We start from the raw sequence: 54,994 nt of genomic DNA on the forward strand, positions 1-54,994 counted from the left end.
TTTCCGGCGCTGGTGTCATCCATCGGGGTGGATCTGATCCTTGTGTCCATCGCCCAGCAGGTGTCGAAAACGCAGGTGCTGAACTTTCCGTTTGGCACGTTTCCGATCAAGTTCTACAACATCCTCGGGCTGCGCATCTCGCTCTTGCAGATCGTGATCCTTGTGCTGGTGGCGGTTCTGGTGGCCGCGCTGATCTTTTACCTCAAGAAAACCACCTTTGGGCGGCAGGTCCGCGCCGTGGCCACGAACGAACGGGCCGCCGCGCTTCTGGGCGTGAACGCGCAAAGCGTCTATTTGCAGACCTTCTTCATCGCCGGCGCGCTCGCCGGTCTGGCCGGGGTTCTGATCGGCCTTCTGTTCAACTCGATCCAGTTCCTGATGGGCGAGCCTTACATGCTCCGGGCCTTCGTGGTCGTCGTGATCGGGGGATTGGGAAGCGTTCAGGGGGCCATTGTCGCGTCGCTCCTTCTGGGGGTGACGCAATCGCTGGCGGTGGCCTATCTGCCATCGGGGCTGACCGATGCGATCATCTTCGGCCTTCTGTTCCTTGTGCTTCTCGTGCGGCCAAACGGGCTGTTCGGTGACATCAATGCCGTCGCCGGGGGGACGCGCCAATGATCCAGTTCTATTACGCCTATCAGCCGATCATCGACTTTTTCCTGTTGTCGGTCGGCTTTGGCTACAGCCAGCAGATCGCGCTGCGCGCCGGTGTGTTTTCCATCGCGACGGCGGGTTTCGCGGCGCTCGGGTCGTACTGCGTGGCGATCCTTGCCACCCGGACCGGCGTGCCGATCTTCCTGACCGTCATCCTCGGCACCGCGCTGGCCGCTGCGGTCGGGGGCCTGTTGGCCCTGCCGCTGGCCCGCCTGCGCGGCGCGTTTCAGGCCATCGCGACACTGGCTTTCGTGCAGATCATCCTGTCGCTCCTGCTTTACGGCGAGGGGTTCACGGGCGGCGCGCTTGGCATCGTCGGCATCCCGCGCGAGGTGAACACCTGGATTCTGCTGATCGTCGTCGGCCTGACCATGTACGTGATGTGGAACATCGGACGCTCCGGCATGGGGCGTGTGTTCAATGCGCTGAGGCAGGAAGAAAGCGTCGCCTCGTCGCTGGGCGTGAACATCGGCAAGTACCACATCATCGCCTTCATCATCTCGGGCGCGGTCGGGGGGCTCTTCGGCGGGCTGCAAAGCCTTTATACCTTCCAGATCGAGCCGCATAACTACGGCTTCGCCTTCATCGTCAACGTGCTGACGGTGGTGATCCTGGGCGGGCGCACCACGCTGCTCGGCCCGATCATGGGCGCGCTCATCATGGCGATCCTGCCGGAAATCGCGCGGCCCCTGGCCGAGTACCGGCAGGCGGTGAACGGCGTGATCCTGATCCTTGTCATCACCTTCCTGCCCAACGGAGTCGGCGACGAGATCGTGTTCTGGTTCCGCCGCCGCAAGCAGGCGCGCCAGCAACAGCAACGCGCGAGCGAAAAGGAGGCCCGCGATGCCGTCTCTTAAACTCGAAAACGTGGCCAAGCATTTCGGCGGCCTGAAAGCGGTCGACAAGGTGTCGATGGAGGTGCCGCCGGGTGAAATCACCGGGCTGATCGGCCCGAACGGGGCGGGCAAGTCCACCGTGGTCAACATGATCTCGGGCGTGCTTGCCCTGACCGAGGGCGACATCACCGTCGATGGGGTCAGCGTCGCCACCGACCGCGCCGACATCGTGGCGCGCAAGGGCGTGGCGCGGACGTTCCAGAACATCCGGCTTCTGCCCGAAGCGACCGTCCTCGAGAACGTGCTGATCGGGTTCCACCGGCGCGAAGAGGCGGGCATCCTGAGCCAGATCCTCGGCCTGCCATCGGCGCGGCGCGACACCCAGCGGTTCGAGGAAAAGGCATGGGCGCTGCTCAGACGTTTCCGGATGGAGGAATTCGCGGAATTCGAGGCGGGCAACCTTGCCTATGGCCATCAACGCCGGGTCGAGATGATGCGCGCCATCGCCGCCGAGCCCGACATCGTGCTGCTGGACGAACCCGTGGCCGGCATGAACGATGTGGAGAGCGACGAACTCGCCACGATCTTTCGCGAACTGGCCGACAGCGGCATGGGGCTTTTGCTCATCGAACACAACGTCGGTTTCGTGACGCGGCTGTGCAAGAAGGTTTACGTTCTGGATTCGGGGCGCATGATCGCCTCGGGCGAGCCGGAAGCGGTGGTGCGCGACCCGCAGGTGGTCGCGGCCTATATCGGGACATCGGGGCACTGACATGACGACACTCACAATCTCCGATCTGCACGTCTCCTATGGCGGGGTGAAGGCATTGCGCGGCGTGTCGATGCATGTCGAACAGGGCGAGATGGTCGCGCTGATCGGCTCCAACGGCGCCGGGAAATCGACGCTGCTGAACGCGCTGTCCAACGTGGTCAAACGCAAGTCCGGCGAGATCGTGTTCGAGGGGCGCGAGACCAAGGGCATGTCACCCCATGCCGTGTCGCGCGCCGGGCTTCTGCACGTGCCCGAAGGGCGGCAGGTTCTGGGCGACATGAGCGTTTACGAAAACCTTCAGGTCGGCCTGATCGCTCGCGGCAAGCGCAACACGATCTATACCCTCGACCATGTGTATGAGCTGTTCCCGGTGCTCGAAGAACGCCGCGACCAGATCGCGGGCACCCTGTCGGGCGGTCAGCAACAGATGCTCGCCATCGGGCGCGCGCTGATGGGCGGGCCGCATCTGCTCCTGCTCGACGAGCCGTCGCTGGGCCTGTCGCCGTTGATTACCGATCAGGTGTTCGATGCGCTCAAGAAGCTGAACGCCGAGGGGCTGACGGTGCTGCTGGTCGAACAGAACGCGCACCGCGCGCTCGAAGCGACGAGCCGGGCCTATGTGCTCGACCGTGGGCAGATCGCCTTCGAGGGGGCGAGCAAGGAACTTGCCGGCAATCAGGCCGTGATCGACAGCTATCTGGGGGCCTGAACCATGCACCGTCTTGCCTTGCACCAACTGTCGTTGCGCGACGTGGCCCCGGTGGACCTGCCGGGGATCGCACGGGGGGCGGGGGTCGATACGGTATCGGTCTTCGTCACGCCGCCGTCGCCCGATCTGGACATTTTCCCGCGCGTGCTGGCCGAGGATGCCGCGGCCTTTCGGGCGGCCTGCGACGACCATGACGTCGCGGTCCATAACGTCGAGGTCTTTTCGCTCGGACCCGACACAGTGGTGGACGATTTCACCGCCGCGCTCGACCTTGGAGCCGGGATCGGGGCCACGCGGCTGACCGCGCTGGTGCAGGACAAGGATCAGGGGCGGGCGGGCGACAACCTGTGCGCGCTGGCCGACGCCGCCGGGGCGCGGGGCCTCCACGTCAGTATCGAATTCATGAAGTTCTCGGAATGCCGCTCCATCGGGGCCGGGGCGGAGTTGCTGTCGCGCCTTGGCCACGACAATCTGAGCCTGCTGGTCGATCCCCTGCACCTTTTTCGTACCGGCGGGTCGGTCGCCGACCTGCGCGCCACGGATGCCGCCCTGATCGGCGCGGCCCAGATCTGCGACGGGCCGATGGCCGCCCCCGAAAGCCCCTTCGGCGAAGCGGTCGAGAATCGCGGGATACCGGGGGAGGGGGAGTTTCCGCTGGCCGATTTCCTGCGTGCGCTGCCCGCCGGAACGCCCATCGACATGGAAGTGCCGATGAAGCGCTTCGCCAAGGCGGGGCTGTCGCCGGCCGAGCGCAGCGCGCGACTGGTCAAGGCCACCCGCGCCTTGCTGGCCCAAGCCAAGGTCTGAGGCCGCGCCTCAGACCAGCTTTTCCACCTCTTCCCGCAGGATCTTGCCGCTGACCGAGCGGGGCAGGTCGTCCATCCCGACGAACAGAACGCCCTTGGGGCGCTTGTAGCCCGCAAGTTCGGCCCGGCACAGCTCGATCACCGCCTCCGCGTCGATCTCGGCCGCCGGAACGACCACCGCGATCGGCACCTCGCCCCACTTCTCGTCGGGCTTCTTCACCACGATGGCGTCCGCGATGCGGCTGTCGGACAGAAGCACGCGCTCGATCTCGGCGGGATAGATATTCTCCCCCCCGGATTTGATGAGATACTTGGAGCGGCCCGCGAAGACATAGCCGTCGTCCAGCTTGCGGAACATGTCGCCCATGTGGAACCAGCCGTCCGCGAAATCCTTTTCGTTCACCGCGTCGTTGTTCCAGTAGCCCGAAAACACCGTCGGCCCGCGCACCCAGGCCTCGCCGGGTTCGCCGTCCGGCACCTCGTTCCCCTCCGGGTCGCAGAGGCGTAATTCGGTCAGCAAGGTCAACTGCTTGGGGAAGGTGGTCGGGCGGCTGCCCACGGGGATGAGGTTCGCCGACAGCGGCGCCATCCCTGTTTCGGTCGCGCCGAAACTGTCGAGATAGGGCGCGCCCACCAGCGATGTGATCTCGGCGATGGTGTCCGACGGGACGAGGTCGGCCATACAGCCTACCGCGCGCACGCCTTTGATCGGCGGCTGACGTTCCTTCAGCGCCTCGATCAGCGGGTCGATGGTGGCGGGGACGAGCATGAGCCAGCCGACCGGGAACCGCCCCAGCGCGTCGATGATCCGGTCCACGTCGAACCCGTCCACAACATAGCCCGGCGCCCCGGACATGAGCGCGGTGCACAGATGCTCCGACCCCCCGATATGGAACATCGGCGCCCAGGCGACATACCCGTCGCCGGGCAGGATACCCAGATCGAGCCGCATGGAGCTCATCCGCGCAAGCTGGGCGCGGTGGCTGATGACGGCGGCCTTGGGGCGGCCCGTGGTGCCGGAGGTGTAGATGATGAACAGCCCGTCCTCGGGGTCCGCGACACAGGTCGTTTCGCCCTCGTCCGACAGATCGTGGAACCCGGCGACGGGCACGCCCGCCGCCACCGCCCGCGCCGTGTCCATGTAACGCGGCGAGGCGACGATCAGCGCGGGTTCCACCAGCGCGGTGCAATAGGCCAGCTCCGGCTCGGCCAGCCGGACGTTGGTGCAGGCGGTGATGAGGCCCAGCTTGGCCGCGGCGTATTGCAACAGCGCATATTCGATCCGGTTCTCGGAAATCACCGCGACCCGGTCGCCACGGGTCAGGCCGCGCGCGGCAAGGGCGGCGGCGCAGCGGTCGACGGCCTCCAGCATGGTGCGGAAGGTCAGGTCCGTGGTCCCGTCGGTCAGGGCCAAAGCGTCAGGCACCGTGCGCGCCCGCATGGCGAGCAGGGGGTAAACCGTGGTCTGGGCGGCGCGGGCGATCGTGGCGGTCATTCCGGCTCTCCGAAGGTGAAGGTTGCGGTGACGACGGGGTCACCGTCGCGCAGAAGCGTCGCCTCGTCTCCGTCCGTGCGGGCGACGAGGTGGTCGTCTTCGAGCACGTTTCCGACGAAGCGCGCATCGACGGCGGTGATCTCCCTGTCCGGGTCGTCCGCCATGAACGCGCTCATCAGATAGGCGAGGTTCGCGGGGCCGGGGTTCACCCGATGCGGGCCGAACCCCGCCGCCTCGGCCGCCTCGCGGGTCAGATGAATCTGGTTGTCGTCGTTCAGAAGGGCGCACCAGTCGGCCATGTCGGGGCCGGACACGGGGCCGAAGGGCGTATCGGATCGGGTCATGTGGCGGCGTCCTCGGCAGGGAATATGATGTGGAGGGCGATGGTCGTGAACGGCGTGTCGTCGTCCAACGCGATCTTGAGGTGCAAGTGGTCGGCATGGCCGTAACGGCGGCTCGGCTTGCGCTCGATCCGGTCGATCTGCGGCGTGACGGTGTAGACCCGGTCGACCAACAGGGGCCGCGCGACGGCGATCTGGCAGCGGGCCAGAACCGGACCTGCATCGAAGTCGAGACCGAGCGAGGTGCTCAAGTCCTTGATCGGCAGGGGCAGCCCGCCGAGCGCGCCGACGAAGGCGAAGATCGGATGCGCGCGCGCGTCGGTGCGGGCCGGAGCCCTCGACATGCGGCGCACGTGGTCGTCGCGCGTGCCGGTCAGGTCGAAGCTGCCGACGGCAAGGGTCGGATAGGGTCGTGTCGTCGTCATGCGAGTCTGCTGTTCCTCTCTCCCGCCATGAATGTATACGATCTTGGATTTTGCGTATACAGTCAATGTGACGGACGACCCAGCGAAACGGAGCGGCGCAATGGACCCGACGGCAGACAAACTCGCGATCCTCGAACTGGTCGCGGCTTACGGCGATGCGGTGAACCGGCGCGACGGGGCGGCATGGATCCGCTGCTGGGCCGAGGACGCGGTATGGTGCATCCGGGACCGCCGGATCGAAGGTTCCGCCGCGATCCTTCAGACCTGGGAAACGGCCATGGCCGGCTATGCCGATGTCCATTTCTTCTCGCATCTCGGTCGGCTTTCCGTGACCGAGGACACGGCATCGGGCCGCGTCTACACGCAGGAATTCCTGCGCACGACAGACGGCGACCGCCGCACGCAGATCGGCGAATACGACGACCTTTTCGCGCGGCGGGGCGGATCGTGGGTCTTCACGGCGCGAAGCTTTCGCATCCGCGACACGGTCTAGGCCGGGCGCGCCTAGGCCCCCGGTTTCACCAGCTTGTTGCGCAGCACGCCGATCCCTTCGACCTCGAGCTCGACGACATCGCCGGGGCTGAGGAACCGCATGTGTTCCAGCCCGCAGCCGTTGCCGACCGTGCCGGAGCCAAGAAACTCACCCGACCGGATCGTCTCGGAGGCCGAGATATGCTCGATCAGATCGCCGAACGACCAGTGCATCGTCGAGGTCGAGCCGCGCCCCCATTCCTCGCCGTTGACCCGGCAGATCATGGTTTTGTCGTAGGGGTCGCCGAACTCGTCGGCGGTCACAAGGCACGGCCCCATCGGGTTCGCCGTGTCGAAATCCTTGCCCTTGGCGGGGCCGAGAGAGCCGCCCATTTCCGCCGTCTGCGCGTCGCGGGCGGTGAAGTCGTTGAAGATCGTGTAGCCGAAAACGTGATCCATCGCGTCGGCCTTCTTCACGTCCTTGGCGGGCTTGCCGATGTAGACGCCGAACTCCAGCTCGAAATCCATGAAGTTGGAATAGCCGGGCCAGATCACGTCATGCTCGTGACCCACGACCGAAAAGCGGTTGGCTTTGTAGTAGATCGGCTGATCGTAAAACGTCTGTGGCACCGACAGGATGCCCTTTTCCTCCATCTCGCGCTCGGCGGCGGCGGGGTCGGGCATCTGGCTCGCCCTGAGTTTGCGCGCCTGCTGGAACGCCTGAATGAGGTGCGTCTCGAAGCACAGGCAATCGCGCATCTGCGGCGGCGGTTCGATCGGGGCCATCAGTCGCACCGCGTCCAGCGCGACGGTCGTCGCCCCCTTCGCCGCGTCCTCGGCCTGCGCCAGCGCGCTTTCGCCGCCTTGCGCGATCCACAGGACCGACGCGACCGCGCCGCCCGAATTGGCCGCAAGGTCCGCGATCGCCGTGCCGTCGTTCACCAGCGCACCGGGGCGGCCCACGCCGTCGCCGGTGTCGTATGTGACCAGTTTCATCTGTTTCTCCTCCCTGAAATCTTCAGACGCCGCGTGTCTGGCTCCGGTCCCGGTGCTTCAGCCCGGCGACGAGGATCGCGCACATATGCAGCGCCGCCTCTTCCCAGTTGTCCGACCGCACCTCGCCGTTCGACAGCCGCGCCATGCGCCCGTTGTCGGTCATCAGAATGGTCATGGCGCCCAGCATGGTGTGATAGGCCCAATGCACCTCTTTCACCGTCCAGTCGGGAAAGCATTCCGCGATGGCGGCGGTCAGCATGTCGGCCACGGGGTCGAACATATCGCGAAAGATCCCGCGCGCCTCGGACTGGGGGTCCGACATCTCGCGCACGATGATCCGCCCGAAATCCGCCGAGGGGCTTTCACCGCGCAGCGAGAACATCGGATAGATCAGCGCCTTGACCACAAGGTCGATGCGCCGGTCGAGGTCGGGTTCGGCGCGTGCCAGCCTGAGCCCCGCGATCCGCTGATCCATGATGGTCGGCGCACGGGTTTCGAAGATCGCCCGATAGAGCCCCTCTTTCGACCCGAAATGGTAGTTGATGAGCGCGACGGGCACCCCGGCGGCCTCGGAAATCTTGCGCACCGTGGCGGCATCGAATCCCCATTCGGCGAACACCGGCTCGGCCGCGGCCAGAATGCGCGCCTTGGCGGATTCGCTGGGCTCGGCCCTTTTTTTCATGGGTTTGGTCGTCATCATCCGCCCTGTTGTTGAACGCTATGATAATAATCTTGAACGGCTGTTCAATACCCGTTAGCGTCTGACTCGGAGGAAACGGCGAAAGCCATCAGGGAGGAAAACATGAAATCCATACGGCTTGGTATGTCCGCGCTCGCGGCGACCGCAGTTCTGGGTGCGGCGGCGACGCCCGCGCTGTCTCAGGAGACGCTCAATCTGACCGTGGCCACCGGACACCCCGCGGTGTTCCTGTGGGTCAAGCATATCGGCGAGACGTTCATCCCGACGCTCAATGAAGAGCTGGCCAAGACCGGCGAAGTGCAGATCGAATGGACCGAGGCCTATGGCGGCACGCTGGTCAAGCTGGGGGCCGAGGCGCAGTCGCTTCAGGACGGGCTGATCGACGTGGGTCAGGCGATGGGCGTGTTCGATCCGGCCAAGATGGGCATTCTGAACATGACCTATGCCATGCCCTTCGGCCCGACCGACGCCAAGCTGGTGACGGAAGCCGCCGAACATGCGCTGATGTCGAGCGAAGGGTTCCTCGACCAGCTCGCCGACGCGACCGGCGCGGTCTATATCGGCGGCGGCATCGCCATCGACGGCTACAACATCGCGACGACCAAGCCGCTGGCGACCCGCGCCGACATGGCGGGCGTCAAGATTTCGGGCGCCGGGCCGAACCTGTCGTGGCTCGACGGCACCGACGCCGTGGGCGTTCAGGGCAGCTACGTGAGCTTCTACAACGACATCAAGACCGGCGTGTCCGACGGCGCGATCGGCTGGATCACCGCCAACGCCCCCGCGAAGCTGTGGGAGGTCGCGCCGTATTACAACAAGGTCGATTTCGGCGCGATGTATGTCGGCGGTCTGGCCGTGTCGCAGGATCGGTGGGACAGCTTCTCGGACGCCACGAAAGAGGCGTTCCGGGTCGCTGCGAAAGCCTATCAGGACGCCTATTTCGAAGAGCAGAACGCGCGGATCGAAGGCTCGACCCAAGCCATGCTCGACGGCGGCGGCGAGATCGTCGAATTCGACGCGGCCGAGAAACAGGCGTGGATCGAAAGCATGGCGAACCCCTCGACCGCATGGATGGAAGCCGCCCGTGCCCGTGGCGAGCCGGTGGACGAGATCATGGCGGCCTATGTCGCCTATCTCGCCGATGCGGGCTTCACCTTCACCCGCAACTACATCGAAGAGTGACGGCAAAGGCCCCGGCGCAGGCGCGCCGGGGTCTCGCCCGGAGATTGACGTGACGGATGTGAACGACGCGACCCCCGCGCGCGGGCAGGGCGGGGGCGGTGACGGGCCATTGGGGCCGGTCGTCGCCGGACTGAACGCCCTCGGATCGGTGTGGATCATCGCGATCATGCTGCTGATCTGCGCCGACATCACGATGCGAACCCTGTTCAACGCGCCCATCGCTGGCGTGGCCGAGATGGTGGCGTTTTCCATCGTCGGCATCGTCTTTCTGCAACTGGCCCATACGCTGAGGTCCGGGGCGCTCACCCGGTCGGACCTGTTGCTCACGCTGGTGGCGAAACGGTCCGAAGGCGCGGCGCGGATCATGCGGGCCGTGTTCAACCTGACGGGGGCCGCGCTGCTTGCGCTGACGTTCTGGTATTTCTTCCCGGTGCTCGCAAAGGCGTGGACCCACCCGGAACGCAACTTCATGGGCAATCCCGGCTTCTTCGTCATCCCGACCTGGCCGCTTTACGGCCTCATGGCCATCGGCATGGCGGCGACGGTGTTGCAATACCTCGCCTCGGCCTGGGCCAACCTGAAGGGGCGGCGGCCATGACGGGGCTCGAGATCGGATTCGCCTCGATCGCGGTCATGCTGGTCCTGATCTATTCGGGGATGCATGTGGCGATCACCCTGATGCTCGTCAGTTTCGTGAGCGTCTGGATGATCCGCGACAACCCGGACATGGCCGCGAAACTGATGGTCGCGGCGTTCAAGGATTCCATTTCCGACTACCTCTTCGGCGTCGTGCCGCTCTTCGTTCTCATGGGGCTGGTGGTGTCCGTCGCCGGGATCGGGCGCGATACCTTCGACGTGGCGCAGCAGGCGTTTCGCAAGATCCTCGGGGGTCTGGGCGTCGCCACGGTCGCGGCCAACGCGATCTTCGCGGCGATCACCGGCATTTCCATCGCGTCGGCCGCCGTGTTCACCAAGGTCGCGGTGCCCGAGATGCGCCGCCACGGCTACACGCCCCACTTCTCGGTCGGCGTGGTCGCGGGCTCTGCGGTGCTGGGGATGCTCATCCCCCCCTCGCTTCTCTTCATCCTCTACGGCGTCCTGACCGAGCAATCGGTCGGCGATCTGTTCATCGCGGGCGTCATCCCCGGCCTCGTCCTGTCGGCGACCTATGCGCTCGGCATCATCGCCATGGGCAAATGGGCGCCGGGGTTCATCGGCGGGACCACCGTGTCCACCGACGACATGCCGACCATGAGTTTCGGCGAGATGGCCGCCAAGCTCGCCCCCATCGTGATCCTCGTGGCGCTGGTGCTGGGCGGCATCTACGGCGGCATCTTCACCCCGACCGAGGCGGGCGCGGCGGGCGCGGCCGGTGCGCTCGTCATCGCGGTCCTGAAACGCCGCCTCGGCTGGCGCGACTTCTGGCAGGTGCTGGTTCAGACCGGGCACACCACCGCGTCGATCTGTTTCCTCATCATGGGGGCGAGCCTGTATTCCCGAATGCTGGCCCTGTCCGGTATGCCCAACTGGCTGGGCGACACCGTGCTGGGCGCGGGCTTCGGAGTGAACGGGGTGGTGATCGCCATGATCCTCGTCATGGTGCTTCTGGGCACGATCCTCGACAGCGCGTCGATCATGCTTCTGGTGCTGCCCATCGCGGTGCCGATCCTGACCGGGCTTCAGGTCGATCTGATCTGGCTGGGCGTCATCGCCATCCTCGCCGTCGAGATCGGGCTGCTGACCCCGCCCTTCGGCCTTGCCGTCTATGTCATCAAGTCCACGTTAGGCCCCGATACCGACATCACCTTGGGCCAGATCTTCAAGGGCGCCGCGCCCTTCGCGCTGATGATGGCGCTGGTGCTCGCCCTCGTCTTCATCTTTCCGGCGCTCGCAACCGCACTTCTTTAGGGAGGAACCGATATGTCCAAATGGAAATACACCAAGGGTCTGCATGACCTCGGCAACGGCTGCTGGGGCTATCTGGTGCCCGACGGGTCGTGGGGCTGGTCCAACGCGGGCATCATCGCGGATGGCGAGGCGAACCTGCTGGTCGATACGCTCTTCGACCTCGCCTGCACCAAGGACATGCTGGACGACATGAAGGCCAACGTGCCGGGGGCCGACAATATCGGCATCCTCGTGAACACCCATGCCGATGGCGACCACACCTTCGGCAACCAGCTGGTCAAGGGCGCGCGCATCATCGGGACCGAAGGCACCGTGGCCGATTTCGACCGCTTCGACCCCAAGATGCTGGACGAGGTGAACCGAAACCCCGCCAAGTTCGGCAAGGCGGGGGAGTTCATGGCGGAATGCTTCAAGCCCTTCGACTTCTCCGGCATCACGCTGACCCCGCCGACCGAGACCTTCAACGACAAGATGACCATCATGGTCGGCGACAAGCGCGTGGAACTGATCGAGGTCGGCCCGGCGCATTCGCTGGGCGACGCGCTGATCTATGTGCCCGAGGACAAGGTGCTCTACACCGGCGACATCCTGTTCTCGGCGGGCACGCCGATCGCGTGGTATGGCCCGGTCGTGCGCTGGATCAACGTGTGCAACATGGTGCTCGACATGGATGTCGAGGTGATCGTCGCGGGGCACGGCCCGATCTCGACCAAGGACGACGTGCGCAAGATGCGCGACTACCTGATGGACGTCACCGAAATGGCGCGCCCGCTTTACGAGCAGGGGGTCGATTTCCTCGACGCCGCCTACAAGATTGATCTGGGCGACTACAAGGACTGGACCGATGCCGAGCGGGTGATCGTCACCATCCAGACGCTGTATGACGATTTCGAAGCGGCGGACGAACGGCCCGTCCACATCCCGATCCCCTATTTCGAGATGATGAAGAACATGCGCGACCACATGGGCAAACCGCGCGTCCATGACGAATGGTGCACGGCGCACGATCACTGATTGCGTGGCCGCCTACCCCTCGCCGCTGATGCTGCGCCGCATGAGGCAGGCATAGAGGCGGGGGGAGGTGCGCATGATCCACCACGACAGCCGCGCGACCCGTCCCACGGGGATGAACTCGCGCCCCCGCGCGACGCCGGACAGGATCACCTTCGCGGCCTCCTCGGGCGTCATGTAATCGACCCCGTCCGAGGCCGAACCGGGCCGCACGATACCGTCCTCGCCCCGTTCGGGCCGGCCGATGTTGGTCGCCACGAAGCTGGGCGCGGCGATCAGGGTGCGCACGCCGTGGGCGGCCTCTTCCGATCTCAGCGAGGCGAAGAACCCCTCCATCGCGTGTTTCGACGCGGCATAGGCGGTGCGGTTGTGCAACGGCGCGAAACCCGCGACCGAGGATATGGCAAGATGCGTGCCCCGCGCCGCCCGGATCGGGGCGAGGAAGGCGCGCGCCAAGGCCACGGCGGCGAAATAGTTGATCTCGAACACCCGGCGGTGGCTGGCCTCGGTCGTTTCGGCGAAGGGGCCGATCTGGCTGACCCCCGCGTTATAGATCACCATGTCGATGGAGGGGCGGTCACGGGTGATACGCGCGGCGGCGGCGTTCAGCGCCTCGGTCTCGGTGAGGTCGAGCGCGACCGGGGTGCGCGTCGCCGTCGCCTCCAGCCCCGCCACGTTCACGTCGATGAGCACACAGTGCCACCCTTCCGCCTCCAGCCGGTCGGCCATCGCGCGGCCCAACCCGCCGTTCCCGCCCGAGATCACAGCGGTCTTCACAGCCCCGCCTCCCTGCGCCAGAGGTCGAACACCTGCGCCGAGGTCAGCTCGGGCGTGTAGCCGAACACCGATTTCAGGCGGTCGTTGGAAAGCACCGGACGGTATTGCAGGAACCGCACCTGTTCGGGTCCGTATGGGCTGAGGCCCAGCGGATGCGCCGCGGCGAGCGCCGACTTCAGCCCCCATGCGGGCAGGCGCAGAACGGGTTTGCCAAGACGCGCGGCAAGGTCGTCGACCGTCAACCAGCCATCGCCCGCGACGTTGTAGATGCCCGGCGGCCCATCGGTCGCGGCGCGCTGCACGATCCGGGCAAGATCGCGGGTCCAGATGAAGACGAACGGGCTGTCCGATCCCCGGATCGCAAGCAGGCGGGGGCGGTGGAAGAGCGCCGTGATCTGGTTCTGCGTGCCCGCGCCCAGAACGGTGCCCACCCGCAGCACGACCTGTTCGAGCGCCGGGTGCGTCGCGCGCACCTCCGCCAGCATCTCCTCCACCTGCCGCTTGTGGTCGGCATAGGCGAATGCCGGGTTGCCCCGGCAGGGCGCATCCTCGGTCAGCGGCACCGGATTGTCGGGGTGATAGCCATAGGCGGCCCCGGAACTGGTCACCACGATCCGGCGCACGCCGTGGCGGATACAGGCGTCGACCACATTGCGCGTGCCGGTCACGTCGACCGCGAAGGCCTGCTGCCGGGTCATCCCCGGCGGCGGTGTCACGATCGAGGCGAGGTGAACGACCACCTCGGGCCTTTCGTCGCCGATCACCGTGTCGGGGTCGGTGCCCGTCACATCCATCCGGCGAAAGCGCTGCGTTTCGGGTAGATCGCCACGCGCAAGGTCGGTGGCGATCACCTCCGGCAAGGCTTGGGCCAGCGCCCGGCCCACCATGCCCGCGCCGCCGGTGACGAGGATACGGGTCATCGCGCCGCCTCGGTCCGCCCCCAGACGCTGGCGAGGGCGAGGCCGGAAATGGCGTGCCAGATGCCCCAGAACGCCGCCACCACGGCCATGCCCCCAAGCCCGCCGAAGAAGGCGAAGATCAGGACGAGCCCGAGGCCCGAGTTCTGGATGCCCGTCTCGATGGTGATCGAGCGGCGGTCGAAGGGCGTGAGACGGGCAAGCGTGGCGGTGACGAACCCGCCGCCGAGCGCCAGCGCGTTGTGCAGGATCACAAGCCCGGCGATGCCCCCGGCATAGGCCAGAAACTGCGCCCAGTTCGAGGCCAGCGCCATGACGATGAACGCGACGAAAATCGCCATCGACAGCCATTGCAGCGGGCGGCGGATGCGTCGCGTGATCGCCGGGCGCTTGGCGTTCAGGGTGATCCCCAGAACCAGCGGCAGGACCAGCATCAGCGACACGGTGATCGCGATCTGAACCGGGTCGATTTCCGTGGCGCGCAGGATCTCGGCCGAGGGGCCGTAAAGCGACCCCCAGAACGCGATGTTGAGCGGGGTCAGCGCGATCGCGCCCACCGTCGCGATGCCCGTCAGCGACACCGACAGCGCCGCGTTGCCGCCCGCGCGATGGGTGATGAAGTTCGAGATATTGCCCCCCGGACAGGCGGCGACGAGGATCAGGCCAAGCGCCACCGACGCCTGCGGTTGCAGCACGACGACCATGAGGAACGTCAGCACGGGCAGCACGATGAACTGCGAGACGAGGCCGACGACCAGCGGTTTCGGCGCCTTCGCCAGCACCCGGAAGTCGCGGGGGGCAAGGTCGATGGCGATCGAGAACATGACCACCGCGAGGATCGCGTTGAGCAGGGTCAGCGAGCCTGCCGAGAAATTCAGAACCGCCTCGTCGATCATGCCGCACGCCCCCGCAATCTGCCGATCCATCCGGTCACCGCTTTGCGGTAGGTCGCCTTGTCCACGTAATAGGCCATGCGCGGTAGGTCGATATAGTTCATGCCCCCGGTCGCGCGGCGGAAGCCCTCGGCCTTGGTCTTTTGCAGCGCCTTCGCCTCGGGCGCGCCGGATCGCAGCCCTTCGATATAGCGCACGACCATTTCCGCCTGTTCGTGGCGGCCCTGCCAGCCCAGCCCGGACGCCTCGATCATGCCGAGCACGAACAGATCGTCACGCTCCGGGTGCATACAGTTGAGGTAAAGATGCGGCGCGTCGCCCTGCCAGTTCAGGTGCGCCGCGTCGATGAACGGGTAGTCGAGCTTATAGCCGGTCGCGACAAGGATCATGTCGTAGTCTTCGCAGCGCCCGTCCTTGAACCGCACCGTCTTGCCGTCGAACCAGTCCACGTCGGGCATCACCCGGATGTCGCCGTGGCCCGCGTGGTAAAGCACCAGCGAATTCACGATCGGATGGCTTTCGTAGAGTTTGTAATCGGGCTTGGGAAAGCCGTATTTCTGCGGGTCGCCCACGAACCATTTCAGGATCGAGCCGTCCACGATCCGCTTCAGCGCCATCGGCAGCTTGATCGCACCGCCCAACGTGTCGGCGGGTTTGCCAAAGACGTATTTCGGCACGAAGTAATAGCCGCGCCGCATCGACAGGTCGCAGGACGCGCCGTGATGGATCGCGTCCACCGCGATGTCGCAGCCGGAATTGCCCGCCCCGATCACCAGCACCCGCTTGCCGTCGAACTGCGACGGGTGCCGATAGGCCGATGAATGGATCATCTCGCCCGCGAAGCTGCCCTTGAAACCGGGCATGTTCGGGGTCGACAGCGTGCCGTTGGCGATCAGCAGGCCCGCGTAATCCTCGACATGCTCGCCGGTGTCGTCGCGCCACGTGATACGCCAGCCGTCGTTCGGGCCGCCCAGCGGATCGCAGCGCAGAACCTCGGCCCCGAACCGGAAGTGGCGGTAAAGGTCGAAATGCCGGGCGAAGTCCTGGAAATACCGCTTCATCTCGCGGTGCGACGGATACTCCGCCACCTCGTCGCGCATCGGGAAATCGGTGAACTCGGTCATCCGCTTGGACGAAATGAGGTGCGCGGTTTCGTACATGGTCGAACGCGGCCCGTCGATGTCCCACAGTCCGCCGACGTCGCCGTTCAGCTCGAACCCCTGAAACCCGATCCCGTGCTGAGACAGCAGCTTGGCCGCCGCCAATCCCATCGGCCCCGCCCCGATCAGGGCGAGCCGCTCGCGCGTCTCACTCATCGCGTTCCTCCCTTTGGTCTTAACTTGAACACCTGTTCGAAATAAGGCAAGATAAATCCATGCCTGCGCTGCAAGATATTGACGCCAAACGACAAAGGGCGCCGTCCCAACGGGCGCTCGCGACCCGCAAACGCGTATTCGACGCGGCCGAACGGGTGTTCGCGGACCGGGGATTCGACGGCGCCACCATCCGCGACATCGCGGCCGAGGCGGGCGAGCCGGTGGGAACGATCCATCACCACGGCGGCGGCAAGGAAGTGCTGTTTCACCGCACCGTTGCCCGCCGCGCCGAACCGCTGTCGCAGGCGCGGCGCGCGGCGCTCGAGGCGCTGAAACGCGACGGAACCGTGACCGCCGAAACCCTGCTCGCCGCGTTCTTCCGCCCGATCTTCGACCTGTCGCGCGACGATCCGCGCTGGCGCGACTATGCGCGGCTGGTCGCCTTCGTCTCGGCCGACGAACGGTGGCGGTCGATCTCGGCGGCCTGTTTCGACCCGACCGCCGAGCTGTTCCTGACCGAGCTTCTTGCGCTCCGGCCCACGGCGCACCGGGCCGAGGTGGCCGAGGCCTTCGTCTTTTCCGTCTCCGCCATGCTCGCGCTGCTCACGTCGCAGGGGCGGATCGCGGCGCTTGGCGGCGAGATGCGGGCGGCGGACGCCCAGATCGACCACCTGATCCGGTTCTGCGCGGCGGGTCTGGCCCCGGCCTGACAGCCGCCCGGGCCCGCGCACCAATCGGCCCAGACTCGGTTGGACCACGGCAAAAAACCATGTATGACCCCGGTGCGCGCCAGAAACGGAAAACTTTCCCATTCATATGACCTCGATCGTCAAGGGTTCCCACGGAGCGGTGCTGAGGCCCGAGCTCATGCTTGAGGACGTTTCCGTCCGTCTGGGCGACGTCGATGTGCTGTCCGCCATCTCGCTGCGGGTGCAGGAACGGCGGGTCGGGATCGTCGGGCGCAACGGGTCGGGCAAGACCACGCTGGCCCGCATCATCGCCGGGTTGCAGGCCCCGACGCGCGGTTCGGCCCGGATCGACGGCGACGACATGGCGCGTGACCGCAAGGCCGCCCTGCGCGCGGTCGGCATCTTGTTTCAGAACCCCGACCACCAGATCATCTTCCCCACCGTGGACGAAGAGATCGCCTTCGGCCTCATGCAGCTCGGCCATGACCGGGACGCGGCGGCGCGCGAAACCTCGGCGATCTTGTCGCGGTTCGGCAAATCGGGCTGGCACGGGGCGGCGACGCATTCGCTGTCGCAGGGGCAAAAGCAACTCGTGTGCCTGATGGCCGTCCTTGCCATGCGGCCCCGCCTGATCGTGCTGGACGAACCCTATTCGGGTCTCGACATTCCGACGCGGATGCAGCTTGTCCGCTATGTCGATGCGGTCGAGGCCTCGGTCGTCCAGATCACCCACGACCCCGACCACGTGCGGGCCTTCGACCGCGTGATCTGGCTGGACGAGGGGTCGGTGCGGATGGATGGCCCGACGGACGAGGTTTTGGCGGCCTTCGAGGCGCAGATGACGGCATGGGGGCAAGACGATGATCTCTCTGACCTCGCCGGTTGAAACCTGGGCGCATGACGTGCCCGCCGGGGTCAAGCTCGCCGCCCTGTCGGCGGCGACGGTCGGGCTTTTCGCGCTACAAGACCCGATCTGGCTGGGCGTGGCGCTTGCCGGTGCAGGCGCGATCGTCCTCAGCGGTGGCCTGCGCTTCGCCCGCGCGGCGGCCCGCAGCCTGCGCATCCTCATCCCCTTCCTCGCGCTGATCGCCGTGTGGCACGGCGTGACCGGGCAGATCGAGGCGGGGCTGGTCGTCGCGCTGCGCCTGCTGACCGCGCTGACGCTCGCGAATTTCGTGACGATGACGACCCGGCTGACCGACATGGTCGCCGTCGCCGCCATTCTGCTCTCACCCCTGCGCCGGTTCGGCCTTTCGACCCGCGCTTTCGAACTGTCCATCGCGCTGGTCGTGCGGTTCACACCCGCCATCGCCCAGAAAGGCGGGCTTCTGGCCGAGGCTTGGCGGGCACGTGCCGCCCGACGCGTCGGCTGGCAGATCGTCATGCCGCTCGCCGCGATTGCGCTGGACGATGCCGATCACGTCGCGGACGCCTTGCGCGCACGCGGCGGATTGGACCAGACACCCTGAAACACCACGGAGACCTCATGGAACGTAACCTCGCACATATCGCCCTGTTCGCAGCCCTGATCGCGGCCCTCGGACTGATCCCGAAATTCACGCTGGCCTTCGGCGTGCCGATCACCGCGCAGAGCATGGGCGTCATGCTCTGCGGCACCATTCTGGGCGCGAAACGCGGCGCGCTGGCGGTGCTGCTGTTCCTCGCCCTCGTCGCGCTCGGCCTGCCGCTGCTCGCGGGCGGTCGCGGCGGACTGGGCGCCTTCGCGACACCGTCGGTCGGGTTCCTGATCGGCTGGCCCATCGCTGCCTTCGTCACCGGCTGGATCGTAGAACGCTGGAACGCGCCGATCCTGCCCGTCGCCACCTCCGCCGCGATCATCGGCGGGGTGTTCACCATGTATGTCTTCGGGATTCTCGGGATGGCCTACATGCTCGACAAGACGATCCCGGCGGCGACCATGCTGTCGCTCTCGTTCATCCCCGGCGATCTGGTCAAGGCCATCGCGACCGGCCTCATCACCGCGGCGCTGGCACGCACCCGTCCGGCGAGCATCCTGTCGCGGGGATGAGCCTGACCCCGGTCGAAAGCACCCTGTTCGCGCGCCGTTCGGTCCGGGCCTTCGCGCCCGACCCCGTGCCGCGCGCGGACATCGAACGCTTGTTGCGGGCGGCCCGGTCCGCGCCCAGTGGCGCGAACCTTCAGCCCGGCCGGTTCCACGCGCTGACCGGCGCGCCGCTCGCCGCGCTTTCCGCCGAACTGGTGGCGGCCTCGGAAAGCGGCCGCCCGATGGTCTCGGAATATTCCTATTTCCCGCAGCCGATGCCGGCGGACCTGAAAGCGAAACAGCGGGCGGCGGGCTATGCCCTTTATGCCAGCCTCGGCATCGGGCGGCGCGACGTGGACGCGCGGCGCAACCAGTTCAACGCGAATTACCGCTTCTTCGACGCCCCGGTCGGCGTCGTCGTGTCGATCCGGCGCGACATGGGGAAGGGGTGCTTCATGGATCTCGGCATGTCGATCATGGCCTTCATGCTGGCCGCCGAGGGCATGGGATACGCAAGCTGCGGGATCGGGGCGCTCGCCAACCACGCCGATGTGGCGCAGGCGCATCTGGGCCTGCCCGACGACGAGCTGATCGTCTGCGGCCTGGCGCTTGGCCGCGCCGAACCCGACGTGCCGGTCAACACGGTCCGCACACTGCGCGACGCGCCGGAAGACTTCGCGACGTTTCGCGGCTTCACCTGACCGACAGCATCACGGCGGTGCCCAGACCGCCCGCGGCGGCGATGGCGGCAAGCCCGGTGCCCCCGCGCCGCTTCACCTCGTGCCACAGCCTGACCGCGTTGATCGCGCCCGAGGCCCCGACCGGATGCCCGCGCGCAAGCCCGCCGCCGCCCGGATTGACGATGGCCGGGTCCAGCCCCGCGCCCTCCACGCAGGCGATGGCCTGCACCGCATAGGCCTCCATTACCTCGGCCACCGACAGGTCGGCGGGCGTCGTCCCGGTGCGGTCGAACAACGCCCCGATCGCCTCGACCGGCGCGACGCCGGGCAGGTCGGGGCGACCGCCAAGGGTGATCCCGCCGCGATAGGCAAGACCGGGGTCGGGCAGGCGGGCCGCCACACGATCCGAGACGAGCAGGCAGACGGCCGCACCATCCGCGGCGACGGCGGCATTGGCCGCCGTGATGCTGCCCACCAAACCCGGCGCGCGGGCCGCGAGCCTTGGGGTCAGGTCGCGGGTGAAGGTATCGCGCTCCACCCCGGCGAGCGGCACGACTTCGCTGCGCATCTCGGCCATCCGCGCCTTCCGGTGGCTGTCCACGGCCCATGCGTCCTGAGCCGCGCGCGGGATATTCCAGGACCGCGCCAGCGCCTCGGCGGCCTCGTCCATCTCGGGGTCGCGGTCGGGCCACGGCGTGAAGGGCGGCCGGTCATATGCCACAGGCGGCCCTCCGTCCGGGTCGGTCCTGAGGCGCAGGGGGCGGCGCGAATAGCTTTCGACCCCACCGGCCGCGACGACCTCGGCCTGTCCCGACGCGATGAGCGCGGCGCCCATGACCAGTGCATCCAGCCCGCCGCAGCACTGGCGATCCAGCGTAAGGCCCGCCACCCGCTCCGGTAGACCCGCCGCCAGCGCCACGCGCCGGGCGGGGTTGCCGCCCGCGCCAAGGGCATTGCCGAGCACCACCTCGTCCACGTCCTCCACCCCAAGCCCCGCCTCCCGGATCGCATTGGCGAGCACCGGGGCACAGAGCGCATCGAGGTCCAGACGGGCCAACGCGCCGCCACGGGGCGCAACCGGCGTGCGCAGGGCCGACACGACGCGCACCCCGGTCATGCCCGCCGCTCCACCATCGCCGCGATGCGGGCAAGGTCGGGCTTGCCGGACGCGGTCAACGCCATGTCGGGCATCACGAACAGGTCGCGCGGGGCCGCGAGCGGGCCGAACCTGTCGCGGCAGGCCCGCAAGACCGCCTCGGGCGTCGCGCCTGCGGGAAGGGCATCGACCACGGCGACAAGCACCGTGCCCCGCTGCGGGTCGGGGCGCGGGATCACCGCGCAATGGGTCAGGCCGGGATGCGACAGCAGGAACAGCTCCACGTCCTCGGGAAAGACGTTCTGATCGGCGATCGTGACCATCCGGTTCCGGCGCCCGGCGACCGACAAGGAGCCGTCTGGGCCGAGCGTGCCGATCTCTCCGACCGTGACGAACCCATCGCGCCAGCGGGTGTCGGGGCTGTCGCCTTCGGCGTAGCCCGCAAAAAGGTAAGGGCTTTTCACCCAGATCTCGCCCGCCGCCGCGCCGGGCGGGTCGATCCGGATCTCGACCCCCGGATAGGCGCGGCCCACGCCGCCCACGTCCCCGGACCCGTCCCCCCAGGCGATGAAGCTGGTCTCGGCGGCCCCGTAGAACTCGGTCACCGTGGCGTTCGGGGCGCACCGGACCACGGCGTCGCGCAGCGCCCGGCCCATATGCCCGCCGCCGCATAGCACGTGGCGCAGGGCGGGCAGGGGGTGCCCGGTGGCGGTGAGAAGCCGCAATTGCGTTGGCGTGGCGTAGAGCACCGTCACGCCCTGATCGGCAAGACCCGCAACCTGCTGCCGGGGCCGGAACGTGGCGAGGTCCACGATGTCCGCGCCGATATGCGCGGCCTCGACGATGGCATAAAGCGCAAGCGAGTGGATCGGCAGGCCGAGGATGCCATAGGTGTCGTCCGGCCCCAGCCCAAGGTGGCCGCGGTTGACCTCGAAACTCGCGATCCATGAAGCATGGGTGCGCCGGATCACCTTGGCCGGCCCGGTCGTCCCGCCGGAGCGCAGGCGCAGGAACCCGGCAGAACCCCCCGGAACCGGCGAAATCCCCTCCGGCGTGACCGACACCTCGCAGCCCTCGCGGATCGCCGCGCGCAGCGCGTCAAGATCGGCCCCGTCCCGCCGCCCCAAAAGCCGGGTTTCGGCGTGCCAGTCGAAAACCTGCGTGGGGGCCGGGCCCGTCGCGGTCGGGCGATGCGCTGTCGTCATGGCTGCACGGCCTTTCCTCCTGCCGATGCGTCGGGTTTTTTCACGTCGGCCCGTGAAGCGCAATGAAACCGGCGCAAAGGCGTCAGCGGTCCGCATGATTGCGGCAGACCTCTTCGAGGAAATCCACGAACACCCGCAAGCGCGGCGACAGCAGGCGACGGTGCGGATACACCACGGACAGAACCGAGGCGTCGAGGTCGAAGGTCACGTTCCGATACACCTCGACCAGTCGGCCCGAGGCGAGGCTTTCGCGCATGTAAAGCCGGGGCAGGGCCGAGACGCCCGCACCGTTCGCCACCGCCTCACGGGCCACCAGCGGGCTGTTGACGTGGGAAATGCCCGTCGACAAGTCGATATGCGTCGGCGCGCCATCCACCCGGACCGGCATCCGTGGACGACCGTAGCGTTTCTCGCAGATGCGGACATGGGGCCGGATGCTGTCGGTGCCGCCCGTCAGGTCATGCGACGCGGCATAGGCCGGGCTCGTCACCCATGCGAGCGGACCGGCGACCAGAACCCGGCTGACCAGTTCACTGTCCACCATCGGGCCGACCACCACGGCCAGATCCACCTGATCGCGCAGAAGCTCGACCCCCTGCGTGGTCAGCACGAGATCCAGTTCGAGCTTGGGCCAACGCGCCTGAAACGTCGCGATTTGCGGCGCGACGACCTCCTGCGTGAAGGCGGGCGGCATGGCGGCGACCACCCGGCCCGAGGGCGCGGCGGACAGCCCGGCGGCGGCGGCGTCCGCCTCGCGCACCTGATCGAGAATGAGAAGGGCCTGACGATAGAACACCTCACCTTCCTCGGTCACCCGCAGGTTGCGTGAATTGCGATCGACCAGCCGCAGGCCAAGCGCGTGCTCCAACCGGGCGAGCGTCGTGGACACGGTGGATTTCGGCTGACCCAGCACGTCGGCGGCGGCCGAGATGCCACCCTGCTCGACCACCGCGACGAAGACCGGGATGTCGTCGATCTTCCATTTCATGTCCGCTTCCTTTGTTCAAAAAACTGAACGCTCCTTTCGTTTCGTATGTATTGTTCAATAAGTCCACCTCCATATGATCGCCTGCGACTCGGCCGGGGCCCGCGCCCGGCGGCCAGACGGAGGACAGCATATGGCACGTATCATCGGGGGCATCGGCGCCTCGCATTCGCCCACCATCGGGTTCGCCAAGGACACCAACAAGCACAACGATCCGGCGTGGAAACCGATCTTCGACGGGTTCGACGTGGTGCGCCAGTGGGTGCAGGACAAGGAAATCGACGTGATCTTCCTGATCTACAACGATCACGTCACCTCGTTCTATTTCGACCACTACCCGTTCTTCTCGATGGGGATCGACGACACCTATTACCCGGCGGACGAGGGCGGGGGGCCGCGCGACGTGCCGCCGGCCAAGGGGCATCTGGGCCTCAGCCAGCACATCGCGATGGCGCTGACCGCCGACGAATTCGACATGAGTTTCTTTCAGGGCAAGCCCGTCGATCACGGGATGCTCTCGCCCCTGTCGATGCTGGGCGACGCCGACGGGCCGTGGCCGGGCAAGGTGGTGCCGCTCCACTGCGGCCTTCTGCAACTCCCGATCCCGTCGCCGCTTCGGATGTGGAAGCTGGGCAAGTCGCTGCGCAAGGCGATCGAAAGCTACCCCGAGGATCTGAACGTCGCGATCATGGCGACCGGGGGCCTGTCCCATCAGGTCCACGGCGAACGCGCCGGGTTCATCAACGAAGACTGGGACGACGAGTTTCTGCGCCTCATCGAAACCGACCCCGAGAAACTCGCCAACATGCGGCTGGCCGAATACGTGGTCAACGGCGGCATGGAAGGGGCCGAGGTCATCATGTGGCTCATCATGCGCGGCGCGCTGTCGGACGACGTGACGCTGAAGCACAAGATGACCTATGCGCCCTCGGTCACGAACATCGCGACCATGATCCTCGAGGACAACGGCGCCCCCGCGACCGAGGCCGCGAACGAGGCCTACCGCGAACACATCGGCTATCACCTCGCCGGGGCCGATCAGGTCGAAGGCACGCACCCGCTGACCCACGCCCGCTCTCAGGCCGCGTTCCGCATCAACAGCTTCCTGCACGATCTCATCAAGCCCGCGCACCGCGACCGCTTCCGCACCGATTTCGATGCGCTGGCCGCCGAGCGGGGCCTGACGGACGAGGAAATCGCGCTCATCAAAGGCCGCAAATGGATCGAGATGATCCACTACGGCGTGTCGTTCTTCATGCTCGAAAAGATGGCCGCCGTGCTGGGCGTTCCCAACCCCGAGGTCTACGCGGCCTTCCGGGGCGAGACGCTGGAGGAGTTCCAGAAAAGCCGAAAGGTCGCCATCACCTACGGCGTGGGCGGCGGCGACAAGGCCAAGGCATTGAACGAGGCGTAAGGCCCGTTCCCCGAATTGGGCCCGGTGCAGCCGCCGGGCCTTTTACACCCAAGAGGGAGGATCACCATGGGTATCATCAAGACCATCGGTCTGGCCGCAATCACGGCCACCATCGCCACGGGCGCCGTGGCACAGGAACTGAAACTGGCCGATTTCCAGCCGCCCACCCACTTCATCGTGGACACGACCTATACCCCGTTCGGCGAGGCGATCTCCGCCGCCACCGGGGGTGAGACCACCGTGAAGGTTTTCATGGGCGGCGAGCTGGGCGCAGGTCCGGCCGAGCAATACAACCGCGTCGTCGACGGCGTGGCCGACATCGCCTTTGGCCTGCCGGGTTACACCGCGTCGAACTTCCCGCTCACGCTGATCTCCGAGCTTCCCGGCGTCATCACCGCCGAGGGCGGCACGCAGGCGATGATGGACAACGTGGACATGCTGTCGGACGAATACCGCCGCGTGCAACTTGTCGGCCTGTGGAACAACGCGCCGAACCTGATCCTGACCGCTGAAAAACCCGTGCGTTCGATGGACGATCTTGCGGGCATGAACATCCGCGTGCCGTCGCGCAACGCGGGCATCGTGGTGCAGGCGTGGGGCGCGAACCCGGTGTCTATGCCCGCGCCCGAGATTTACAACGCCATGCAGACCGGCGTGATCGACGGGGCGATGATCGACCCGACGACGCTGAAATCGTTCAAGCTGGCCGAGGTGACGAATTTCGTCACGCAGGGCATGGACACGACGATTTCCGAGTTCTTCCTCATCATGAACCGTGACGTGTTCGCTGAACTGGACGACACCGCGCAGCAGGCCGTTCTGGACGCCGGGCGCGAAGCCGCGCTGACCGCCGGGTCCACGTGGCTCAAGATCGCGGACGGTGCGATGGCGGATTTCGCCGCCGCCGAGGGCAAGGAAGTCATCACGCTGTCCGAGGATGAAGCGGCCAAGTTCAACGAAGCCTCCGCCGCCGCCGTGGAACAGATCGTGGCCGATGCCGAGGCCGAGGGCATCCCCGCGAAAGCGTGGATCGACGCGCTCGCCGCCGACTGACCGCGATGACCACCGCTCGCACTCCCGCCTGGCCGGACCTATTCGGCCGGGCGACCTTCGCGCTCGCCGCCTTGGCGGGCGTGTTGCTCATCCTGATGATGGGGCTGATCGCAAGCGCGGTGTTCATGCGCTACGTCATGGGCAACCCGCTTTTGGGCGTGAACGAGATCGTGCAGCTTGCCGCGGTCGCGATCACCATGCTCGCGCTGCCCTATGCCACCCATCTGCACGCCCACGTCCGCGCCGACATCTTCGACCCCGCTCTGGGCCGGGTCGGGCGCTGGCTGGCCGACATCCTGACCCGCGCCCTGTCGATCTGGGCGCTCTGGATTCTCGTCGGTCGCGCCTGGGACAAGGCCGCCGAGGCCGCCGAGTTCGGGGACGCGACCAACATGCTCGACCTGCCGATCTGGCCGCTCTACGCGCTTGTCGTTCTGGGCATCGGCCTCGCCATCATGATTTTCGCCGTTCAGATCGTGCTTCTGATCCTGACGCGGCGCGCATTCGGAGAGCCGGAGAATGGCTGACCTGACAATCGGTATCCTTGGCTTCGTCGCGCTCTTCGCGCTGATGATCCTGCGCACGCCCGTCGCCTTCGCGATGCTCCTGACCGGCTTTTTCGGCATCTGGTGGCTGGACGGTCTGCGCCGCGCCGGGGCGGTCCTGATGACCGAAACCTATTCCGCCGTCGCGAACTATTCGCTCATCGTCGTCCCGATGTTCATCCTTCTGGGCAACGTCGCCTCCGCCGCCGGGTTTTCGCGCGGACTTTATGATGCCGCCTATGCCTGGGTCGGTCGCCTGCGCGGCGGTCTGGCCTCGGCGAGCGTCATCGGCTGCGCGGCGTTCTCGGCAGTCTCCGGCTCGTCCATCGCGACCGCCGTGACCATCGGCAAGGTCGCGCTGCCCGAGATGAAGCGGCTGGGCTACGGCCCCGGCCTGTCCACCGGCGCCATCGCGGCGGGCGGCACGCTGGGCTTCCTGATCCCGCCCTCCACCGGCTTCGTGATCTACGCGATCCTGACCGAGGAAAGCATCGGGCGCCTGTTCATGGCGGGTATCCTGCCGGGGCTTCTGATGATGGCGCTCTTCATGCTGGCGATCTGGATCGTCACGCTGCGCGACCCCGCCGCAGGCCCGCGCGGCGAACGGGTGGCGTTCCGCGAACGCTTCGCCCTTCTGCTCAAGGCGCTGCCGCTGATCGTGGTCATCGTCGTGTCCATCGGCGGCATCTATCTGGGCGTCTTCACCCCGGTCGAAGCCTCCGGCGTCGGCGCGGCGCTGACCATCCTGCTGGCCTTCGCGACCCGCTCCATCGACCTCAGATCCTTCGCGACATCGGTGATGGAGACGGTGACGACCTCGACCATGCTCTACATGATCGTGATCGGCGCCAACGTCCTGAACCCGTTCCTGTCGCTCACCGGCGTGCCCGGCGGGCTCGAGGCGGGGCTGAACGCGCTGGGTCTGGGCACCTACGGCACGCTTGCCGTGATCCTGCTCAGTTACGTGGTGCTCGGCATGTTCCTCGACGGTCTCGCCATGCTGGTCATCACAATCCCGATCTATTTCCCGGTCATTCAGGCGCTCGGCTTCGACCCGATCTGGTTCGGCGTGATCGCGGTGATCGTGATCGAAATGGGCATGATAACGCCGCCCGTGGGCCTCAACGTCTTCGTGGTGCGAAACGTGGCGGGCGACGTGGCGCTCGGCACCGTGTTCCGGGGGGTCTTCCCGTTCCTGATCGCGATGATCGTCTGCCTGTTCCTCATCATCCTGTTCCCGCAGATCGCGCTGCTGATCCCGAACTCGATGTTCAACTAGGGATCAGGCGCGAAACGGCAGGGCGGCGCGTGCCCGACGCCTCGGCGTCGCACCGCCGCCCTACATTATGCCGATTATGAAACCGCTTATCGAGAAGTCGCATAAGCGAAGCCGACCCCGACCCGCTAAGTCCTCTTCCAGCACGTATTGGCGGGTCGCCAACCGATCCGCAGTCAGGAGGACACCGATGACCAAGACACTCGAAGACCGCATCGCGCTTTATGAAAGCGCATCCGACATGCTGCAAAATTCGCAGCAGGGGCCGTATGTGTTCCCGATCGCGCCGCAATACACGAACTGGATGGAAGAGGTGCGGGCGTGGCGCAACGGCGCGGTTCTTCTGAACCAGTCCTACCACATGACCGACCTTTACGTGCGCGGGCCGGATGCGATCAAGTTCATGTCCCACGTCGGCGTGAACAGCTTCGCCAATTTCGGGCGCAACAAGTCCAAGCAACTGATCTGCGTGAACCCGGACGGCTACGTCATCGGGGACGGCATCATCTTTAGGCTGGAGGATGATGAGATCCTCTATGTCGGTCGCCCGCCGCTGGCCTACTGGCTCGCCTATCAGGCCGAGATCGGCGACTTCGACGTGACGACCGAGTTCGACATCCGTTCGCTCGAAGGTGACAAGCCGCGCAAGCTTTACCGCTTCGAGGTGCAGGGGCCCAAGGCGCTCGACATCCTGAACGAGGTGAACGAGGGCGGTCCGCTCACCACCAAGTTCTTCAACATGGGCGAGATCACGGTGGCGGGCTGCACCGCACGCACGCTCAGTCACGGCATGGGCGGCGCACAGGGGCTGGAGCTTTGGGGGCCGTATGAAGACGGCCAGAAAGTCTACGACCGCCTGATGGAGGTGGGCGAAAAGCACGGAATGCTGCGCGCGGGTGCCCGCGCCTATTCCTGCGCCGCGATGGAATCGGGCTGGATTCCCTCGCCGCTGCCCGCGATCTACACGGGCGAGGCGATGAAGGGCTTCCGCGAATGGCTGCCTGCCGACAACTTCCTCGCCGTGACCTCGGTCGGCGGGTCGTTCCAGCCGGAGAACGTGGAAGAGTTCTACCTGACGCCCTGGGATCTCGACTATGGCCGGGTGGTCAAGTTCGACCACGATTTCATCGGGCGCGCCGCGCTGGAAAAGATGGCCGAAGAAGAACATCGCACCAAGGTCACGCTGGTCTGGGATCAGGCTTCGGTGCTCGAGATTTTCGCGGGCCTCATGGGTCCGTTCCCCGGCCCGAAGCTGATGGAATTGCCCGCCGGTCACTATGCCGCGCACCCCTACGATCAGGTGCTCCTCAACGGCGAACAGGTCGGCGTTTCGACCTACCCGGTCTATTCCGCCAACGAACGCGCGTGGATTTCGCTCGCGATGGTGCGCGGCGATCTGGCCGAACAGGGCACGAAGCTGAACATCCTCTGGGGCGAAAAGGACGGCGGCACCGACAAGCCGCATGTCGAAGAACACGTGCAGATGGAGGTCTCGGCCGAAGTGCACCCGTGGCCGATCCACGCAGCTTCGCGCGAAAGCTACCGCGCCCAGAAATGACGGCGGCGCCGTGGCCAGAGCGTCGCGGCGCAGCGGTTGCGGTTCGACTTTGGCTTGTCGGCCAAACCCCGGCATAGTCGCGGACAAGACCGAACCGGGGGCCAAGCGATGCCTGAAACCGAACCTCGGGCCGGGGCGATCCCCCGGCCCCTCGACATTCGCGAAGCGGTAGCGATCAGCAGCGTCGCCGGGTCGCGCAGTTTCAAGCTGGCCGCCGGGATGCTCAACGTATCGCAGCCCACGCTGTCACGTCTGATCTCGTCCGCCGAGGAAAAGCTGGGCGTCCAGATCTTCAGCCGCGGCTGGTCCGGGGCCGAGACGACGCCCCGCGGCGATGTGGTGGTGCGCTATTGCGGTCACGTGGTGACCGCTCTCGACAAGGCGCAGGGCGAAATCGGCCTCGACCGCCCCGGCGCGCCGGCCTTGCGCACCAATCTGCGAACCGATCAGCTCGACACGATCCGCGCGATTTGCAGCGAGGGGAGCATGACCCATGCCGCCCGGCGGCTCGGGCGCACCCAGCCGGTCGTCAGCCGGGTGGTGGCGGACCTGTCCGGTCGCTTCGGCCTTGCGTTCTTCCGGCGCGAGGCGGGGGGCATGGTGCCGCTCGCCCCGGCGCGCACGCTCGTCGATCTGTCCGGCACGATCGCCTATCACCTGACCCGGATGCACGCCCAGTTGCGGCAGTTGGAGGGCGAGATCGTCGGGCGGGTCAACGTCGGGATGCTCCCGTTTTCCGGGCAGGACCTGATCCTCAGAACCTTCGGTGCGCTGACCAACGACCATCCGCACCTGCGGCTTGTCTGCGTGCCCGGCAGCTACAACGGCTTGGTCGAGGCGCTCCGGCGGCGTGAAATCGACCGGATCGTCGGGATCATGCGCGGCCCCGATTGCCCCGAAGGGCTGGTCGAGACGCATCTGTATGACGAACGGTTCACGGTCATCGCGCGCAGCGATCATCCGCTCCACCGCAGCGGGCGCGATCCCGACGCGCTGGCGCGGACGAACTGGATCGTGGCCCCGCACGGCACCCCGGTGCGCGGTCATTTCGAACGGGTGTTCTCGGACCTCGGGCTGACCCCTCCGACCCAGACCTGCGAGCTTTTGTCCTTCGGATCGGCCGAGCAGATGCTGGTGGACAGCAATGCCGCCGCGATGCTCACCTATTCCGATCGCAAACTCACCGGGCTCAGGCCCGACCTCGCAAGGGTGGACACCGGATTTCCCGACCGCCCGGCGCCCATCGGCCTGACCCGTCTCGCCATGGCCGAAGACGACCCCGCGCTGCGGGAATTCGACGCGCGGTTGCGTGCGGTCGTCGAACGCGACGCCTAGGGGCGGACCCGCCCCGGTCACAAATATTACATAACTCTCATTATGCGCACTTCTCAATCCTACGTTTAACGTAGTGAAGTGAGAAAGGCGGTCCCATGACCAAGAAATTCAACGTGGCGGTTACGCTGCGTGGCGCGGACGGGAAAGAAGTCCCGTATGATTACAAGGGCGTCACCGATCCGCGCAAGCTTTTCCAGAGCATTGAAGATTTTGGCAAGCCCCTGAAAATGGCGGTGGTCTCGATGACCATCACGCCCCCGGCGGCGGAGGCGTCCAAATGAAACGCACCGTTGTCAAACCGCTCGCCCATCGCGTCGGGACCATCATCGGTTCGGCGCTCGGTTCGGCGCTTGCCATCACTGGCACCACGACCGGCGACAACCTTGAAGCGGCGATTGTGCTGGCCGTGGGTGTTGCCGTTGATCTGTGGTTCGACCGCAAGGGCCGCGACTGATGTTGGGCGCGGTCATCGGGGCGGGCGCAAATCTCGTCGGCTCCCTGTTCGGCGCGGGAATGGCCCGCGCCGAAAACAGGGAAAACAATGCGTGGAACGCCAATCAGGCGAATATCAACCGCAAATTCCAAACCAATCGCGAAAACGTAGCGTGGAAACGCACGGTCGCGGAACAGAAGCGGCAAGAACAGGTCGCAATGGACATGTCCGATCCGGCCATGATCCGCAAACGCTTCGAGGATGCGGGGTATAACCCGCTGCTCGCGACCGGCGCGATGGGCATGCCCGGTGTTCCCAACGGCCCGGTGTCTCAAACCGCCGGTGCGCCCGGAACGCCCTCGGCCCTTATGTCCGGTGCGGGCGAAATCGTCGCCAACGGCTTTGCGAATTTCGGGAACGCATTCCTCGAAATGGAAGCGCTGGCAATCCAGCGCGAACAACTCGCGATGGAAAATCAAGCCTTGCGCGAAAACGCGACACGTATGATGATCGCGCCACCGGCTCCAAGCGTCTATGACAGGCAAGCGAACAATGAAAGCAGTGTGGATTACATTGGCCCTCGCCCTGCTGATGCTGGCGATGACAGCGGCACAGTAAAGCCGCTCGCGGAAAAACGCGAAACCATCGCGGGAGAGAACGTTTACGTTCCGACCGACCCGATGGATATCAGCGAGTTGATGGGCTGGATGTTCCTTGAGAACGTCGGGCGCGCGAAACAAATCTACGGAAACGTCCGCTCCGGCTCGGCGTGGGAAGCCGATAAGCAACGCTTGAATAAGGCGGCTGACTGGTTCCAAGACGTGCGCCGTCAGGATCAAGAGCGCATGCGGCGTGGCGCACAGTGGGTCAAAGATCGCACGGTGCCAATGCCCACCTCGCCTATCATTCCAGACGGCATTGCGCTTCCAACGCTGCCGCTTGAGGCTCCCGATTATCGGGAACTCAAGGAATACGTTAACTAAAAACCCAACTGAAAGGTAAGCTTATGAAAAGCTTCGCACGGCTCGCGGTGGCCGATAATCTCCGCACGGAAGAACGGCAAAAAGTGGGCCGTATGGCATGCGGGAAAATTGCTCCCGTCATGGGGACCTTCGTCGAGCAAGGCGAAGGCGGCGCGCTCCATCAGGAAATTACGTTCAAACTGGACCCGATCCCCGGCGAGATGCGAACCGGCATATACGCCGAAATCCACAATGTCTGGGTGCCGGTGCAGGCCACCCATGCACTGAAGAACGATACGGACGAATACGCGCATGTTGCGGAAATCATCCGGGACAAGCTTGTGAGTGACACACCGTTGTTCGCGCTGGAAGCCGAAACGGAAATCTCGAAGCGCATGGAGATCGTGCCGATCAAAGTCGGCGGCTCGACATACGTCACGGAAGAAGCCCGATTGGCCTATATTGCAGCGGTCAACTATCTGCGCCAGCGTATTTTCGTGGATGCGGAATTGCTCCCGAAAACGGAAACCGGCGTCACCCCTGCGTTGCTCGGCTCCACGGCGCTGCAGCGCATGCGGGGGGTGCTCGACCCTGAGGATCGTGTGGATGGCTACGTTGATTTCGAGGGTGAAATCAACATTCGCGGGATCGGCATCCAGAACAACAAGCTCGGCGACAACATCGACAGTTCTGGTTATCTGTTCCACGAAGGCGACGGCGGGGCGCGGCATTACGATTACAACAAGTTCGCCGCCGTCGCCGGTGCTGGCGTGGGGATCGAGGTCGATGATACCGGACGCCCGCAGGTCAAGGGCGACATGACCACCGGCCACGGCCTGTCCCTCACGGACTACTTCCAAGCGAAGTATATGGACAAGCTCACCCGTGAAATGCGGGCCATGCTGGACAAGAACCCGGAAATGGGCGAAGAAATGATCGCCCGTATGGCGTTCGGTCTCCAAATGGAAACCGACAATGTGCCGGTCCTGCTGTCCAAGAAAACGGTCCGCCTGAACCAAGACTGGCGGTTCGGCTTCGACGGTGACGGACTGGACAAGAGCCAGACCCGCGTTATGGACACCGTGCGTATGCACGTTCCGGTGCCTCGCACGGAACTGGGGGGCGTGGTCGTCACGCTCGTGACGGTGAAGCCCGACGAAAGTTTGGCTCGTGTCCCGCACCCGTTTTTCACGCGGGCGCGCGGCGGGATCAACTTCCTTGCAGACGCGATGGAAATGGACCCTCAGCCGGTCAGCGAGCGCGAGGTATACGCGGATTGCGACACTGCCGACGAGGAAAACGTGGTGATGCATGTCGGCTACAATCGCCGGTTCCGTCAGTATCGAGACGTGGGGTATTCGGCGGCGCTGGATACCTCCACGGTCGAAGCTGATACGGCCTTTTGGCAATATCAAATCCCCACGTCGGTGACGCCCACGAATGTGATCTATGACGAGGATTTCGACCAGCCCGTTTTCGCGGACAACTCTCCCGGCGTCCAGCCGGTGACCTACATCGTGTCGTCAATGGTCCGCATGGCGACGCCCATTCCGTTCGGTCCCGACCCTGTCGAAGATATGCCGATCATCGACGACGCGGACCTCTTTGAAGAGGAAGAAAGCTAATGCAAACCATTTCAAAATCACTCCTCGGCCGTTCCACGATCTTCGTGGCGGCCGGGGGCGGCAACATCGAGGTGACCGCCCCTTCTCTGGGCGAAAAGCCCCTCCTGTGCGGGTTCCTGCCGGGGGCGCACGAGGGCAAGAAGCTGTTGCCGATGCTCCCCCCCGACGCCCAGATTGCGGCGTTGGAAGGGGTGGAAATCGTCACCCCCGGGAACCGCGTTGTCCTCAAGCGTCACACGCTGGCGGCGGAAACCGCAGCCAATCCTAACCCGGTGTTCATGTCCGCGAGCGAACGCCACGTCGCGCGGCTCGAACGGCAGGTTCAGGGTTTGGCGCAACAATTGACCGCGCAGGAACGCCGCGAGCGTAAGCGCACGGCGGCGGTGAAGAAGGCCGAAGCGGCGGAAAAACAGCCGCCCGTCAAGGACCCCGAATTGGTGGAAGGCGACGACAAGACGCCCGACACCGAACCCGCGAAAAAGCCCGAAAAGGCCGATGAAAAGACCGAATAACGCGGTCGATACCGATAGCGGCTGGCTCGTCAATATCGACGCGCCAGCCGCACCGTGGCCCCCGCTTATGGGGCAACTCCCAAGGCAAGGCAAATACGGCCCGTCGCTCGTCGGCATATGGGGTCGGTTTAGTCGGTGGCCCAAACAGGAAGCCTCACATGAAACGAAACAATTCTTCGCGGGCCTCAAAGAGAAACGCAAAGACCAATTCAGGTTGCAAAAAATGCAGACAGGCAAAAAGCAAACGCGCTACGTCTACAACGAAGGCCCGCTCCTCTACATCGGGCAAAAGATAGTCCGCGCCATGCAGGACGCGGGTTATCCGGCCCGGATATACGAGCATTGGCGAAGTCCCGCGCAACAGACGCTCTACTATGAGAAGGGCACCACCAAGGCGAAGCCTTGGCAAAGTGCCCATCAATACGGCGAGGCCGTGGACATACTGCACCCTACCAAAGCGTGGAGCGTGACCAATGAATATTGGGACGCCCTCGCCCGATGTGTGAACGTCGTTGAACAGCAGTTGGACGTGAAGCTAACCCACGGCTGGCGGGACTGGGGCTGGGACGGTCCCCACGTCCAATTGCCCGATTTCCGCACGATACCGGCCTACGCGGAAAAGCGCAGGCCGACGCAAGAAGAAATGGACGCGCGTTTCGCGCAAGTCCTGCCGAACGTGTGGAAAACGCGCCCGGTAACGTCCGGGCGCGAGGAAATCGACCTTGGCAACGGCAAGCGGCTCTGCGGCTCGTTCGAGCTGGTCGAGGCCGTGAAAAAAATGCTCGCCCCGAAGTAACCGGGGCGAGGCGCGACGGGTTGAAAAACCCGTCGCGCCATCCCCTACTTGTTCCTCTATGCATTTAGTGACACCGAGGCAGACTCAAAAATGTGCTCAAACCCCCTTCAATTCAAAGATGGAACGCAAGTCTCGTGTCGCGAATGCGATGAATGCATTTCGCGGCGCAAGGGCGATTGGATCGCCCGCTGTGCCGCCGAAAAGCTGACGGCTAATTTCGTCTACGTCCTGCACCTGACTTATGCGGATAACGCAAATGGCACGACGCCTGACTCAGCGGAAGTGTTTAATTATAAGGACGTTCAACTCTTTCTGAAGAAAGTGCGCAAAGCTTACAAAAAGCACCACGAGGTTGATGGCGAAATCCGGTTTGTCGTCGCGGGCGAGAAAGGATCGCAAAATGGCCGCGTCCATTGGCATATGATCCTGTTTAGCCAAAAAGACCTAAGCCCGCTCGGAACGTTCAAATACTTCGACAAAGGCATGCGGCGCAAGAAGGTCGTCGGCCTGCCCGTCAATGAAAGGTTAACGTGGTCGATCTGGACCCACGGTTTTGTCATGTTCCAAGAACCCGATGAACGCGGGTTCGCCTACGTCCTCAAATACTGCATCAAGGACCAATTCGGACTGCAAAAAACGGAAGGCAAGCGCCGTTTCAACAAGGCGGATATTGCAGCCGCCGGAATGTTCCGGCCTTCCCTACAGCCCCCGATTGGGGCGCGGTGGGTCGAGCAAGAGCTAGCGCAACTGCGGGACAAGCTCGCGGTAAAACCGAATATCAACATTAAGATACCCGGCCTCCGGTCTTACTGGTATCCACGGGCGACGCTCCGCAAGAAATGGCTATTGGGGTTCCATGAAATCAATGAAGAGGCCAAAAAGAAACGCGGCAAGGATTGCCCGCAATTTTCCTCCCTCCTTCATAGCCTCGGTGACACTACTAAAGATATTGAAATGCTCCTTTACGGAGACATGAAAACAGAAAAGGACATGGCAGATGGCGCGGCGTGGGAAGAAAAAGCAAGACGAATGGAAGCCCGGGCAAAAGGCGAAGCCAACGGCCCGACCGAATGGCAACGGCGTCAGGAACACAAACGCTGTGGCCAGTCCCACCCCTGCAAGGCGTGTTACCACGGCTTCAGTGAAAAACGACGCGACCAATTCTGGACGTGGTATTGGGAGCAGACGGACCAATTCGATCCAGAACAAAACCCCGCAAAACAATTCGACATCTGGTTCGCAAAACAGACGGGAAAAAACCCATTCTGCACTGTCCACGGAAACGCGCCGTTCTGAACGGCGCGAACAAAAAAAACCCGAAACCGTCAAAAAAGAAACGGTGAAGGAAACAACGCGCGAAGAAGCGCGTAAAGAACAACGGCGGGAAAACTGTAAGGACCGCCCCGATAGCCGCATGGCCCGCAAGGGCGCTGGCGGCTCCCGGGAGTTCATCCCGTGGTGCGATCGGAAAACATAACTGGAACGGTAAACGCGCGGACAGCGGAACGAAGAACCGCCAGCGGCGGGCAGTTATGAAAAAGAGCGAAGCGACAAAGCGGCCCCCCGGAAACGGCGGGGCCGCGCTGCGTGTGCGGTGGGCGTAGCCCATCCGCGCGCGCAGCTAAAGAGTGCGTGAGCGAAGCGAACTCCTTATGAGGCCGAAGGCCGACCCGAGTGCATAGCTTGCTATTCGTGGAACACGCGCGCGAGGCGCGGGCGAAAGGCCGGAAACAAAAGGAAACGAAAAAAGCCCCGCGCAACGGCGGGGCTAGGAAACTCAGCGTTCGCCAGCGTAAAAACTGGGGCGTGTCGCCAGTTCGCGGGCGTAAAGCTCCTCAGCGAAAAGCGGGTGCTTCTTGGTCAGCTTGTTGCGAAGGCGCGTCTTGCGTCCCTTCGCGACGGCGTCCGGCGACCACCGGCGGATCGGTGTGTCGTCGTGCCAAGTGATAGCAACCCGACCGGGTTCCCAAAACTGGGCGCATTCGGCTTCGGTGCCTTCGCACAAGATGCGGCCAAAGGGCTTGTGATCTACGATTTCACGAGCGCGGTAAACTCCCATGTGTCCCTCCTATGGGTGCTGGGCGGCTCTAAGCCGCAAACGGTGAGGCGTGCCTCACCGTTTACGGTGTTTCGCTGAGAAAATGGGGGGAGAGGTCAAGGGGGAGTGGTGCGGCCCGCAGCCGAAGGCGAGGACACGGTCCCCCTTTACCTCGATGGGGCGATAGCCCCCCTACCCCGATTAGACCAGGGCGAGCGAAGCCGCCCTAGTCGGGTAAAGCGCACAACCATAAGACGAGTATGAAAAACTGTTGCCATATGGCACCAAAAACCGCTAAACACTAAATAAAGCGGTCAATCCCTAAATAACGGCTTGACGTAACTCTCATTATGAGCCTTTTGCCATCACGTTTGACCAACCCTCAGCGCCGCCTTCAAAGCGACAACAGATTGAACGACGCCTCTATCGCGTCCCGGTTCGGGGCGCGGATCAGCGCAGGCTCCGTCACCTCGAAGGAAAACGCGCCCGCATAGCCGCCGTCAAGAAACCGGCGCACCTGCCCCGGATTGTCGCAGCGATCCTTCTCATCGACGAGCACCCTGTGGGCATCCTGCGTGGCATCGAGCAAAGCATCGGGATCTGAAATCCCCGAGATATGCACCATGCCCGTATGTTCGGGAAAAATCTCGGTCTCGCCCGCGATGACATGCTGGAACGTGTCGTGGACCAGCTTGAAGCCCCCCACAGCCTCGATTGCGGCGACCAGATCGGCCTTTCCCCGAAGGGACGAGCTTTCGAATCCGATCGGTTCGATCAGGGGCAGCACGCCCGTGCCTTCGACCATCGACAGGATGTCGCGCATGACGTCGCGCAGCGCGCGGGTCGGGCGGTCGTCCACCGTCGGGATCAGGCTTATCGTCTCGGCCCCGGACCCCGCCGCAACCTCGATCAACGCTTGGATTTGGCCGGCGCGCTCATCGTCCCAGACGTTGAACCCATAGACCTCGGACAGTCCCAAAAGCCTCAGACCCCGCGCCCGCGCCATGTCGGCGGCGACCGCCGGGTCCGCCCCGTCGAAAAAGGGCCGCCCCAGATCGTTGCGCGGCTCCACGCCGACACAGCCCAAGTCGGCGGCCAGATCGAGAAACGCTTCGAACGGCAGATCGCGCGCCGTCTTCTGGTTCAACGCGCGGCGCGTCATGCGTCGCGGTCCATGATCCATTTTACCGCCGGATCGGGGATGAAGCGCCATTTGCGCAGCGGGCCGGCCATGACGTTCAGGTAATACATCTCGAAGCCGTAGGGCGCGCCGCAGGGATGGTGCCCGCGCGGGACACAGACCACATCGCCATCCGAAACCGCCATCGTTTCATCGAGCGTGCCGTCCTCGGTATAGACCCGCTGGATGCCGAAGCCCTGTGCCGGGTTCAGGCGGTGGTAATAGGTCTCTTCCAGATAGGTGATGTTCGGAAAGTCGTCTTCGTCGTGGCGGTGGCTGGGGTAGCTCGACCAATGCCCGTCCGGGGTGAAGACCTCGGTCACGAGGAGCGAGTCGCAGTAATCCTCGTTCTCCATCGCGATGTTGTTGATGTAGCGCGTGTTCACGCCCTTGCCGCGTTCGGTGAGCGTGATGCCGTCCGGGCCGATGCGCCGCGCGGGGTGGCCCGAGTGGCCGGGTGCCGCGCAGACGGCGATGGTGCAGTCGGTGGTCGCCGTCGCCTCCCACGTCTCGTCGTTCGGGACGTACAGGCAATGCGGCGGCGTCTTTTCAAAGACGTTCATCCGCTCGCCCAACTCGCCCCAGTCCTGCCCGGCGGCGGTAAACTGCGCCTTGCCCTCGACCATGACGAGGATCACCTCGTTGCCGCCCGTCGCCTCGGACACCGTTTCGCCGGGGCGCAGACGGTAAAGCCCGAAGCCGACATAGCGCCAACCTGCGCTTTCGGGCGTGATCTGATGCACCTTGCCATGCGTGCCGAAAGGCTTTTTCAAAAGGTCTGCCATGGTCATATCTCCTCAGTTCACAAGCCGCGCTTTGGCGATCTGGCCCAGATATTCCTGATAGCGGTCGACCTGCTTTTGGCGGTCCGAAGTTTCGGGCACGGCCACATCCCAGAACGCGCCATGGTCGCCCGCCTTCGTATCCAACCCGGTGCCGGGGAAGTCGTTGGCGATGGTTTCGATCACGATCACCGTCGGGATGTCGCGGTCCCGTGCCGCCGCGATCTCGGCTTCCAACTGGTCCGTGTCCCGGGCCTTGACCGCGTGCGCCCCCATGCTCGCCGCGTGGGCGACATAGTCGATCTCCGGCTGCACCTCGACGTTGCAGTCGACGTACATGTTGTTGAACGGCTCGCCGCCGCAGCCCATCGTCTGAAGCCGGTTTATGCAGCCGTAGCCCCGGTTGTCGGTCAGGACGACCGTGAACGGCACCCGGCGCATCACGGCGGTCGCCAGTTCGCTGTTGGCCATCATGTAACTGCCGTCCCCCACGAAGCAGATCACCTCGCGCTCGGAGGTGGCGAGCTTGATGCCCATAGCCCCCGCCACCTCGTAGCCCATGCAGGAATAGCCGTATTCCATGTGATAGCCGCCTTGGCTGGGCTGCCACAAAAGCTTGAGCGCCCCCGGCATGGTCCCTGCCGCGCACATGGCGACCGCGTTCTCGCCCGTGGCTCGCTGGACCGCGCCGATCACCTGTCCATCGGTGGGCTTGGCGGCCTGATCGTCGGGACGCGCGCAATAGGCGTCGACGGCGCGCAGCCAATCCTCGCGCATGGCCGGGTCGAAGGCCGACGCCTTGTAATCCCCGAGCGCATCGGAGAGAGCCTCGAGCGCAACCCTCGCATCGCCGACAAGGCTCGTCGCCCCGTGTTTCGCGGCGTCATAGCCATGCACGTTGATCGACACGAGCTTCGCGCCCTCCCCGAACAAGGTGCACGAGCCGGTGGTAAAATCCTGCAACCGTGTGCCGACCCCGATCACCACGTCCGCGTTTTCCGAGATCGCATTGGCGGCGGCCGACCCGTCGACACCGGACGCCCCGAAGTTCATCGGATGGGCCTGCGCCAGCGACGACTTGCCCGCCTGCGTCTCGGCGACCGGAATCCCGTGCTTCATCGCGAAATCGCCCAGCGTCGCTTCGGCCTGCGCATAGATCACGCCACCGCCCGCGATGATGACGGGGTTTTTGGCGCCCCGGATGATCTCGGCCACCCGCGCCACCTCGTCCGTATCCACACCGGGGCGGCGGATGTGCCACACGCGCGGTTCGAAGAACGCTTCGGGCCAGTCATAGGCCTCGGTCTGCACGTCCTGACAGAACGCCAAGACCGCCGGGCCGCAGTTGGCCGGATCGGTCATCACGCGCAGCGCGCGCGGCAGCGCGGTCAGCAGGTGCTCGGGCCGCGTGATCCGGTCGTAATAGCGGCTGACCGGGCGGAAGCAGTCGTTCGCTGACACGGTGCCGTCGTCGAAGTCCTCGACCTGTTGCAAGACCGGATCGGGGCGGCGATTGGCGAAGACGTCGCCCGCCACGATCAGCACCGGAAGGCGGTTCACATGGGCCAGCGCCGCCGCCGTCACAAGGTTTGTCGACCCCGGGCCGATGGACGACGTCACCGCATGGGCGCGCGTGCGTTTCTTCGCCTTGGCATAGGCGATGGCCGCATGGCCCATCGTCTGTTCGTTCTGGCCGCGCCATGTCGGGAAGTCCTCCCGGAACATATGAAGCGCCTCGCCGATCCCCGCCACGTTGCCGTGTCCGAAGATCGCCCACATGCCCTCGATGAACCGTTCACCATCCTCGGTCATCTGCGCGCCGAGCCATTTCACCATCGCCTGTGCGGCGGTCAGCCTGATCGTGCCCATGTCGTCCTCCTCAAGCGGCGTTCAAACGGGCATTCGCCCGCGCGCCGTCCCAGACCTTGCAAAGCTTGGCGAAACGCTCGGCCATCTGAGTGACCGCCTCCGCATCGCTCATGTCGCCCTTCATCCATGCCCGCGCCGCGTCACCGAAAATCGTGCGCCCGACGGCGAAGCCTTTGACCAGCGGTTGCTTCGCGGCCAGAGCGAAGCTTTCCGCAAGCTCGGCCTCGGGCGCGTCCAGCCCAAGCACCACGATCCCGCGGGTATGCTGGTCGTTCGCTTCGATCGCGGCCACGGCGTTGTCCCACGCGGCCTCCGTCTTGAACGGCTCCAGCTTCCACCAGTCGGGATAAACGCCTGCGTCATAGAACTGCTGGATCAGTGTCGCGGTCGTCGTGTCGTCCACGGGTCCGACCTTGGACGGGATCACCTCCAGCAGGAACTCCAACCCGTTGCGCCGGGCGGCGGTGAACAGCGCCTTGACCCGCGCCTCCTGCGTGGCCCGCGTCTCGCCGTCGTCGTCCGGGTGGCAGAAGACGAGCAGCTTCACCACGTTCTCGCGCGCCCATTCGCGCAGGCCGCCGAAGTCGGGCCCCAGCTCCGGCTCGAACTCGATGGGGCGCGAGCCGGGCAATTCGGTCGGCCGCCCGATCCACAGACCCGAGCCCGAGGCGGCATGAAGCGCGGCCCGCCCGATCCGGTTGTCGCACAGGATGCCGTAGCCCCCCTGCCCGCCCGCGACCTTGAGCGCGGCCTCAAGGCACAGCTCCTTGAACGCCCCGCCCTTTTCAAGCGAATAGCCCTCCATCTCTTCCAGTTGCATCCGGTGATCGAAGGCGAAAGTCTTGACGCTCGACCAGTCGCCCTTGCGGTTGGTGGACCAGTGGATCTGCTCCAACGCTTCGTCGTTGCGCAGATCGGGCCGCACCACGCCGCGCTCGAGGAAGAACTGAAGTTCCGCCCAGGAAGGATAGGCGGGCGTGCAGCCATGGCGGCTGACCGCGAAGGCCCCGCAGGCATTGGCGTATTTCAGGGCCGTGGGCCAATCCTCTCCATCGAGCCAGCCTTTCAAGAGGCCCGAGAAGAACCCGTCCCCCGCGCCCAGCACGTTGAACACCTCGATGGGAAAGCCCGGCCCGGTCTGGCCCGCGTCCAGACTGTCCGGAATGTCGTCCTCGAACGCCACCGCCCCCGCCGCACCGCGCTTGCACACCAGCGTCGCCCCCGACACCTCGCGCACCCGGCGCAGGGCGGCCACGGTGTCGGTCGTGCCGCCCGCGATGTGGAATTCTTCCTCGGTGCCCACGATCAGGTCGAAATAATGCAGCGTCGACAGCAGTTTCTCGGTGACCTTTTCGCTGGCCACGAACCGGCTTTCCCCGTCGCCATGCCCCGCCACGCCCCACAGGTTCGGGCGATAGTCGATGTCGAGCGCGGTGCGCAGCCCCGCCTCCCGCGCGATCTTCAGCGCCTTGAGAACGGCGGCCTCGGTGCGCGGATGCGACAGATGCGTGCCGGTCGCCACCACCGAACGGGCCGAGCGCACGAAGTCCGGGTCGATGTCATCCTCGCACAACGCCATGTCGGCGCAGTTCTCGCGGTAGAAGATCAGCGGAAACTGCTCCTCGTCGCGGATACCGAGGATGACGAGCGCGGTCAGGCGTTCGGGGTCGGTCACGATCCCGTCCGTGTTCACCCCCTCGCGCGCCAGCTCCTGGGCGATGAAGCGCCCCATATGCTCGTCCCCGACCCGGCTGATGAGCGCGGATTTCAGCCCCAGCCTTGCCGTCCCCGCCGCGATGTTCGTGGGCGAGCCGCCGATGTATTTCGAGAACGACCCCATATCCTCAAGCCGGCCGCCGATCTGGTCGCCGTAAAGGTCGACCCCCGCGCGGCCGATGGTGATGACGTCAAGTTTGGTCATGGCTCAGAACCCCGAATTGGCAAGGAAGCGACGCGACGCGGCGAGGTCGCCCAGAACCCCGGCCTGATTGCGCGGGTCGCGTTCCTGTTCGATTGTGATGTAACCGCCATAGCCCTTGTCGGTGAGAAGGCGGCGAATGGCGGAATAGTCGATGTCGCCCTGCCCGATGGGGCACATGACACCCTGCGCGCAGGCGTCGAAAAAGCGGATCTTCTCACCCAGGATGCGCGCGTAGACGACCGGATCGATATCCTTGAAATGGATATAGTCGAGACGATCCCAGTAGCGGTCGAGCGCGGCCACGGGGTCCATGCCCGAATAGGCCAGATGCCCGGTGTCGAGGCAGAACCCGGCCAGATCGGGCGAAATGTCCTCCGCCACCCGCGCGATCTCGTCCGCGAATTCGATGTAGCCCCCGGCATGGGGATGGATGACCGCGCGCACGCCGAAATCGTCGCGGGCCAAGGTGGCGATGGCGCGGATGTTGTCCATCATGCCCGCCCAGGCGGCGGCGTTGAGCCGCGGCGCGCGATCCGGGTGACCGGCTGCGAAATCACGCGCGTCATGGCCCCAGTCCATGACGGTCAGATACGGGCCATCGACCCGTTGCCCGTCCAGCGACGCAGGCTTCGGCAGCGCGGTGATCAGGGCGCAGATCTCGCGCGTCTGGCGCAAGAGCGCCTCGCGATTGGCGGGATCGACCAGATCGTCGAAGATCGTGCCCGCCACGATGGTCAGCCCGCGTTTCCCCAGCGCCTCGGACACGCGCGGCACGTCGAGCGGCATATAGCCGTAGGGGCCAAGCTCGAGCCCGCCGAACCCGGCTTTCGCGGCTTGATCCAGAACCGTCTCCCACGCCGGGAGGTGCGGGTTCGCGACGTCATCGACACCCCAGCAACAGGGCGCGCAGGTGATGGTGATCTGAGGCTGGATCATTGGTCTGTGGCCGGCTGGACCGTCTCGAACACGAGCCGGTCGTGGAACTGTTCGTGGAAGGCGATGAAGTCCTTGGTGTGAGCCTGTTCCATGTGGAAATCGTGGGCGGCCCGGTCCTGCCATGTCTCGACGAACACCAGCCGCTCCGGTTTGTCGGTGCAGGCGAAGAAATCGTATTGCAGGCAGCCGGCTTCGGCGCGGGTGGCGGCTTGGGCCACGGGCGCACGGGCAAGGATCTTCTCTCGCCCCCCCGGCACGCAATCGATCGTGATGATGAACTTATACATGGCGCCGGCTCCCGAAGGGTCCGGGCGGGGCGCGCGGCGCCGCCCGGACCGAAGGTTAGCGGATGATCGTCGCTTGCAGCGCGTCGATGGACGACTGGATGCCCGCGTTGGTGGACATGGTGAAATCCTCCATCTCCAGCGAAACCCAATCGTCGTAGCCCATCATCCCGACGACCGAGAAAAACTCCTTCCACCACTGAAGATCGTGACCCGCGCCGACCGCGACGTAGTTCCACGAGCGGTTGGCGACGTCGGTCACCTCCTTGAGTTCGAGATAGCCGTTCACATCCGCCAGACCCCGCTCGATCCGGGTGTCCTTGCCGTGGACGTGGTGGATGGCATCGCCAAGGGCACGCGCCACGGCGATCGGGCAGGCCCCTTTCCAGAACAAGTGCGACGGGTCGAGGTTCATGCCCACCATCGGGCCGACCTCGTCGCGCAGACGGAACAGGGTCTCGGGGTTCCACACCAGCATGGCCGAGAAATTCTCGAGCGCGATCTTCTCGACGCCGACCTTGGTCGCGTGCTCGACCAGACCGTGCCAGAACGGGAACGCACGGTCCTCCCACTGGTAGCGGTCGCGCTCCGGCATCTCGTCCGGCCAGCTCTTGGTATAGACGAGCCAGTTGGGAACCATGTCGCCGGGGGCGGCTTCGGGCAGGCCGGACATGGTGACGATCTTCTTCACGCCGATTTCGCCAGCGAGCGTGAAGGTGTCTTCCATTTCCTTGCGGTGGCGTTCGCCCATCGCGCCCGGATCAAGCGGGTTGGCCGAGCAGTTGAGCGCCGCGATCTCAAGTCCGCGGGCTTCGATTTCCTTGAGTTTCTGCTTGAGCAGACCCTTGTCCGCCAAAAGCTCATCGGCGCGGAAATGCGGCGCGGGCGACCAGCCGCCGCCGGTCATCTCGACGCCTTCGACGCCCAGATCGACGCATTTGTCGAGCATGTCGGTGAAGGACAGATCGCCCATCACATCGGTGCAGATCGAAAGTTTCATGTCTCGGTTTCCTTAAGAGAGACGGTTATTCAAAGGTGACCCAGGCAGCGCCCTGGTCCGCGGATTTCACGCAGTTCTCAAGCCAGCGCACGCCTTCGAGTCCTGCGTTGATGTCGGGGTAGTGGTGGCTGGCGAGGAAGGCGTCGTCGCCGCGCATCTTCGCGTCGATGGCCTGCGCGATCCAAAGATAGATGTTGGACCAGCTGTCGCCCAAGCCTTCGGTGTGCAGCGCCCCCATCCGGTCGGCGGCGAGGCTTTCGTCCTCGAGGTAGGGCATCCCGTGATGCATGATCCGCTCCGGCTCGCCTTGCACTTGATAGATCAGTTGATCGGGGTGGCTGTCTGACCACGCGACCGACGCCTTGGACCCGACAAAGCGGTAACGCTGCGACCCCATGTTGCCGGCATCCACCGACGACACCCAAAGCCGCCCGCGCGCGCCGTTATCGTAGTGCATCAGGACCGTCGCATGATCTTCGAGAGGGGCGCGCGACGGGATGAAAGCGGTGCGGTCGCACAGGAGCTTTTCGACCCGAATGTCGCCCAGCACGATCTCGGAGAGGTAATACAGGTGCGTGCCGATATCGCCCAGAACGAAGGTCGGACCCGACCGTTTGGGATCGGTGCGCCACTGAACCGCCTCGGGCGCGCCCACATCGTCGCCCGCGTTGAAGCCGTGGGTATAGGCCATGTCGACAATGCGAATGTCGCCGAGCATCCCCTTCTTCACCATCGCCGCCATCTGATGCACCAGCGGGTGTCCGGTGAAGCCGTACGTGACGCCGACGATCAGGCCCTTCTCTTCGGCCAGCGCCTTGATCTCTTCGCTTTCCTTCACGGTGAAGAACAGCGGCTTTTCGCAGATCACATGGATCCCCGCCTCGAGCAGCGCCTTCGTGATCTCGTAATGGGTGAAGTTGGGCGTCGCCACCGACACCACGTCCACGCCATCCTCGCGCCCGGTCTCGGCGGCGATCAATTCCTGATAGGTGGCGTAGCACCGATCCGCCGCCACGCCCAGTTTGGTGCCGAAATCCCGACCGCGCTCGGCGTCGAGGTCGAAGGCCCCCGCGACCAGCTGATAGGTGCCGTCGCGCAGCGCGCCGGTGCGGTGCTTGTAGCCCACCTGCCCGGTCCGGCCGCCGCCGACCATGCCCCAACGCAGGGGCCGCGCAATGCTTCTTTCGCCGTTTATCATCTGACTGTCTTTCTTGAGAGGGTGAGCGTGTCAGGCCGCGGCGTGTTTGGCCGCCGCGCCGTAAAGCTCGGGTTTTTCAATCATGCTGACGGGCTCGTAACCGCCGCTGTCGACCGCCCGCAGGGCCGCGTCGGCCACAAGGGTCGCCGCATATCCGTCCCACGCCGATGGCCCGGTGGCGGTGCCCTGCCCCGCCGCGACGATCCATTCGCGGAACTCCTGGTCATAGGCTTCGATGAAGCGTTCGCGCCAATCTTCGGGGATCGCCTGACGGATGCCGTGCTGATCGGTGATGACGGTCGCGGGACGGTTCGGCAGGGCCGCGATACCCTGCTCGCACGAGACTTCGCCCCGGATGTCATAGCCGTATGCGATGTTGACCGAAATCTCGACATCGACGATCGCGCCGTCTTCCATGTGCAAAAGCACCATCGTCGGATCGCGCAGATCCTTGCCGCGTGTGGACCGGCGCGGCAGGCGCACTTCAACGCCCTTCACCTCGTCCGACAGAAGCCACCGGGAAATGTCGGCGTCATGCACCAGCGTATCGTTAAGCGGCATGTCCGAGGTATAAAGACCCTCCGGAACGCTCGCGTTGCGATGCACGGATTTGTACATGAGCGGCGCGCCCAGCGTGCCACCGTCGATCACCGCTTTCAGACGCCGATAATCGGCATCGAAGCGGCGCATGAACCCGACCTGCACCAGCCGCCGGCCAAAGGCCACTTCCGCCTCGATCACTTTCAGCGCGGCGGTTTCAGACGTCACCATCGGCTTTTCGCAAAAGACCGGCTTTCCGGCTGCGATGCAGTCCAGAAGCTGCTCTTCATGCGCCGGACCCCAAGAACAGATCACAACGGCGTCCACCTGATCCGACGTAATCAGGGCCTTCGGCGTGTCGAACACCTGCGCCCCCTCGGGTGCCGCCTGCCGCGCGCGGTCGAGGTCGATGTCGGTCACCGCGACGACGGCGGCACCCGAAAGCACCCGGGTCAGTCGCCGGATATGGTCCTGACCGATCATTCCGGTCCCGATGACGCCGATGTTGAGAGCCATGATCCCCTCCTCAGCCGAAGTATTTGTCGATGTAGCGCTGCATCTCGGCGCGCATGAACGTGCCGCTCTCGTCGGCCTTTTCTTCCCAGGCGAAAACGCAGGCGGTCATGATCCCGTCGAACCCGATTTCGGCCAGCGTGCGGTAGAAATCGTCCCACGGCACTTCGCCCTGCCCGATGTTCAGGTGCTGGTGCACGCGCGCGGTCGAACCCGGCGGGTTGATGATGTAGCGCAGGCCGGAGCTGGCCTTGTGGTTGAACGTGTCCGCGATGTGGACATGCGCCAGTACATCCGCACATTCGCGCAGCATCGCGACGGTATCGTCACCGAAATAGAAGGTGTGCGGCGTGCAGTAGAGGAACTTGACCCGGTCGCTGTTCACGGTGCGGATCAGGTCGACCGACGGCTGAAGCGTCTCGACCCAGTCCTCGGGGTGCGGCTCGATGTGCAGGTTGATGCCCTCACGCTCGAAGATCGGGACCAGCTCGTCCATCGACCGCCACCACGCATCCTCGCAGGCTTCGATCATCGACCCGGTGTGACAGCAGTAACAGGTGCCCTTGTCCGGGTGCGGGCCGCGACCGAACTCGGAATTCATCGTGTCCACTTCCATCTCGACCGCGATCTCGATGGCGCGTTTCCAATGCTTCACGGCCGCCTTACGCTCGTCCTCGTCATTCGAGGCCCAGCGATACATCGGCAGCAGCGTGGCGATGCCCACGTCGGCATCCTTCAGCGCCTTCTTGAAGCTCTTGATGCGATCGGGAAAGACGCGCGGGGCCTTGAACCACTCAAGGAAATCGCCGCGCGGCGACAGTTCGATCCAGTCGTAGCCAAGCTCTTTGACCTTCGACGGCATCTCTTCAAGCGAGAGGTGGCGGTGCATAAACGGGTCGAGGGCGATTTTCATATCCGGTCCTCCGGTCTGTGGTGTCGGGCGCCCGCACCGGCCGAAACCAGCGCGGGCAGGGAGGTGTGCTTGTCAGGTGGGCTGAACCTGCGGCGCGTGGCCGTCATGGGACTCCATGTAGCCTTCGATCGAGGCTTCGAGATCGGCCATCGTCTCGCCACCGGCCATAAGGTCGGTGATCTCCTCGCGGCTTTTCTCGCCCTTGCGGAAATCGGCGGCGATGGCGCCGCGGATCAGCACCGCGAAATGGTCGCCCACGGTCATGGCGTGCATGACCTGATGCGTGATGAAGATCACCGCGAGCCCGCGCTTCTTGGCCTCGTTCACGATCCTCAGAACGTGGGCGGCCTGTTTCACGCCGAGCGCGGCGGTCGGCTCGTCAAGGATCAGGACGCGCGCGCCGAAATAGACCGCGCGGGCAATGGCAAGCGACTGGCGCTCACCGCCCGACAGCCCGCCGACCAGACGGTCGCCGTCGTCGATGCGCGTGATGCCCATCTTCTGCACCTCTTCCACCGCGATTCGGTTGGCGGTCGCGCGGTCGAACACCTTGAACGGACCCCAGCCCTTTGTCGGCTCGACACCCATGAAGAAATTGCGCCCCACAGACATCAGCGGATAGGTCCCGCCGAACTGGTGCACGGTGGCGATGCCCCGGTCCTGCGCGTCACGCGGACCCGAGAAGCTGACCGGCGCGCCATCGACGTGGATCTCGCCGCGCGTCGGGGCGTGAACGCCCGCCAGCGTCTTGATAAGCGTCGACTTCCCCGCGCCGTTATCGCCCAAGAGGCAAAGCACTTCGCCTTCGCGGACCTTCAGTGAGATTTCGTGGAGCACGTCGATCGGCCCGAAGCTCTTGTCGACGTTTTTCAGTTCGAGAACCACTTTTGCGTCAGACATTGCTTCAGCCTTTCTTCTTCTTGACGGCGGTCATCGCCTTGGTGCGGAAGGTCTCGTTCATTCCGACCGCGATCAGGAGCATGATGCCGATGATGAGGTTCGACCAATTGCGGTCGATGCTAGTGAAATCGATCCCCTTGTTCACGATGGCGAAGGTGATCGTGCCGATGAACACGCCGGGGATGGAGCCGAAGCCCCCGGTCAGAAGCACGCCTCCGACCACGACGCTCACGATGATGTTGAAAATGTCGTTCATGCCGCCGGACACCTGAGCCGAGTTGAACAGGATCGCGTTGCACATGCCCACGAACGAGGCGGCGGTCGAGGTGCCTACGAACAGCAGGATGGTGATCCGGTCGACCGGAATACCTGCGTTGCGGGCGCTGACCTTGTCGCCGCCGATGGCGAAGATCCAGTTGCCGTATTTCGTCATGTGCATGACGAACCAGACGATTACGGCCAGCGCGATCCACCACAGGATCACAACCTGATGGCTGCCTCCGAACATCAGGTCGCCGAAGATCGTCTTGGCCCAGGCCGGCGCCTCCAGCGGCACCGAGGCGCCGCCGGTCAGCAGTTTCGATCCGGCCAGCACGATCCCTTGCATCGCGACCAGCGTGCCGAGCGTGACGATCAGCGATGGCACCGTGGTCCGCGTCACGACGAAGCCGTTGAACAGGCCCACGACGATCCCGATGGCCAGGGCGCCGAACACGCCGACGATCATCGGCAGGCCGTAGTATCCGGTGATGATCGCGGTCGTCATGGCCCCGGCCGGGATCATCGCGCCGATCGAAATGTCGATCTCGCCCGAGATCATCAGAAGCCCTGCAAAAAGCGCGACGATCCCGATGCGCGCGGCGTAGTTGACCCAGCTTGCCGCACCCAGCAGCTTGCCCAGATCAACGCCACCGAGGATCACATAGACCAGCAGCACGCCGATCAGGCTGAGGATGGATGCCGCCGAGGGCCTGCGAAGCATTCCTGCGAACATATCTATGCCCTCACTTCTTCTTGCTTGCGTAGGTCGTTGCGAGGGTGCGGAACGTGTCGTTGGACAGAACCGCAGCGAGCAGCAGCGCGCCGATGATGATCGAGCCGACATTGGGGTCGAGCGAGGCGAAGAAGATGCCTTGGTTGACCACCGCGAAGGTCATCGTTCCAAGCACGATCCCGATGATCGACCCGGCCCCGCCGGTCAGCAGCACGCCCCCGATGACCACGCACATGATCGAGTTGAAGATGAAGGGCTGCCCGCCCGCGACCTGCGCGCTCTGATAGGTCATCAGCTGGGCGATCCCGACGAAGGCCGCGCCGAACGCCGACAGCATGAACAGCGCGATCTTGAGCTTGGCCGTGGGAACGCCCGCGTTACGCGCGCTCTCGGCATCGCCGCCAAGCGCGAAGACCCAGTTGCCGATGGGCGAGATGTGGAGAAAGAAGAAATACACCGCCACGAAGCCGAGCCACCAGAAGATCGACACGTTGAACATGCCGCCGATGAAGGTGCCGAGCAGGGCCTTGGTCGCCGGGTCCGGCACGTAGCTGAGGCTGGTCGATCCGGTAATCAGCACCGCGAAACCAAGGGTCAGCCCCATCACCGCGAACATCATGCCGATGGTCACGATCAAGGACGGAATGGCCGTGCGGGTGACGAGAAGCCCGTTCACCAGTCCGACCACAAGGCCAAGACCCAGCCCGCCAAGGATACCGACAAGGGCCGGAAGCTCGAACGTGCCGCACAAAAGCGCGGTCGTCACGGACGCGGCGGGCACCACGGCACCGACCGAAAGATCGAACTCGCCCGCGATCATCAACAGACCGATCGGCAGGGCGATGATGCCGACTTCGGCGGCGATGTTCAGCCAGCTCGACCAGCCGGGCGCGCCGACGAAGACAGCCCCACCGAGGAACGCGAAGAAGAGGTAGACGATTACGAAGCCGAGGAAAGACCCCGTCTCTGGTCGCCGGATGAGACTGCCGAGCGAAAAGCGTTTCGCGCCGGCTTCCGATTGCATCGACATCTGTGCGCTTCCTGTTGCGGTTTGGTGGTCGGTCTCATCTCCGTCAGAACGGATGCCGGCCATCTTGAAGGGGGCCGCCTGCGCGTGCGGCCTACGGCCACCCTCGGATTATCGGGCACCGCACCGCGCGGTGCCCGGCGTTTCCGATCAGCGAGCGCCGGCCTTCACGCCTTCGATCACCTGCTCGACGTTGTTCGCGTCGATCACGCCCGGTCCGGTCAGGATCTCGCGGGTCGGGATCGTCACGCCGTAGTTGACGAAGTTGTTCAGGATCGACACGGCGAAGAAGCCCTGCTGATAGCCCTGCTGGTCGATGGCGCAAGCCTGCGTGCCAGCCTGGATGTTGGCAAGGATCGTGTCGTTGAAGTTCATGCCGCAGACGTGGACCTGACCGGTCTTGCCTGCCTGCTGGATGCCCGAGACGGTCGCGTTGGTGTCGCCGTCACCGATGGCGAACATCGCGTCGATATCGGGGTTCTTCAGAAGATGCGCGCGCACGGCCTGGGCAACTGCGGTCGCGTCACCGAAAGCGGTCGCGGGCAGTTGCAGCGTCGAACCGGTTCCGCCGTTTTCCTTCAGGCCATCGTTGAAGCCGTTGCAGAAGGCTTCGATGTTCGCCGCACCCGGAAGGGTGTTCACGCAGGCGCCGTTGGTGTGCCCGGCGTTCGCAAGGTACTCGCCACCCGCATAGCCCGACTTGTAATCGACCGCGCCGACATAGTTCATCGCGCCCAGCTTGTCGGCGGCTTCAAGACCACCGGCGTTGTAGATCACCAGCGGGATACCCGCCGCGACGACGGCTTCGAAGGCCGGGTCCATCGCTTCCGGCACCCAGTCCGGGCCGACGATGGCGTCCGCGCCTTGGTCGATCGCCTGACGGATCAGCTCCGCGGCGTCCGGGCCGAGGTTGTCGTAGTTCTGGGGACCGAGCCAGGTCACCGACCCGCCCTGCATTTCAGCGACCGCGCCTGCATCTTCGGCGCCCTTCTTGACGCGCGACCAGAACGGATCGTCCGGCTTGCCACCGATAACGAAGATGTCGGCAGCCATGGCGGAGCCAGCGGTCAGGGCGATTGCGGCAGAGGCCAACAGGCCACGCGCGATGCGCGAATTCATTTTCATATGGATGTCCTCCCATTTCCTACCCGGTCACTCCCCTCCTCTGGGGCCCCGGATGGCCGTTTGGTAAACGATGAAATGGATTCTTGAAATCCTTCTTGATACTTTTTGAAACGAAAGTATCATTTCATATCATATCAAAATGAACCAATGGCGGGTCAAACGGTGAAACAGCGCGTAACGATCGCAGAGCTTGCACAGGAAGCCGGGGTCAGCATTTCGACCGTCAACAGGATCCTCGCAGGCGCGGACAACGTGCGTGCGGCGACGATCGAACATGTGCAGCAGGTGGCCGAAAGCATCGGCTTTTACGGCACCGGCGTTCTGAGCGCGCGAAAGGAAAACGCGCTTCCGCATTTCCGCTTCGGCTTCCTGCTGCAACAATCGACCCGCGACCTCTATCGCCTGTTCGGTGAAAAGATCCGCGAGGCCGCCGCGACCCGCCGGGATGTGCGTGTCGACTGCCTTGTGGATTTCGTCGACCGTCTGGAACCCGCGAATATCGAGGGCCGCCTGCGCGCGCTTGGCAAGGAATGCGATGCGGTGGCGCTGATCGCGGCGGACCATCCGTTGCTCGGTCAGGCGATTCGCGAACTTCGCGACGATGGCACCAGTGTGGTCACATACATCACGGACCAGTCGGCCCCCGAACGCGCGGGCTTCGTCGGCACCGACAACTGGAAACTGGGCCGGACCGCCGCGTTCTTCATTTCGCAGATGACCCAGGGCCAGGGGCGCGTGGCCGTGTTCATCGGCAACCACCGCTATCAATGTCAGGACGTCGCGGATGCCGCCTTCCGCTCATACATCCGCGAACACGCCCCGGAGCTGGTCGTCAACGAGAGCGAACCCACGCACGAAGACAGCGCACATGCCTACAACATGGTGCGCGATCTGCTCGCCAAACACGACGACCTTCGTGGTATCCTCATCGTGGGCGGCGGCATTTCCGGCGTGCTGCGCGCCTTGCGGGAAGCCCCCGAAGACCGCCGCCGACAGATCAAGCTGGTCTGCCGTGACATCGGCCCGGAAACCCGCAAGGGACTGACCGAAGGGCTGATCACCGCCGCCCTGTGCCACCCGATGACCGAGACCTCCCAGACGCTGATCCAGACCATGATCGACGTCACGACCCGCGACACGCCCGGCCCGACGCTGCAACGGACCATCCCGTTCGAGATCGTCACACCGGAAAACATCTAGGACGGGCAGCTCGCGCAGCCCCCTGCCCTGCCCTTGGCACCCCTGCCAAGTTGCAGGCCGCAAGCCAACCCGAAACCACGCGGGCGTCAGGCAACCCCGGCCTTGTAGGGGATCGCCTGCGGTTCCCCCGCCTTCCGTATCTCGAAGGTGATCCGACCATCTGCGTCGCGCTCGGCCACATAGGTCAGCACCTCGTCGATGTCGTTCTCGGGCGTGAAGGTCAGCACCGTGGGGCGCAGATCGGTCACATCCGCCGCCGGCCTCATCTCGTTCGCGCAGATGATAAGTTGATCGCCGACCTGACAGGTGCGCGCCGCCGCCCCGTTCAGGATGCACTGGCGTGCGCCGCGCGTCCCATAGATCACATAGGTCGAAATCCGCGCGCCGCTTTGCTTGTTCCAGATGTCCACGAACTCCATCGGCAGGATACCCGCCGCCTCGCAATGGTCGGGGTCGAGCGTGATCGAACCGTGGTAGTCCAGATCGGCCTCGGTCACGCGGATGCCATGCAGTTTCGCCGTTACGAAGGTCTTCATCCGAACCGGACCCCTTTTCCTGTGCCGCCGCGTCGACCTTGCCTTCCCACGGCAATGCCCCTACGAAGTTGCCGTTACGTAAACTTGAGGCCGCTCCATGAGTCAACCCAGCCCGCAGAAGTCCCTCACCGCCGCCGACATCCGGGGGCGCAAGGGCCAGACACCGCTGGTCTGCCTGACCGCCTATACCACGCCCGTCGCGCAGCTGGCGGATGCGGAGTGCGACGTCCTGCTCGTGGGCGACAGCGTGGGCATGGTGCTGCATGGCCTGCCCTCGACCCTGCCCGTGACGCTCGACATGATGATCCTGCACGGGCAAGCGGTGGTGCGCGGCGCCGCGCGGTCTCTCGTCGTCATCGACATGCCCTTCGGCAGCTACGAGGAAGGCCCCGATCAGGCGTTTCGCAATGCCGCGCGGCTGATGGCCGAGACCGGCGCGGGGGCCGTGAAGCTCGAAGGCGGGCGTCACATGGCCGACACCATCGCCTTTCTCGTCGCACGCGGCATCCCGGTCATGGCCCATATCGGGCTGACACCGCAGGCCGTGAACGCGATCGGCGGCTACCGCGTGCAGGGGCGCGGCGCCGATGCCGAACGCATTCTGGCCGATGCCCGTGCCGTGGCCGATGCGGGCGCCTTTTCGGTCGTGCTGGAAAAGGTCCCTGCCCGACTGGCGGACGAGATCACCGCCGACCTCGCCATCCCGACCATCGGGATCGGCGCGTCGCCCGGCTGCGACGGTCAGATCCTCGTCATCGACGATATGCTGGGGCTGTTCGACGCCTTCAAACCGAAGTTCGTCAAACGCTACGCCGATCTCGCGACCGACGCCGCACACGCCATCCGGGCCTATGCGGGCGACGTGCGAGACCGCAGCTTCCCCGCCCCCGAACACGTCTTCACCGACGAGGGAGGGCAGTCATGAAGATCGTCCGCCAGAAATCCGATCTGCGCGACCTGACCCACACGTGGCGCCGGGCCGGTGAAACCATCGGCGTTGTTCCGACCATGGGCGCGCTTCACGCCGGTCACCTCAGTCTCGTCGAGGCCGCGAAATCGCGGACCGACCGCGTGATCGTGACCCTGTTCGTGAACCCCCGGCAGTTCAACAATCCCGAAGACCTCGCCAAATATCCGCGCACCGAAGACAGCGATGCGGAAAAGCTCGCGCACTTCGACGTCGACGTTCTTTATGTCCCGGACCCCGACCAGATCTACCCCGACGGCTTCGCCACCACGATTTCCGTATCGGGCGTGACCGAGGGGCTCTGCGGTGCCACCCGCCCCGGCCATTTCGACGGGGTCGCAACGGTCGTCACCAAGCTCCTGCTTCAGACCGATGCAGATCTGGCGTTCTTCGGTGAAAAGGATTTCCAGCAGTTGCAGGTCGTGCGACGGCTCGCGGCCGATCTCGACCTCAAGACCCGGATCGTGGGCTGCCCCACGGTTCGTGAGGACGACGGGCTTGCCATGTCCTCACGCAACCTGCGGCTGGGGCCGGTTGCGCGCGAGAGCGCCCCGATCCTGCACGACATCCTCCAATCCGCCGCCGAAGCCCTGTCACGGGGCGCGCCGACCACGGACGTTCTGGACGAGGCGCGCAGCCGCCTTGTTGCGGCTGGGTTCACGGATGTCGATTACCTCGACCTGTGTAGCGACC

59 protein-coding genes (2 of these 59 running past the window's edge) are annotated in these 54,994 nt (G+C 64.9%); 31 read left to right on the top strand and 28 right to left on the bottom strand.

Annotation, left to right across the window (positions count from 1 at the left end; all coding sequences use genetic code 11):
• The 5 genes in view from FCT00_RS19910 to FCT00_RS19930 are tightly spaced (at most 3 nt apart) and all read left to right on the top strand, a layout consistent with a single transcriptional unit that may run on beyond the window.
• Positions 1-618: the 3' portion of a branched-chain amino acid ABC transporter permease gene (locus FCT00_RS19910; RefSeq protein WP_138424387.1), read on the top strand. The gene continues 273 nt to the left of window position 1, outside the view; 618 of the gene's 891 nt are visible here — the last part of the coding sequence; the start codon falls outside the window, past its left edge; the stop codon is at positions 616-618.
• On the top strand, positions 615-1,511 hold the full coding sequence (locus FCT00_RS19915; RefSeq protein ID WP_138424388.1) for a branched-chain amino acid ABC transporter permease: 897 nt from the start codon (positions 615-617) through the stop codon (positions 1,509-1,511). The genes FCT00_RS19910 and FCT00_RS19915 overlap by 4 nt, the downstream gene beginning before the upstream one ends.
• Positions 1,498-2,262 (top strand): ABC transporter ATP-binding protein, encoded by a 765-nt coding sequence (locus FCT00_RS19920; RefSeq protein WP_138424389.1) that lies wholly within the window; start codon positions 1,498-1,500, stop codon positions 2,260-2,262. The genes FCT00_RS19915 and FCT00_RS19920 overlap by 14 nt, the downstream gene beginning before the upstream one ends.
• Position 2,263: 1 nt before the next feature.
• Entirely contained in the window at positions 2,264-2,971 is a 708-nt protein-coding gene (locus FCT00_RS19925; protein WP_138424390.1) for an ABC transporter ATP-binding protein, read from the top strand.
• A 3-nt stretch (positions 2,972-2,974) separates the two neighbouring features.
• Positions 2,975-3,778 carry a sugar phosphate isomerase/epimerase family protein gene (locus FCT00_RS19930; protein ID WP_138424391.1) on the top strand — a complete coding sequence of 268 codons (804 nt, stop codon included), beginning with the start codon at positions 2,975-2,977 and terminating at the stop codon, positions 3,776-3,778.
• A gap of 9 nt (positions 3,779-3,787) precedes the next feature.
• Here FCT00_RS19930 and FCT00_RS19935 read toward each other — a convergent pair whose 3' ends face one another.
• Genes FCT00_RS19935 through FCT00_RS19945 form a run of 3 tightly spaced genes read right to left on the bottom strand, consistent with a single transcriptional unit; the run spans position 3,788 to position 6,038 of the window.
• Positions 3,788-5,272, bottom strand: coding sequence for a class I adenylate-forming enzyme family protein (locus tag FCT00_RS19935; RefSeq protein WP_138424392.1), 1,485 nt, complete (start codon positions 5,270-5,272; stop codon positions 3,788-3,790).
• Complete coding sequence (locus FCT00_RS19940; protein WP_138424393.1) at positions 5,269-5,616, bottom strand: hotdog family protein; 348 nt, start codon at positions 5,614-5,616, stop codon at positions 5,269-5,271. Before FCT00_RS19940 ends, FCT00_RS19935 begins: the two co-directional genes overlap by 4 nt.
• Entirely contained in the window at positions 5,613-6,038 is a 426-nt protein-coding gene (locus FCT00_RS19945) for a hypothetical protein (protein WP_138424394.1), read from the bottom strand. Before FCT00_RS19945 ends, FCT00_RS19940 begins: the two co-directional genes overlap by 4 nt.
• Positions 6,039-6,138: 100 nt before the next feature.
• Between FCT00_RS19945 and FCT00_RS19950 the strand changes: the two genes are divergently transcribed.
• On the top strand, positions 6,139-6,531 hold the full coding sequence (locus FCT00_RS19950; protein WP_171043068.1) for a nuclear transport factor 2 family protein: 393 nt from the start codon (positions 6,139-6,141) through the stop codon (positions 6,529-6,531).
• A gap of 11 nt (positions 6,532-6,542) precedes the next feature.
• On the opposite strand, the gene FCT00_RS19955 is transcribed toward FCT00_RS19950, so the two are convergent.
• Positions 6,543-7,505: a fumarylacetoacetate hydrolase family protein gene (locus tag FCT00_RS19955; RefSeq protein ID WP_138424396.1), complete on the bottom strand. Its 963-nt coding sequence runs from the start codon at positions 7,503-7,505 to the stop codon at positions 6,543-6,545.
• 22 nt (positions 7,506-7,527) lie between these two features.
• Positions 7,528-8,187, bottom strand: coding sequence for a TetR/AcrR family transcriptional regulator (locus FCT00_RS19960; RefSeq protein ID WP_235889244.1), 660 nt, complete (start codon positions 8,185-8,187; stop codon positions 7,528-7,530).
• A 120-nt stretch (positions 8,188-8,307) separates the two neighbouring features.
• Here FCT00_RS19960 and FCT00_RS19965 point away from each other — a divergent pair, with 120 nt between their 5' ends.
• Genes FCT00_RS19965 through FCT00_RS19980 form a run of 4 tightly spaced genes read left to right on the top strand, consistent with a single transcriptional unit; the run spans position 8,308 to position 12,309 of the window.
• Positions 8,308-9,387: a C4-dicarboxylate TRAP transporter substrate-binding protein gene (locus FCT00_RS19965; protein WP_202795868.1), complete on the top strand. Its 1,080-nt coding sequence runs from the start codon at positions 8,308-8,310 to the stop codon at positions 9,385-9,387.
• A 49-nt stretch (positions 9,388-9,436) separates the two neighbouring features.
• Positions 9,437-9,985, top strand: a complete 549-nt coding sequence (locus FCT00_RS19970) for a TRAP transporter small permease subunit (RefSeq protein WP_138424398.1) — start codon at positions 9,437-9,439, stop codon at positions 9,983-9,985.
• Positions 9,982-11,295, top strand: a complete 1,314-nt coding sequence (locus tag FCT00_RS19975; protein ID WP_138424399.1) for a TRAP transporter large permease — start codon at positions 9,982-9,984, stop codon at positions 11,293-11,295. Before FCT00_RS19970 ends, FCT00_RS19975 begins: the two co-directional genes overlap by 4 nt.
• Positions 11,296-11,307: 12 nt before the next feature.
• Positions 11,308-12,309 (top strand): MBL fold metallo-hydrolase, encoded by a 1,002-nt coding sequence (locus FCT00_RS19980; RefSeq protein ID WP_138424400.1) that lies wholly within the window; start codon positions 11,308-11,310, stop codon positions 12,307-12,309.
• 12 nt (positions 12,310-12,321) lie between these two features.
• On the opposite strand, the gene FCT00_RS19985 is transcribed toward FCT00_RS19980, so the two are convergent.
• Genes FCT00_RS19985 through FCT00_RS20000 form a run of 4 tightly spaced genes read right to left on the bottom strand, consistent with a single transcriptional unit; the run spans position 12,322 to position 16,209 of the window.
• Entirely contained in the window at positions 12,322-13,083 is a 762-nt protein-coding gene (locus FCT00_RS19985) for an SDR family NAD(P)-dependent oxidoreductase (RefSeq protein ID WP_138424401.1), read from the bottom strand.
• Positions 13,080-14,003 (bottom strand): SDR family oxidoreductase, encoded by a 924-nt coding sequence (locus FCT00_RS19990; protein WP_138424402.1) that lies wholly within the window; start codon positions 14,001-14,003, stop codon positions 13,080-13,082. The genes FCT00_RS19985 and FCT00_RS19990 overlap by 4 nt, the downstream gene beginning before the upstream one ends.
• A complete protein-coding gene (locus tag FCT00_RS19995) occupies positions 14,000-14,926 on the bottom strand; it encodes a bile acid:sodium symporter family protein (protein ID WP_235889246.1) in 927 nt (308 codons plus the stop codon). Before FCT00_RS19995 ends, FCT00_RS19990 begins: the two co-directional genes overlap by 4 nt.
• Positions 14,893-16,209, bottom strand: coding sequence for a flavin-containing monooxygenase (locus tag FCT00_RS20000; protein ID WP_138424403.1), 1,317 nt, complete (start codon positions 16,207-16,209; stop codon positions 14,893-14,895). Before FCT00_RS20000 ends, FCT00_RS19995 begins: the two co-directional genes overlap by 34 nt.
• Positions 16,210-16,268: 59 nt before the next feature.
• On the opposite strand from FCT00_RS20000, the gene FCT00_RS20005 reads away from it, so the two are divergent.
• The 5 genes from FCT00_RS20005 to FCT00_RS20025 all read left to right on the top strand — a co-directional run bounded on the left by FCT00_RS20005 (position 16,269) and on the right by FCT00_RS20025 (position 19,604).
• Positions 16,269-16,919 carry a TetR/AcrR family transcriptional regulator gene (locus FCT00_RS20005; protein WP_138424404.1) on the top strand — a complete coding sequence of 217 codons (651 nt, stop codon included), beginning with the start codon at positions 16,269-16,271 and terminating at the stop codon, positions 16,917-16,919.
• Between the two features lie 106 nt (positions 16,920-17,025).
• Positions 17,026-17,784, top strand: coding sequence for an energy-coupling factor ABC transporter ATP-binding protein (locus tag FCT00_RS20010; RefSeq protein WP_171043069.1), 759 nt, complete (start codon positions 17,026-17,028; stop codon positions 17,782-17,784).
• The gene (locus FCT00_RS20015) at positions 17,759-18,367 is read left to right on the top strand and encodes a CbiQ family ECF transporter T component (protein ID WP_138424405.1); all 609 of its coding nucleotides are present in this window, start codon (positions 17,759-17,761) and stop codon (positions 18,365-18,367) included. The genes FCT00_RS20010 and FCT00_RS20015 overlap by 26 nt, the downstream gene beginning before the upstream one ends.
• Before the next feature lie 17 nt (positions 18,368-18,384).
• On the top strand, positions 18,385-18,927 hold the full coding sequence (locus tag FCT00_RS20020; protein ID WP_138424406.1) for a biotin transporter BioY: 543 nt from the start codon (positions 18,385-18,387) through the stop codon (positions 18,925-18,927).
• Positions 18,924-19,604 (top strand): nitroreductase, encoded by a 681-nt coding sequence (locus FCT00_RS20025; protein WP_138424407.1) that lies wholly within the window; start codon positions 18,924-18,926, stop codon positions 19,602-19,604. Before FCT00_RS20020 ends, FCT00_RS20025 begins: the two co-directional genes overlap by 4 nt.
• Here the strand turns inward: FCT00_RS20025 and FCT00_RS20030 are convergent.
• The 3 genes from FCT00_RS20030 to FCT00_RS20040 all read right to left on the bottom strand — a co-directional run bounded on the left by FCT00_RS20030 (position 19,597) and on the right by FCT00_RS20040 (position 22,872).
• The gene (locus FCT00_RS20030; RefSeq protein WP_138424408.1) at positions 19,597-20,700 is read right to left on the bottom strand and encodes a thiolase family protein; all 1,104 of its coding nucleotides are present in this window, start codon (positions 20,698-20,700) and stop codon (positions 19,597-19,599) included. The two genes, FCT00_RS20025 and FCT00_RS20030, sit on opposite strands and share 8 nt — an antisense overlap.
• Positions 20,697-21,884 carry an AMP-binding protein gene (locus FCT00_RS20035; RefSeq protein ID WP_171043070.1) on the bottom strand — a complete coding sequence of 396 codons (1,188 nt, stop codon included), beginning with the start codon at positions 21,882-21,884 and terminating at the stop codon, positions 20,697-20,699. Before FCT00_RS20035 ends, FCT00_RS20030 begins: the two co-directional genes overlap by 4 nt.
• Before the next feature lie 82 nt (positions 21,885-21,966).
• Positions 21,967-22,872, bottom strand: a complete 906-nt coding sequence (locus FCT00_RS20040; protein WP_138424410.1) for a LysR family transcriptional regulator — start codon at positions 22,870-22,872, stop codon at positions 21,967-21,969.
• 130 nt (positions 22,873-23,002) lie between these two features.
• Between FCT00_RS20040 and FCT00_RS20045 the strand changes: the two genes are divergently transcribed.
• From FCT00_RS20045 to FCT00_RS20100, 13 genes are all read left to right on the top strand, one after another.
• Complete coding sequence (locus FCT00_RS20045; protein WP_138424411.1) at positions 23,003-24,283, top strand: gallate dioxygenase; 1,281 nt, start codon at positions 23,003-23,005, stop codon at positions 24,281-24,283.
• Positions 24,284-24,349: 66 nt separating this feature from the next.
• Positions 24,350-25,336: a TRAP transporter substrate-binding protein gene (locus FCT00_RS20050; RefSeq protein WP_138424412.1), complete on the top strand. Its 987-nt coding sequence runs from the start codon at positions 24,350-24,352 to the stop codon at positions 25,334-25,336.
• Positions 25,337-25,341: 5 nt separating this feature from the next.
• Complete coding sequence (locus tag FCT00_RS20055; RefSeq protein WP_138424413.1) at positions 25,342-25,863, top strand: TRAP transporter small permease; 522 nt, start codon at positions 25,342-25,344, stop codon at positions 25,861-25,863.
• A complete protein-coding gene (locus FCT00_RS20060) occupies positions 25,856-27,160 on the top strand; it encodes a TRAP transporter large permease (protein ID WP_138424414.1) in 1,305 nt (434 codons plus the stop codon). Before FCT00_RS20055 ends, FCT00_RS20060 begins: the two co-directional genes overlap by 8 nt.
• A gap of 187 nt (positions 27,161-27,347) precedes the next feature.
• Positions 27,348-28,715: an aminomethyltransferase family protein gene (locus tag FCT00_RS20065; RefSeq protein WP_138424415.1), complete on the top strand. Its 1,368-nt coding sequence runs from the start codon at positions 27,348-27,350 to the stop codon at positions 28,713-28,715.
• A 108-nt stretch (positions 28,716-28,823) separates the two neighbouring features.
• A complete protein-coding gene (locus FCT00_RS20070; protein ID WP_138424416.1) occupies positions 28,824-30,050 on the top strand; it encodes a LysR substrate-binding domain-containing protein in 1,227 nt (408 codons plus the stop codon).
• A 95-nt stretch (positions 30,051-30,145) separates the two neighbouring features.
• A complete protein-coding gene (locus tag FCT00_RS20075) occupies positions 30,146-30,331 on the top strand; it encodes a hypothetical protein (protein WP_138424417.1) in 186 nt (61 codons plus the stop codon).
• A complete protein-coding gene (locus FCT00_RS21550; RefSeq protein ID WP_171043071.1) occupies positions 30,328-30,504 on the top strand; it encodes a hypothetical protein in 177 nt (58 codons plus the stop codon). Before FCT00_RS20075 ends, FCT00_RS21550 begins: the two co-directional genes overlap by 4 nt.
• Positions 30,504-31,466, top strand: a complete 963-nt coding sequence (locus tag FCT00_RS20080; protein WP_138424418.1) for a hypothetical protein — start codon at positions 30,504-30,506, stop codon at positions 31,464-31,466. Before FCT00_RS21550 ends, FCT00_RS20080 begins: the two co-directional genes overlap by 1 nt.
• Before the next feature lie 23 nt (positions 31,467-31,489).
• Complete coding sequence (locus FCT00_RS20085) at positions 31,490-33,070, top strand: hypothetical protein (RefSeq protein ID WP_138424419.1); 1,581 nt, start codon at positions 31,490-31,492, stop codon at positions 33,068-33,070.
• Complete coding sequence (locus tag FCT00_RS20090; protein WP_138424420.1) at positions 33,070-33,582, top strand: hypothetical protein; 513 nt, start codon at positions 33,070-33,072, stop codon at positions 33,580-33,582. The genes FCT00_RS20085 and FCT00_RS20090 overlap by 1 nt, the downstream gene beginning before the upstream one ends.
• Complete coding sequence (locus FCT00_RS20095; RefSeq protein ID WP_138424421.1) at positions 33,566-34,378, top strand: M15 family metallopeptidase domain-containing protein; 813 nt, start codon at positions 33,566-33,568, stop codon at positions 34,376-34,378. Before FCT00_RS20090 ends, FCT00_RS20095 begins: the two co-directional genes overlap by 17 nt.
• A 48-nt stretch (positions 34,379-34,426) precedes the next feature.
• Positions 34,427-35,674: a rolling circle replication-associated protein gene (locus FCT00_RS20100; protein WP_138424422.1), complete on the top strand. Its 1,248-nt coding sequence runs from the start codon at positions 34,427-34,429 to the stop codon at positions 35,672-35,674.
• A 481-nt stretch (positions 35,675-36,155) separates the two neighbouring features.
• On the opposite strand, the gene FCT00_RS20105 is transcribed toward FCT00_RS20100, so the two are convergent.
• The 15 genes from FCT00_RS20105 to FCT00_RS20175 all read right to left on the bottom strand — a co-directional run bounded on the left by FCT00_RS20105 (position 36,156) and on the right by FCT00_RS20175 (position 51,598).
• Positions 36,156-36,437, bottom strand: a complete 282-nt coding sequence (locus tag FCT00_RS20105) for a hypothetical protein (RefSeq protein WP_138424423.1) — start codon at positions 36,435-36,437, stop codon at positions 36,156-36,158.
• Between the two features lie 373 nt (positions 36,438-36,810).
• Positions 36,811-37,578 (bottom strand): TIM barrel protein, encoded by a 768-nt coding sequence (locus FCT00_RS20110; RefSeq protein ID WP_212748030.1) that lies wholly within the window; start codon positions 37,576-37,578, stop codon positions 36,811-36,813.
• The gene (gene iolB / locus FCT00_RS20115) at positions 37,575-38,381 is read right to left on the bottom strand and encodes a 5-deoxy-glucuronate isomerase (RefSeq protein WP_138424425.1); all 807 of its coding nucleotides are present in this window, start codon (positions 38,379-38,381) and stop codon (positions 37,575-37,577) included. The genes FCT00_RS20110 and iolB overlap by 4 nt, the downstream gene beginning before the upstream one ends.
• 12 nt (positions 38,382-38,393) lie before the next feature.
• A complete protein-coding gene (gene iolD, locus FCT00_RS20120; protein WP_138424426.1) occupies positions 38,394-40,247 on the bottom strand; it encodes a 3D-(3,5/4)-trihydroxycyclohexane-1,2-dione acylhydrolase (decyclizing) in 1,854 nt (617 codons plus the stop codon).
• A gap of 10 nt (positions 40,248-40,257) precedes the next feature.
• Positions 40,258-42,168 (bottom strand): bifunctional 5-dehydro-2-deoxygluconokinase/5-dehydro-2-deoxyphosphogluconate aldolase, encoded by a 1,911-nt coding sequence (locus FCT00_RS20125; RefSeq protein ID WP_138424427.1) that lies wholly within the window; start codon positions 42,166-42,168, stop codon positions 40,258-40,260.
• 3 nt (positions 42,169-42,171) lie between these two features.
• Entirely contained in the window at positions 42,172-43,104 is a 933-nt protein-coding gene (locus FCT00_RS20130) for a TIM barrel protein (protein WP_138424428.1), read from the bottom strand.
• A complete protein-coding gene (locus FCT00_RS20135) occupies positions 43,101-43,391 on the bottom strand; it encodes a putative quinol monooxygenase (protein ID WP_138424429.1) in 291 nt (96 codons plus the stop codon). The genes FCT00_RS20130 and FCT00_RS20135 overlap by 4 nt, the downstream gene beginning before the upstream one ends.
• Positions 43,392-43,446: 55 nt before the next feature.
• Positions 43,447-44,388, bottom strand: a complete 942-nt coding sequence (locus FCT00_RS20140) for a sugar phosphate isomerase/epimerase family protein (protein ID WP_138424430.1) — start codon at positions 44,386-44,388, stop codon at positions 43,447-43,449.
• 25 nt (positions 44,389-44,413) lie between these two features.
• A complete protein-coding gene (locus FCT00_RS20145; RefSeq protein WP_212748031.1) occupies positions 44,414-45,541 on the bottom strand; it encodes a Gfo/Idh/MocA family protein in 1,128 nt (375 codons plus the stop codon).
• Between the two features lie 75 nt (positions 45,542-45,616).
• Positions 45,617-46,642, bottom strand: a complete 1,026-nt coding sequence (locus FCT00_RS20150) for a Gfo/Idh/MocA family oxidoreductase (RefSeq protein WP_138424432.1) — start codon at positions 46,640-46,642, stop codon at positions 45,617-45,619.
• Positions 46,643-46,652: 10 nt separating this feature from the next.
• Positions 46,653-47,552 (bottom strand): sugar phosphate isomerase/epimerase family protein, encoded by a 900-nt coding sequence (locus FCT00_RS20155; protein WP_138424433.1) that lies wholly within the window; start codon positions 47,550-47,552, stop codon positions 46,653-46,655.
• Between the two features lie 72 nt (positions 47,553-47,624).
• A complete protein-coding gene (locus tag FCT00_RS20160; RefSeq protein WP_138424434.1) occupies positions 47,625-48,452 on the bottom strand; it encodes an ATP-binding cassette domain-containing protein in 828 nt (275 codons plus the stop codon).
• 4 nt (positions 48,453-48,456) lie between these two features.
• The gene (locus FCT00_RS20165; RefSeq protein ID WP_138424435.1) at positions 48,457-49,446 is read right to left on the bottom strand and encodes an ABC transporter permease; all 990 of its coding nucleotides are present in this window, start codon (positions 49,444-49,446) and stop codon (positions 48,457-48,459) included.
• Positions 49,447-49,456: 10 nt separating this feature from the next.
• Positions 49,457-50,476, bottom strand: coding sequence for an ABC transporter permease (locus FCT00_RS20170; RefSeq protein WP_138424436.1), 1,020 nt, complete (start codon positions 50,474-50,476; stop codon positions 49,457-49,459).
• Positions 50,477-50,623: 147 nt separating this feature from the next.
• On the bottom strand, positions 50,624-51,598 hold the full coding sequence (locus FCT00_RS20175; protein ID WP_138424437.1) for a substrate-binding domain-containing protein: 975 nt from the start codon (positions 51,596-51,598) through the stop codon (positions 50,624-50,626).
• 147 nt (positions 51,599-51,745) lie between these two features.
• Here FCT00_RS20175 and FCT00_RS20180 point away from each other — a divergent pair, with 147 nt between their 5' ends.
• A complete protein-coding gene (locus FCT00_RS20180) occupies positions 51,746-52,798 on the top strand; it encodes a LacI family DNA-binding transcriptional regulator (RefSeq protein WP_171043072.1) in 1,053 nt (350 codons plus the stop codon).
• Between the two features lie 86 nt (positions 52,799-52,884).
• Here FCT00_RS20180 and panD read toward each other — a convergent pair whose 3' ends face one another.
• The gene (gene panD, locus FCT00_RS20185; protein WP_138424438.1) at positions 52,885-53,334 is read right to left on the bottom strand and encodes an aspartate 1-decarboxylase; all 450 of its coding nucleotides are present in this window, start codon (positions 53,332-53,334) and stop codon (positions 52,885-52,887) included.
• Positions 53,335-53,431: 97 nt separating this feature from the next.
• On the opposite strand from panD, the gene panB reads away from it, so the two are divergent.
• Both panB and panC read left to right on the top strand, forming a co-directional pair.
• Positions 53,432-54,259, top strand: a complete 828-nt coding sequence (gene panB / locus FCT00_RS20190) for a 3-methyl-2-oxobutanoate hydroxymethyltransferase (protein ID WP_138424439.1) — start codon at positions 53,432-53,434, stop codon at positions 54,257-54,259.
• Positions 54,256-54,994, top strand: partial view of a pantoate--beta-alanine ligase gene (panC, locus tag FCT00_RS20195; protein ID WP_138424440.1) — the 5' portion only. Its footprint extends 110 nt past the window's final position; the window shows 739 of its 849 coding nt (coding positions 1-739); its start codon is at positions 54,256-54,258; its stop codon lies off the right edge, out of view. The genes panB and panC overlap by 4 nt, the downstream gene beginning before the upstream one ends.

This window comes from Maritimibacter alexandrii, assembly GCF_005871115.1.
Lineage (GTDB): Bacteria > Pseudomonadota > Alphaproteobacteria > Rhodobacterales > Rhodobacteraceae > Maritimibacter > Maritimibacter alkaliphilus.

Coding starts and splice junctions, on each gene's coding strand:
- FCT00_RS19915 (WP_138424388.1), top strand. CDS start 615: ATGATCCAGTTCTATTACGCCTATCAGCCGATCATCGACTTTTTCCTG.
- FCT00_RS19920 (WP_138424389.1), top strand. CDS start 1,498: ATGCCGTCTCTTAAACTCGAAAACGTGGCCAAGCATTTCGGCGGCCTG.
- FCT00_RS19925 (WP_138424390.1), top strand. CDS start 2,264: ATGACGACACTCACAATCTCCGATCTGCACGTCTCCTATGGCGGGGTG.
- FCT00_RS19930 (WP_138424391.1), top strand. CDS start 2,975: ATGCACCGTCTTGCCTTGCACCAACTGTCGTTGCGCGACGTGGCCCCG.
- FCT00_RS19935 (WP_138424392.1), bottom strand. CDS start 5,272: ATGACCGCCACGATCGCCCGCGCCGCCCAGACCACGGTTTACCCCCTG.
- FCT00_RS19940 (WP_138424393.1), bottom strand. CDS start 5,616: ATGACCCGATCCGATACGCCCTTCGGCCCCGTGTCCGGCCCCGACATG.
- FCT00_RS19945 (WP_138424394.1), bottom strand. CDS start 6,038: ATGACGACGACACGACCCTATCCGACCCTTGCCGTCGGCAGCTTCGAC.
- FCT00_RS19950 (WP_171043068.1), top strand. CDS start 6,139: ATGGACCCGACGGCAGACAAACTCGCGATCCTCGAACTGGTCGCGGCT.
- FCT00_RS19955 (WP_138424396.1), bottom strand. CDS start 7,505: ATGAAACTGGTCACATACGACACCGGCGACGGCGTGGGCCGCCCCGGT.
- FCT00_RS19960 (WP_235889244.1), bottom strand. CDS start 8,187: ATGAAAAAAAGGGCCGAGCCCAGCGAATCCGCCAAGGCGCGCATTCTG.
- FCT00_RS19965 (WP_202795868.1), top strand. CDS start 8,308: ATGAAATCCATACGGCTTGGTATGTCCGCGCTCGCGGCGACCGCAGTT.
- FCT00_RS19975 (WP_138424399.1), top strand. CDS start 9,982: ATGACGGGGCTCGAGATCGGATTCGCCTCGATCGCGGTCATGCTGGTC.
- FCT00_RS19980 (WP_138424400.1), top strand. CDS start 11,308: ATGTCCAAATGGAAATACACCAAGGGTCTGCATGACCTCGGCAACGGC.
- FCT00_RS19990 (WP_138424402.1), bottom strand. CDS start 14,003: ATGACCCGTATCCTCGTCACCGGCGGCGCGGGCATGGTGGGCCGGGCG.
- FCT00_RS19995 (WP_235889246.1), bottom strand. CDS start 14,926: ATGGATCGGCAGATTGCGGGGGCGTGCGGCATGATCGACGAGGCGGTT.
- FCT00_RS20000 (WP_138424403.1), bottom strand. CDS start 16,209: ATGAGTGAGACGCGCGAGCGGCTCGCCCTGATCGGGGCGGGGCCGATG.
- FCT00_RS20005 (WP_138424404.1), top strand. CDS start 16,269: ATGCCTGCGCTGCAAGATATTGACGCCAAACGACAAAGGGCGCCGTCC.
- FCT00_RS20010 (WP_171043069.1), top strand. CDS start 17,026: ATGACCTCGATCGTCAAGGGTTCCCACGGAGCGGTGCTGAGGCCCGAG.
- FCT00_RS20015 (WP_138424405.1), top strand. CDS start 17,759: ATGATCTCTCTGACCTCGCCGGTTGAAACCTGGGCGCATGACGTGCCC.
- FCT00_RS20020 (WP_138424406.1), top strand. CDS start 18,385: ATGGAACGTAACCTCGCACATATCGCCCTGTTCGCAGCCCTGATCGCG.
- FCT00_RS20025 (WP_138424407.1), top strand. CDS start 18,924: ATGAGCCTGACCCCGGTCGAAAGCACCCTGTTCGCGCGCCGTTCGGTC.
- FCT00_RS20030 (WP_138424408.1), bottom strand. CDS start 20,700: ATGACCGGGGTGCGCGTCGTGTCGGCCCTGCGCACGCCGGTTGCGCCC.
- FCT00_RS20035 (WP_171043070.1), bottom strand. CDS start 21,884: ATGACGACAGCGCATCGCCCGACCGCGACGGGCCCGGCCCCCACGCAG.
- FCT00_RS20040 (WP_138424410.1), bottom strand. CDS start 22,872: ATGAAATGGAAGATCGACGACATCCCGGTCTTCGTCGCGGTGGTCGAG.
- FCT00_RS20045 (WP_138424411.1), top strand. CDS start 23,003: ATGGCACGTATCATCGGGGGCATCGGCGCCTCGCATTCGCCCACCATC.
- FCT00_RS20050 (WP_138424412.1), top strand. CDS start 24,350: ATGGGTATCATCAAGACCATCGGTCTGGCCGCAATCACGGCCACCATC.
- FCT00_RS20055 (WP_138424413.1), top strand. CDS start 25,342: ATGACCACCGCTCGCACTCCCGCCTGGCCGGACCTATTCGGCCGGGCG.
- FCT00_RS20060 (WP_138424414.1), top strand. CDS start 25,856: ATGGCTGACCTGACAATCGGTATCCTTGGCTTCGTCGCGCTCTTCGCG.
- FCT00_RS20065 (WP_138424415.1), top strand. CDS start 27,348: ATGACCAAGACACTCGAAGACCGCATCGCGCTTTATGAAAGCGCATCC.
- FCT00_RS20070 (WP_138424416.1), top strand. CDS start 28,824: ATGCCTGAAACCGAACCTCGGGCCGGGGCGATCCCCCGGCCCCTCGAC.
- FCT00_RS20075 (WP_138424417.1), top strand. CDS start 30,146: ATGACCAAGAAATTCAACGTGGCGGTTACGCTGCGTGGCGCGGACGGG.
- FCT00_RS21550 (WP_171043071.1), top strand. CDS start 30,328: ATGAAACGCACCGTTGTCAAACCGCTCGCCCATCGCGTCGGGACCATC.
- FCT00_RS20080 (WP_138424418.1), top strand. CDS start 30,504: ATGTTGGGCGCGGTCATCGGGGCGGGCGCAAATCTCGTCGGCTCCCTG.
- FCT00_RS20085 (WP_138424419.1), top strand. CDS start 31,490: ATGAAAAGCTTCGCACGGCTCGCGGTGGCCGATAATCTCCGCACGGAA.
- FCT00_RS20090 (WP_138424420.1), top strand. CDS start 33,070: ATGCAAACCATTTCAAAATCACTCCTCGGCCGTTCCACGATCTTCGTG.
- FCT00_RS20095 (WP_138424421.1), top strand. CDS start 33,566: ATGAAAAGACCGAATAACGCGGTCGATACCGATAGCGGCTGGCTCGTC.
- FCT00_RS20105 (WP_138424423.1), bottom strand. CDS start 36,437: ATGGGAGTTTACCGCGCTCGTGAAATCGTAGATCACAAGCCCTTTGGC.
- FCT00_RS20110 (WP_212748030.1), bottom strand. CDS start 37,578: ATGACGCGCCGCGCGTTGAACCAGAAGACGGCGCGCGATCTGCCGTTC.
- iolB (WP_138424425.1), bottom strand. CDS start 38,381: ATGGCAGACCTTTTGAAAAAGCCTTTCGGCACGCATGGCAAGGTGCAT.
- iolD (WP_138424426.1), bottom strand. CDS start 40,247: ATGGGCACGATCAGGCTGACCGCCGCACAGGCGATGGTGAAATGGCTC.
- FCT00_RS20125 (WP_138424427.1), bottom strand. CDS start 42,168: ATGACCAAACTTGACGTCATCACCATCGGCCGCGCGGGGGTCGACCTT.
- FCT00_RS20130 (WP_138424428.1), bottom strand. CDS start 43,104: ATGATCCAGCCTCAGATCACCATCACCTGCGCGCCCTGTTGCTGGGGT.
- FCT00_RS20135 (WP_138424429.1), bottom strand. CDS start 43,391: ATGTATAAGTTCATCATCACGATCGATTGCGTGCCGGGGGGGCGAGAG.
- FCT00_RS20140 (WP_138424430.1), bottom strand. CDS start 44,388: ATGAAACTTTCGATCTGCACCGATGTGATGGGCGATCTGTCCTTCACC.
- FCT00_RS20145 (WP_212748031.1), bottom strand. CDS start 45,541: ATGGTCGGCGGCGGCCGGACCGGGCAGGTGGGCTACAAGCACCGCACC.
- FCT00_RS20150 (WP_138424432.1), bottom strand. CDS start 46,642: ATGGCTCTCAACATCGGCGTCATCGGGACCGGAATGATCGGTCAGGAC.
- FCT00_RS20155 (WP_138424433.1), bottom strand. CDS start 47,552: ATGAAAATCGCCCTCGACCCGTTTATGCACCGCCACCTCTCGCTTGAA.
- FCT00_RS20160 (WP_138424434.1), bottom strand. CDS start 48,452: ATGTCTGACGCAAAAGTGGTTCTCGAACTGAAAAACGTCGACAAGAGC.
- FCT00_RS20165 (WP_138424435.1), bottom strand. CDS start 49,446: ATGTTCGCAGGAATGCTTCGCAGGCCCTCGGCGGCATCCATCCTCAGC.
- FCT00_RS20170 (WP_138424436.1), bottom strand. CDS start 50,476: ATGTCGATGCAATCGGAAGCCGGCGCGAAACGCTTTTCGCTCGGCAGT.
- FCT00_RS20175 (WP_138424437.1), bottom strand. CDS start 51,598: ATGAAAATGAATTCGCGCATCGCGCGTGGCCTGTTGGCCTCTGCCGCA.
- FCT00_RS20180 (WP_171043072.1), top strand. CDS start 51,746: ATGGCGGGTCAAACGGTGAAACAGCGCGTAACGATCGCAGAGCTTGCA.
- panD (WP_138424438.1), bottom strand. CDS start 53,334: ATGAAGACCTTCGTAACGGCGAAACTGCATGGCATCCGCGTGACCGAG.
- panB (WP_138424439.1), top strand. CDS start 53,432: ATGAGTCAACCCAGCCCGCAGAAGTCCCTCACCGCCGCCGACATCCGG.